Source organism: Cetobacterium sp., assembly GCF_051653945.1.
GTDB lineage: Bacteria > Fusobacteriota > Fusobacteriia > Fusobacteriales > Fusobacteriaceae > Cetobacterium_A.
In genome coordinates this window covers 1-54,728 of sequence record NZ_JBOFXD010000098.1, presented here as the reverse complement: position 1 = coordinate 54,728, position 54,728 = coordinate 1, and the positions used below count along the sequence as shown (strand labels likewise).

At 29.0% G+C, this 54,728-nt stretch carries 50 protein-coding genes and 1 riboswitch; of the genes, 20 read left to right on the top strand and 30 right to left on the bottom strand.

Annotation, left to right across the window (positions count from 1 at the left end):
* From ACRC8M_RS10475 to ACRC8M_RS10455, 5 genes are all read right to left on the bottom strand, one after another.
* A partial coding sequence (locus ACRC8M_RS10475; RefSeq protein ID WP_438529078.1) for a hypothetical protein occupies window positions 1-225 on the bottom strand: 225 nt, incomplete at its 3' end.
* Between the two features lie 50 nt (window positions 226-275).
* A complete protein-coding gene (locus ACRC8M_RS10470; RefSeq protein ID WP_438529077.1) occupies window positions 276-1,046 on the bottom strand; it encodes a hypothetical protein in 771 nt (256 codons plus the stop codon).
* 159 nt (window positions 1,047-1,205) lie between these two features.
* Window positions 1,206-1,778 (bottom strand): GNAT family N-acetyltransferase, encoded by a 573-nt coding sequence (locus ACRC8M_RS10465; protein ID WP_438529076.1) that lies wholly within the window; start codon window positions 1,776-1,778, stop codon window positions 1,206-1,208.
* A complete protein-coding gene (locus ACRC8M_RS10460) occupies window positions 1,771-2,724 on the bottom strand; it encodes a fructose-specific PTS transporter subunit EIIC (protein ID WP_438529075.1) in 954 nt (317 codons plus the stop codon). Before ACRC8M_RS10460 ends, ACRC8M_RS10465 begins: the two co-directional genes overlap by 8 nt.
* A gap of 89 nt (window positions 2,725-2,813) precedes the next feature.
* Window positions 2,814-4,631 carry a PTS fructose transporter subunit IIABC gene (locus ACRC8M_RS10455; protein WP_438529074.1) on the bottom strand — a complete coding sequence of 606 codons (1,818 nt, stop codon included), beginning with the start codon at window positions 4,629-4,631 and terminating at the stop codon, window positions 2,814-2,816.
* Between the two features lie 208 nt (window positions 4,632-4,839).
* Here ACRC8M_RS10455 and ACRC8M_RS10450 point away from each other — a divergent pair, with 208 nt between their 5' ends.
* Window positions 4,840-5,961 carry a hypothetical protein gene (locus ACRC8M_RS10450; RefSeq protein WP_438529073.1) on the top strand — a complete coding sequence of 374 codons (1,122 nt, stop codon included), beginning with the start codon at window positions 4,840-4,842 and terminating at the stop codon, window positions 5,959-5,961.
* A 44-nt stretch (window positions 5,962-6,005) separates the two neighbouring features.
* Here the strand turns inward: ACRC8M_RS10450 and ACRC8M_RS10445 are convergent, their stop codons facing one another.
* The 3 genes from ACRC8M_RS10445 to ACRC8M_RS10435 form a co-directional block, all read right to left on the bottom strand.
* On the bottom strand, window positions 6,006-7,205 hold the full coding sequence (locus ACRC8M_RS10445) for an NRAMP family divalent metal transporter (RefSeq protein ID WP_438529072.1): 1,200 nt from the start codon (window positions 7,203-7,205) through the stop codon (window positions 6,006-6,008).
* 99 nt (window positions 7,206-7,304) lie between these two features.
* Window positions 7,305-8,582 carry an ArsB/NhaD family transporter gene (locus tag ACRC8M_RS10440; RefSeq protein ID WP_438529071.1) on the bottom strand — a complete coding sequence of 426 codons (1,278 nt, stop codon included), beginning with the start codon at window positions 8,580-8,582 and terminating at the stop codon, window positions 7,305-7,307.
* A gap of 17 nt (window positions 8,583-8,599) precedes the next feature.
* Window positions 8,600-9,523 (bottom strand): CBS domain-containing protein, encoded by a 924-nt coding sequence (locus ACRC8M_RS10435; protein WP_438529070.1) that lies wholly within the window; start codon window positions 9,521-9,523, stop codon window positions 8,600-8,602.
* A 188-nt stretch (window positions 9,524-9,711) separates the two neighbouring features.
* Between ACRC8M_RS10435 and ACRC8M_RS10430 the strand changes: the two genes are divergently transcribed.
* A complete protein-coding gene (locus ACRC8M_RS10430; protein ID WP_438529069.1) occupies window positions 9,712-10,071 on the top strand; it encodes a hypothetical protein in 360 nt (119 codons plus the stop codon).
* 65 nt (window positions 10,072-10,136) lie between these two features.
* On the opposite strand, the gene ACRC8M_RS10425 is transcribed toward ACRC8M_RS10430, so the two are convergent.
* Window positions 10,137-11,822, bottom strand: coding sequence for a DUF2207 domain-containing protein (locus ACRC8M_RS10425; protein ID WP_438529068.1), 1,686 nt, complete (start codon window positions 11,820-11,822; stop codon window positions 10,137-10,139).
* On the bottom strand, window positions 11,803-12,357 hold the full coding sequence (locus tag ACRC8M_RS10420) for a LemA family protein (RefSeq protein ID WP_438529067.1): 555 nt from the start codon (window positions 12,355-12,357) through the stop codon (window positions 11,803-11,805). Before ACRC8M_RS10420 ends, ACRC8M_RS10425 begins: the two co-directional genes overlap by 20 nt.
* A gap of 216 nt (window positions 12,358-12,573) precedes the next feature.
* On the opposite strand from ACRC8M_RS10420, the gene ACRC8M_RS10415 reads away from it, so the two are divergent.
* Together ACRC8M_RS10415 and ACRC8M_RS10410 are read left to right on the top strand one after the other, a co-directional pair.
* Window positions 12,574-13,980 carry a hypothetical protein gene (locus tag ACRC8M_RS10415; RefSeq protein WP_438529066.1) on the top strand — a complete coding sequence of 469 codons (1,407 nt, stop codon included), beginning with the start codon at window positions 12,574-12,576 and terminating at the stop codon, window positions 13,978-13,980.
* 83 nt (window positions 13,981-14,063) lie between these two features.
* On the top strand, window positions 14,064-15,458 hold the full coding sequence (locus tag ACRC8M_RS10410) for a hypothetical protein (RefSeq protein WP_438529065.1): 1,395 nt from the start codon (window positions 14,064-14,066) through the stop codon (window positions 15,456-15,458).
* 32 nt (window positions 15,459-15,490) lie between these two features.
* Here the strand turns inward: ACRC8M_RS10410 and ACRC8M_RS10405 are convergent, their stop codons facing one another.
* Complete coding sequence (locus tag ACRC8M_RS10405; RefSeq protein WP_438529064.1) at window positions 15,491-15,781, bottom strand: winged helix-turn-helix transcriptional regulator; 291 nt, start codon at window positions 15,779-15,781, stop codon at window positions 15,491-15,493.
* Between the two features lie 113 nt (window positions 15,782-15,894).
* Window positions 15,895-15,970, bottom strand: a riboswitch (cyclic di-GMP riboswitch).
* A 119-nt stretch (window positions 15,971-16,089) separates the two neighbouring features.
* Complete coding sequence (locus tag ACRC8M_RS10400; protein WP_297431734.1) at window positions 16,090-16,290, bottom strand: cold-shock protein; 201 nt, start codon at window positions 16,288-16,290, stop codon at window positions 16,090-16,092.
* Between the two features lie 218 nt (window positions 16,291-16,508).
* Here ACRC8M_RS10400 and ACRC8M_RS10395 point away from each other — a divergent pair, with 218 nt between their 5' ends.
* Both ACRC8M_RS10395 and ACRC8M_RS10390 read left to right on the top strand, forming a co-directional pair.
* On the top strand, window positions 16,509-17,903 hold the full coding sequence (locus ACRC8M_RS10395; RefSeq protein ID WP_438529063.1) for a hypothetical protein: 1,395 nt from the start codon (window positions 16,509-16,511) through the stop codon (window positions 17,901-17,903).
* 86 nt (window positions 17,904-17,989) lie between these two features.
* Window positions 17,990-19,384, top strand: coding sequence for a hypothetical protein (locus tag ACRC8M_RS10390; protein ID WP_438529062.1), 1,395 nt, complete (start codon window positions 17,990-17,992; stop codon window positions 19,382-19,384).
* Between the two features lie 41 nt (window positions 19,385-19,425).
* Here the strand turns inward: ACRC8M_RS10390 and ACRC8M_RS10385 are convergent, their stop codons facing one another.
* Together ACRC8M_RS10385 and ACRC8M_RS10380 are read right to left on the bottom strand one after the other, a co-directional pair.
* Window positions 19,426-20,169 (bottom strand): transporter substrate-binding domain-containing protein, encoded by a 744-nt coding sequence (locus ACRC8M_RS10385; protein ID WP_438529061.1) that lies wholly within the window; start codon window positions 20,167-20,169, stop codon window positions 19,426-19,428.
* 18 nt (window positions 20,170-20,187) lie between these two features.
* Window positions 20,188-20,958 carry a MetQ/NlpA family ABC transporter substrate-binding protein gene (locus ACRC8M_RS10380; RefSeq protein ID WP_438529060.1) on the bottom strand — a complete coding sequence of 257 codons (771 nt, stop codon included), beginning with the start codon at window positions 20,956-20,958 and terminating at the stop codon, window positions 20,188-20,190.
* A gap of 378 nt (window positions 20,959-21,336) precedes the next feature.
* Here ACRC8M_RS10380 and ACRC8M_RS10375 point away from each other — a divergent pair, with 378 nt between their 5' ends.
* The 4 genes from ACRC8M_RS10375 to ACRC8M_RS10360 all read left to right on the top strand — a co-directional run bounded on the left by ACRC8M_RS10375 (window position 21,337) and on the right by ACRC8M_RS10360 (window position 25,453).
* On the top strand, window positions 21,337-22,380 hold the full coding sequence (locus tag ACRC8M_RS10375) for an iron-containing alcohol dehydrogenase family protein (protein WP_438529059.1): 1,044 nt from the start codon (window positions 21,337-21,339) through the stop codon (window positions 22,378-22,380).
* A 10-nt stretch (window positions 22,381-22,390) separates the two neighbouring features.
* Window positions 22,391-23,554 (top strand): aminotransferase class I/II-fold pyridoxal phosphate-dependent enzyme, encoded by a 1,164-nt coding sequence (locus ACRC8M_RS10370; protein WP_438529058.1) that lies wholly within the window; start codon window positions 22,391-22,393, stop codon window positions 23,552-23,554.
* A 4-nt stretch (window positions 23,555-23,558) separates the two neighbouring features.
* Window positions 23,559-24,575 (top strand): PTS transporter subunit IIC, encoded by a 1,017-nt coding sequence (locus ACRC8M_RS10365; protein ID WP_438529057.1) that lies wholly within the window; start codon window positions 23,559-23,561, stop codon window positions 24,573-24,575.
* Window positions 24,576-24,706: 131 nt separating this feature from the next.
* Entirely contained in the window at window positions 24,707-25,453 is a 747-nt protein-coding gene (locus ACRC8M_RS10360; RefSeq protein ID WP_438529056.1) for a MipA/OmpV family protein, read from the top strand.
* A gap of 21 nt (window positions 25,454-25,474) precedes the next feature.
* Here ACRC8M_RS10360 and ACRC8M_RS10355 read toward each other — a convergent pair whose 3' ends face one another.
* From ACRC8M_RS10355 to ACRC8M_RS10345, 3 genes are all read right to left on the bottom strand, one after another.
* Window positions 25,475-26,077, bottom strand: coding sequence for a DedA family protein (locus tag ACRC8M_RS10355; protein WP_438529055.1), 603 nt, complete (start codon window positions 26,075-26,077; stop codon window positions 25,475-25,477).
* Between the two features lie 15 nt (window positions 26,078-26,092).
* Window positions 26,093-26,626, bottom strand: a complete 534-nt coding sequence (locus tag ACRC8M_RS10350) for a hypothetical protein (protein WP_438529054.1) — start codon at window positions 26,624-26,626, stop codon at window positions 26,093-26,095.
* 98 nt (window positions 26,627-26,724) lie between these two features.
* The gene (locus ACRC8M_RS10345) at window positions 26,725-27,315 is read right to left on the bottom strand and encodes a sigma-70 family RNA polymerase sigma factor (RefSeq protein WP_438529053.1); all 591 of its coding nucleotides are present in this window, start codon (window positions 27,313-27,315) and stop codon (window positions 26,725-26,727) included.
* A 297-nt stretch (window positions 27,316-27,612) separates the two neighbouring features.
* Between ACRC8M_RS10345 and ACRC8M_RS10340 the strand changes: the two genes are divergently transcribed.
* On the top strand, window positions 27,613-29,124 hold the full coding sequence (locus tag ACRC8M_RS10340; RefSeq protein ID WP_438529052.1) for an ABC transporter substrate-binding protein: 1,512 nt from the start codon (window positions 27,613-27,615) through the stop codon (window positions 29,122-29,124).
* A 40-nt stretch (window positions 29,125-29,164) separates the two neighbouring features.
* Here ACRC8M_RS10340 and ACRC8M_RS10335 read toward each other — a convergent pair whose 3' ends face one another.
* From ACRC8M_RS10335 to ACRC8M_RS10315, 5 genes are read right to left on the bottom strand one after another with little or no spacing between them, the layout of a single operon-like run.
* Window positions 29,165-30,568 (bottom strand): Sapep family Mn(2+)-dependent dipeptidase, encoded by a 1,404-nt coding sequence (locus tag ACRC8M_RS10335; protein WP_438529051.1) that lies wholly within the window; start codon window positions 30,566-30,568, stop codon window positions 29,165-29,167.
* A gap of 1 nt (window position 30,569) precedes the next feature.
* Window positions 30,570-30,878: a PTS sugar transporter subunit IIB gene (locus ACRC8M_RS10330; protein WP_438529050.1), complete on the bottom strand. Its 309-nt coding sequence runs from the start codon at window positions 30,876-30,878 to the stop codon at window positions 30,570-30,572.
* Complete coding sequence (locus tag ACRC8M_RS10325) at window positions 30,878-32,179, bottom strand: PTS sugar transporter subunit IIC (protein WP_438529049.1); 1,302 nt, start codon at window positions 32,177-32,179, stop codon at window positions 30,878-30,880. The genes ACRC8M_RS10330 and ACRC8M_RS10325 overlap by 1 nt, the downstream gene beginning before the upstream one ends.
* Window positions 32,180-33,136 carry a N(4)-(beta-N-acetylglucosaminyl)-L-asparaginase gene (locus tag ACRC8M_RS10320; protein ID WP_438529048.1) on the bottom strand — a complete coding sequence of 319 codons (957 nt, stop codon included), beginning with the start codon at window positions 33,134-33,136 and terminating at the stop codon, window positions 32,180-32,182.
* Window positions 33,137-33,140: 4 nt separating this feature from the next.
* Entirely contained in the window at window positions 33,141-33,461 is a 321-nt protein-coding gene (locus tag ACRC8M_RS10315; protein WP_023050404.1) for a PTS lactose/cellobiose transporter subunit IIA, read from the bottom strand.
* A gap of 241 nt (window positions 33,462-33,702) precedes the next feature.
* Between ACRC8M_RS10315 and ACRC8M_RS10310 the strand changes: the two genes are divergently transcribed.
* Complete coding sequence (locus ACRC8M_RS10310) at window positions 33,703-34,581, top strand: hypothetical protein (RefSeq protein WP_438529047.1); 879 nt, start codon at window positions 33,703-33,705, stop codon at window positions 34,579-34,581.
* Window positions 34,582-34,619: 38 nt separating this feature from the next.
* Here ACRC8M_RS10310 and ACRC8M_RS10305 read toward each other — a convergent pair whose 3' ends face one another.
* Entirely contained in the window at window positions 34,620-35,888 is a 1,269-nt protein-coding gene (locus ACRC8M_RS10305) for a Gfo/Idh/MocA family protein (protein ID WP_438529046.1), read from the bottom strand.
* A 158-nt stretch (window positions 35,889-36,046) separates the two neighbouring features.
* On the opposite strand from ACRC8M_RS10305, the gene ACRC8M_RS10300 reads away from it, so the two are divergent.
* The 4 genes from ACRC8M_RS10300 (at window position 36,047) to ACRC8M_RS10285 (ending at window position 40,060) form a co-directional block, all read left to right on the top strand.
* Complete coding sequence (locus ACRC8M_RS10300) at window positions 36,047-37,018, top strand: LacI family DNA-binding transcriptional regulator (RefSeq protein ID WP_438529045.1); 972 nt, start codon at window positions 36,047-36,049, stop codon at window positions 37,016-37,018.
* Between the two features lie 76 nt (window positions 37,019-37,094).
* Window positions 37,095-38,348, top strand: coding sequence for an ABC transporter substrate-binding protein (locus tag ACRC8M_RS10295; protein WP_438529044.1), 1,254 nt, complete (start codon window positions 37,095-37,097; stop codon window positions 38,346-38,348).
* A gap of 2 nt (window positions 38,349-38,350) precedes the next feature.
* Window positions 38,351-39,232: a carbohydrate ABC transporter permease gene (locus tag ACRC8M_RS10290; protein ID WP_438529043.1), complete on the top strand. Its 882-nt coding sequence runs from the start codon at window positions 38,351-38,353 to the stop codon at window positions 39,230-39,232.
* Window positions 39,233-39,241: 9 nt separating this feature from the next.
* Window positions 39,242-40,060, top strand: a complete 819-nt coding sequence (locus tag ACRC8M_RS10285) for a carbohydrate ABC transporter permease (RefSeq protein WP_438529042.1) — start codon at window positions 39,242-39,244, stop codon at window positions 40,058-40,060.
* Between the two features lie 50 nt (window positions 40,061-40,110).
* Here the strand turns inward: ACRC8M_RS10285 and ACRC8M_RS10280 are convergent, their stop codons facing one another.
* Genes ACRC8M_RS10280 through ACRC8M_RS10265 form a run of 4 tightly spaced genes read right to left on the bottom strand, consistent with a single transcriptional unit; the run spans window position 40,111 to window position 44,969 of the window.
* Window positions 40,111-40,947, bottom strand: coding sequence for a carbohydrate ABC transporter permease (locus tag ACRC8M_RS10280; protein WP_438529041.1), 837 nt, complete (start codon window positions 40,945-40,947; stop codon window positions 40,111-40,113).
* Window positions 40,913-41,899, bottom strand: a complete 987-nt coding sequence (locus ACRC8M_RS10275; RefSeq protein ID WP_438529040.1) for a carbohydrate ABC transporter permease — start codon at window positions 41,897-41,899, stop codon at window positions 40,913-40,915. The genes ACRC8M_RS10280 and ACRC8M_RS10275 overlap by 35 nt, the downstream gene beginning before the upstream one ends.
* A 16-nt stretch (window positions 41,900-41,915) precedes the next feature.
* Window positions 41,916-43,199, bottom strand: coding sequence for an ABC transporter substrate-binding protein (locus ACRC8M_RS10270; RefSeq protein WP_438529039.1), 1,284 nt, complete (start codon window positions 43,197-43,199; stop codon window positions 41,916-41,918).
* Window positions 43,200-43,211: 12 nt separating this feature from the next.
* Complete coding sequence (locus tag ACRC8M_RS10265; protein WP_438529038.1) at window positions 43,212-44,969, bottom strand: beta-galactosidase; 1,758 nt, start codon at window positions 44,967-44,969, stop codon at window positions 43,212-43,214.
* A gap of 234 nt (window positions 44,970-45,203) precedes the next feature.
* On the opposite strand from ACRC8M_RS10265, the gene ACRC8M_RS10260 reads away from it, so the two are divergent.
* From ACRC8M_RS10260 to ACRC8M_RS10245, 4 genes are all read left to right on the top strand, one after another.
* Window positions 45,204-46,169, top strand: a complete 966-nt coding sequence (locus ACRC8M_RS10260) for a LacI family DNA-binding transcriptional regulator (protein ID WP_438529037.1) — start codon at window positions 45,204-45,206, stop codon at window positions 46,167-46,169.
* 126 nt (window positions 46,170-46,295) lie between these two features.
* Entirely contained in the window at window positions 46,296-46,649 is a 354-nt protein-coding gene (locus ACRC8M_RS10255) for a hypothetical protein (RefSeq protein WP_438529036.1), read from the top strand.
* A gap of 115 nt (window positions 46,650-46,764) precedes the next feature.
* Window positions 46,765-48,186 carry a helix-turn-helix domain-containing protein gene (locus ACRC8M_RS10250; RefSeq protein ID WP_438529035.1) on the top strand — a complete coding sequence of 474 codons (1,422 nt, stop codon included), beginning with the start codon at window positions 46,765-46,767 and terminating at the stop codon, window positions 48,184-48,186.
* 127 nt (window positions 48,187-48,313) lie between these two features.
* A complete protein-coding gene (locus tag ACRC8M_RS10245) occupies window positions 48,314-49,711 on the top strand; it encodes a sulfatase family protein (protein WP_438529034.1) in 1,398 nt (465 codons plus the stop codon).
* 48 nt (window positions 49,712-49,759) lie between these two features.
* Here the strand turns inward: ACRC8M_RS10245 and ACRC8M_RS10240 are convergent, their stop codons facing one another.
* The 3 genes from ACRC8M_RS10240 to ACRC8M_RS10230 all read right to left on the bottom strand — a co-directional run.
* Entirely contained in the window at window positions 49,760-52,675 is a 2,916-nt protein-coding gene (locus ACRC8M_RS10240; protein WP_438529033.1) for a chondroitinase family polysaccharide lyase, read from the bottom strand.
* 73 nt (window positions 52,676-52,748) lie between these two features.
* Entirely contained in the window at window positions 52,749-54,302 is a 1,554-nt protein-coding gene (locus ACRC8M_RS10235; RefSeq protein WP_438529032.1) for an extracellular solute-binding protein, read from the bottom strand.
* Window positions 54,303-54,324: 22 nt separating this feature from the next.
* The coding region (locus ACRC8M_RS10230; protein WP_438529031.1) for an SDR family oxidoreductase at window positions 54,325-54,728 on the bottom strand (404 nt) is incomplete at its 5' end.

Genomic DNA, 54,728 nt, shown 5'->3' with positions numbered 1-54,728 from the left:
TTTATGTACAGTTTTTGTTCCACACCATAACCCAAAATTGATGTCATCTACTTTTATTACTAGTTGCTCAGGAACTTTTACATTTACATTAAATTTATCCTCAGCACTACAAGGATTGTTAAAACAGAATGCAGGGTCTACGTCTGCAGGAAGAGTTGATACACTTTCATTTGCTAAAGCAGCTACTGAACCTAAAATAAATAAAACTGATAATAATTTTTTCATTTTAATACCTCCACTGTTTTTTTATATACTCAATTTAGTTGAGTTGCTCTTTATAGTGGTAGTTCTTTACTACCAAGTTTGATTCCACTTTTATCTCTAAAATCTACCTTAATGAATTTGCTTCCATTAGGTATATTTGCTAACTCTGATTCTATCTTTGTTTTTGGCTCTCTTGTCGTTATCCCTAATTTAACCTCGTCTTTTTTTATTCTCTTCTTATTACTATCTAGATACTCTATATCTCCTACAACTGCTAATGCACTGTTTCCACTTAAATTAAAATTTGCAACTAGTTTTCTATTTCCATTACTTTCTTTTTTTATCTCTGTATTTGTCAATTGAGCTCCAATCTTTCTTTCACCTTTCAATCCATAGGCTGCTATGTGAATCTCTGTTAAAAGCTCAAACTCTATTCCAATATCCTCTCCACCTTCTGTCTGAACCTTTTCTATATTTCCTTTTGATGTTCCTGGTAACTCTCTAAAAATTAATTTTGCTTTATATTCTCCGTCAGCTAAATCTTTCGCTCCTCTTACTGCAAAACGAACACTTCTACTTCCATTTGGCTTCAATGTTAAATTTTTAGGATAAATTCTCATCATATCCCCCATATCATATTTCTCCCAACCAGGGTCTTTTTCTATATCAATTTCTATTTTCATTGGATGAACTGTGTTATTTGTTACCATAATCTCATGAGTTTCATTCTTATCTAAAGATGTATAAAATCCTGTTGGAGCTATCCCTATGTTAAATGCTAATAATTTTGAAAAAAGTGATAAGTACGCTACTCCATAAAATAGTTTTTTTATTATCTTCATATACCCCTCCAAAATTTTTATTAACTTTTTTATATGTTCATTTCTTTTATACCCCTTTATACCCATTTCTAATAATCACTCTTTTTTTAGCTTCATACACATTATTTCAATTTTTTTGCAAAAAAAAATGTTAGATTTAAATCTAACATTTTTAAAGTTTTATTTTTTAGAATCTAAACTAATATTAATTTTATCAGAAACTATATTCCAGCCTTTTCTATTGTTTTCTAAATCATAGGGTTCAAATCCAAAATCTAAGTATATTTTTATAGCTACATAGCTACATGTTTGTGTGGAAAGATACAACCCCTCTCCCATTTCTTTATCTTTAAATATAGAAAGTAACTTCGATACCAGAGCTTTTGCTAACCCTTTTCCACCGTGTTTTGGGTCTACAGCAATCCAATGTAGGCGATATTTTTTATTTCTATCTTCTGTAAAATACTTCCCCTCCCAAATAGCTCCTGTACCTACTAAACCTCCTTCACTATCTTTTATAAAAACCATAACCTCTTTTAAAAAATCTTCATTTTGCAAAAAAACTTCTTTAAAGTAGATTTCTCCTTCGGACCTATCTAATATGTGCCCTGAAGATAATTGAATATCAACCCATTTATTCATTATTCCAGATTCATACATTACAAACTCATATCCTTCTGGTAATTTTTTCTCATCAAACTTTAATTCATCTTTTATCATAATAAGATGTATGTTCTCTACACTTCTATCCATTACTTTCCCCTTTCTTTAAAAAAGATAACATAAATATTGTTGATGTAACACCTATAAATAGTGCTATTAAAAAACCTATCTTATTTTCTATCAATGGCAGTATTATAATTCCACCATGTGGAACTGTTGATTTTACACCTAAAACTGAAGCTGCTCCAGCACCTATTGCAGCACCTATAACTGTTGTTGGTAGTACGGCAATATCCCTTGTTAAAAATAGAAGTGCTCCCTCTGTAATCCCTAAAAAACCTAAAAGTATAGATATTACTCCCGCTTCTCTCTCAGTTTTAGAAAATCTATTTTTCAATATAAATTGTGATAACCCTAAGGCTAAAGGAGGTGTTGAAATAGCAACAGCTATTGGTCCCATTATATCTCCTCTTCCATACTCAATCGTGTTTACAGCATAAACATATGCAACTTTATTTATTGGTCCTCCTAAATCAACCCCTATAAACCCTCCCAAAACAAAATTTAAAAAAACATTATTTTTGTCATCTAAACTATTTAAGTAGATTCCAAGTTCATCTAGTATGAACTTCATTGGTCCTTGAAATATATAGTAAAACCCCAATCCTACAACTAAGGTAGAGAGTATAGGAATTATAACTAAATACATTATTGAAGAAACCTCTATTGATATCTCTATTTTTTTTAAAGTATTTATAAAATACCCTAAAACAACTCCAACTAGTATCCCACCAAACATACCAAGACCAATTGCTCCAGATAGATATCCCAATATAATTCCTGGTATAAATCCTACGCTACCTGCTATCTCTTTTGCTATATATGCAGCTAATAGAGGTGATGCCATTAAAAAACTATATCCACTTAAATCCTTTAAAAATTGATTATCTGTATATAGTGATATAACTGACAATATTCCTCCAATTATAAACACTGGTATAACTTGAATTATACTTTTTAACACCCTTTTTCTCATAAAAAAACTCCCACGTACTTTTTATTAAATAGTATCATGGGAGTTTTATTTCATCAATATATTAATAGCTTTTTAACTACTTCTTTTTACTACTGTTTTTTAAACTTCTTTAAAATATTTACCATTATTGCACTCACTAACGATCCAACTACAATGGCAATAATAAACATTAATTTATTGTCTACAACTGGTAATACAATTGGTCCTCCATGAGGTGCATGATCAGCAACTTTTCCTATTGCTGCAATAACTGCTCCAACTCCACTTCCAACCATTATAGATGGTATAACTCTAAATGGATCTGCTGCTGCAAATGGTATTGCTCCCTCTGTAATTCCAATTAATCCCATTGCAAAGGCAGCCTTTCCAGCTTCTCTCTCTCCAACCTCATAGTTTTTAGGAGCCATCATTGTAGCTATTCCCATACCGATTGGTGGAATACATATTGCAACTGCTATTGGTCCCATAACTGATGGAACACCTTGAGTAATCATTGCTGAACCAAATAGGAATGCAACCTTATTTATTGGTCCTCCCATATCAAATGAAATCATACACCCTAAAATAAGTGCTAAAAATACTGACCCAGCTTCCATTCCTTTTAATACATCTGTTAGCATATTCATAAATCCACTAATAGGTGCTCCTATAAAATACATTACAACACCAACTAAAGATGTAGAAACTAAAGGTATTACAAATATTGGCATTATTGGTCTTAGTCCCTCTGGAACATTCCATGACTTAACCCACTTAGCTATATATCCTGCAGCAAAACCTGCAACCATACCACCTAAGAATCCTGCTCCAACTGTATTTGCTAAGGCACCACCAACAAGTCCTGGAGCAAGTCCTGGTCTATCTGCTATACTCATAGCTATATATCCTGAAAGTATTGGAATCATAAGTCCAAATGCCGTAGCCCCTAAATCTAACATAGATTTAAAGAATGGATTTGTTACATCTGCTCCTGACCCAGCTTTTATTCCTGATAGGGCTATTGAAAGAGCTATTAAAACTCCTCCACATACAACCAATGGTAACATATGAGAAACACCATTCATCAAATGCTTATAAATTCCAGTTTTCTCATTTTTTGGAGTTTCTTTTTTTCCATTAGAAGTTGATTTATAAATCTCTCCCTCTCCATTTAGTGTCTTTTCTATTAACTCTTTTGGAGCTCTTATAGCTTGCTTTACTGGAACTTGAATAACTTTTTTCCCTGCAAATCTATCCATATCTATTGTTTTATCTGCTGCAACTATAACACCAGTTGCTCTTTTAATATCTTCATCTGTCAGTTCATTTTTAACTCCAACACTTCCATTTGTTTCAACTTTTATCTCTACACCTAACTCTTTCCCTTTATTTACTAAAGAATCAGCTGCCATATATGTATGAGCTATTCCTACTGGACAAGCTGTTACAGCAACTACATAACCCTCTCTTTTTTCAGAAGATTCTATAGTTTCTTTTTTCTCTTCATTTAATATGTTTAAAATTTCATCCTCTGTTTTAGCATTTTCTAACTTCTCTCTTACTTCATCATCTAAAAGTTTGTTTGTCAATTTTGATAATGTTTCTATATGAGAATCTGTTGCATCTTCTGGAGCTGCTATCATAAAGAATAATTTTGATGGTTCTCCATCTAAAGAGTTAAAATCCACTCCTTCTGATCTTCCAAAAGCTACAGCTGGTTTTTTTACTGCCTTTGTTTTTCCATGAGGGATAGCAATTCCTTCTTCTAACCCTGTTGATGATGCAGCCTCTCTAGCTTTTACAACTTTTAAAAACTCCTCTTTATTTTCTAACGCCCCACCATTATCTAAAACATCTACAAGCTCTTGTAGTATCTCATCTTTTGTTTTTCCTGTTAGTTTTAGTTTAATATACTTTTTTTCTAACATTTTCTTCACTCCCTTTATTTTCTTTGTCTTATGTTCTCACTATACATTACTTATATATTTCTTGTCAAATTTACTATTTTTATACTTTTGTTTCGTCTATTCTTCAATTTTTATTTTTTTATTATCTATTTTTTCATTTTTGTTTCGTCTAGTTTTATGATAAAATATATTAAAAAAATTAAAAAAAAATTTTTATGGAGGTTATATATTGAATTTAAAAATTTCCAATCAAAATATTATCTTTAATACAAGAACTTCTAAAGTCGAAAATACCATTTTTTTAAACATCCTAAATAAAATAGAAAATGATTTAAGAGAAACTATTACCTTAGAACCGAAAGAGTTTAAAAAATTAAACTCTCAAGATATTTTAGAAGCTCTTAATGGACTTATGACTAAACATATATCATACTCATTTATAGACGAATATGATAAAAATAACTTCTCTCAATTTCCATATGTTAGCTACTTTAATAAAATTGATGATATTTTTTATATAACTGTCCCACCTATGATAGTTAATGCTTTTAAAAAAAATAGTATCGAAACCTCCTTATCTTTAAAAACTTTTTTCTTCTTCAGACAAAAATCTTCACATAATTTTTTTAACTTAGTTTTAAAAAATAGTTCAGAAAATATAAATTTAGTCTTAAGTATTGAAGAGTTAAAAAATATTTTTAATGTCAAAAATGAGGCTTATGACCGTTTTTTTGATTTTGAAAAAGCACTATTAAAGCCCTTAGTAGAAAATATAAACTCATACTCTAACTACACTCTTATTTACAATAAAATAAAAAAAGGAGAGTCTAAAAATAATAAAGTTACTGCTATTGAATTTATTTTAAAAAATAACTCCCTTATTGAAAAAAGTGCTGAAACTAACTATTTAATCCAACTTATAAAAAATAATATTGAAGACTATAAAAAAATTTGGGAAAGTATTAACTCATCTATTAATGAAATTGGATTTATTCAATGTAAAAGAGCCATACTTTTCTTAAAAGAAAATAACCTTACTCTTTCAGATGATGAATTTATAAATTATTTAAAAAGAAAAGGTGAAAACATTGAAGAGATTTTACAATTGAATAACCATACACTTATTAAAGAGAAAATATCTTTATATAAAGATGTTACAACTTTTACTAAAACAATCTACAACATAATGATTGGTTATAACTTCTATTACTCCTTAAATTTTAAATTTTTAAAAGATATCAAAGAGTTTAAAGAGGGAGATACTTTTTTTTATAGAGATGAAAATTATATTGTCTTTGGAACATATATTGAAAATCGTGGAAGTTTTAAAATTTTTCAAACTCAAAGCTAATATTTGTATGCATAAAAAAAGAAGTTGATAAACCAACTTCTTTTTTACAATATAGCTGCTATACTTCCAAGAGATATTACTCCTTCATATCCCATAATAACTACTATAGCTATTCCAAAAATTGTAAGTATAACCGAGTGTTTATAATCCCCTACTATCTCTTTTTTTCTAGAGGCAAGTAACGTAATTCCTAAAGTTATTGGTAAAATCAACCCATTTAAAGCTCCTGCTAATAACAATAGCGAAACTGGCTTTCCTATACTTGCCATAACTAATGTAGAAAGCAGAATAAATCCTATTATAAATCCCTTTTCATGTTGAAAAACAACAGGAAAAAGAGTTTTTAAAAATGAGATTGATGTATATGCAGCACCCACTATCGTTCCTAGTGATGATGCTAATATTACAACTCCAAATATTTTATAGCCTATAATTCCTGCTCCTTGCATAAAAGCTGAAGCTGGTGGGTTCTCTGGATTTAATGTAGCTCCTGTTGAAACTACTCCTAGAACAGCTAGAAATAATGCTATTCTTATTATTGAAGCTATACTTACTCCTATTAATAAACTTTTATTTATATTATTTAAATTTTCTTTTCCTTTAATATTTGCATCTAATAGCTTGTGTCCTCCTGCAAAGATTATATACCCGCCAATAGTTCCTCCAAGTAAAGTCAACAATGAGAAACTCAGATCTCCATAGGAATCTGGAAATACCGCACTGTAGGCTGCCTCTGAAATTGGTGGTTTACTCTCTAAAGCTACGTAAGATATTACTAAAATCATTAAAACACCTAGTATTTTAGTAAATTTATCTATAATCCTACCCGCATCTTTTGAAATAAAAATTAATGCCCCTACTCCTCCAGCTATTAATGCTGAGTATGTAAGATCAATTCCAAATAATACATTTAAACCTAAGGCTGCTCCTCCTACATTTCCTATATTAAAAGCAAATCCTCCCAAAACAATTAATATCGCTATTAAATAACCTAACCCTGGAACAATTTTATTTGCTAAATCTTGACCTCTTAATCCAGAAACTCCAATAATTCTAGAAATATTCAATTGAACTATTAAAGTTATAACTATAGAAACTAAAATAGAAAATGCAAAATTAGCCTTAAACTGCTCTGTAAAAATTGATGCTTGAGTTAAAAAGCCTGGTCCTACTGCAGACATCGCCATTAAAAAAGCGGCACCTAAAACAGCACCACCACTCTTTGAACTCATATTATTTTTCATAAAAAAATCCCTCCGTAAATTGTAACAAAATAACTTGCTCAGTTATTATATACCTTTGTTACTTCTTTTACTAGAGGGTATTTTAATTTATCCTATTTTTTACATATATCTTAATTTTAGATAGATTCCTGCTACTACTAACGTTTGAATAGCTATTAATGCACCAAACTTTAAGAATTTCACAAAATCTATTTTACATCCTGATTTTCCTGCTACACCAACCGCCACAACGTTTGTTGCAGAACCAAGAATAGAGATATTTCCACCTAAACATGAACCAAAAGATAATGCCCACCAAAGTGCATCTGTATGAACTCCTTTAAATGTAGGAGCCATAACATCTATAATCTTTGAAACTGTTGCAGCATTAGCAACATTTCCAATTATTGATGTAAATAATGCCGATAAAGTCATAATAGACATTGTTGCAAACTCAAAGTTTCCTTTAGTCAGTGCAATCATTTTGTCACTTACCATGTCTATTACATTTATTTTTTCAATTCCTAATACCATCATAAATAATCCGATAAAGAAGAACAGAGTATCCCACTCTACATGCTTAAATATATCTGCTGGTTTTCTTTTTGCTATTGTTACAAGTAAAAATGCTCCACTTAAAGAGATTATTGCAAGACCTTTATTTATAAAGTTATTTAATACAAATCCCAATATAACTAATGTAAATATTACTCCTGCTTCTTTTAATAACTTTTTATCTTTCAAAGTTCTGCTTGGATTCATCTCCATAATTCTAGCTTTTAACTCTGTTGAAACATGGAACTCTTTTCCGTAGATAAAATAAACATTTACTAGTAATATTACCATTGATATTATTGAAACTGGTGACGTATTAAATAAAAAATCGTTAAATCCTAATCCACTTTCATGACCTATGATCAATTGAGTTGGATCTCCAATTAGTGTTGCTGTTCCACCAATATTTGCTGCCATTATCTCTGTTATTACAAATGGAAATGGATTTAATTTTAATTCTCCTGCTAGTAATATTGATATTGGTGCCATTAGTAAAATTGTCGTTACATTATCTAAAAATGCTGAACAAACTGCTGTTACAATGGCTAGGAAAACTATAAGTAAAAATGGCTCTCCTCTAACAAATTTTGCTAATGTAATAGCAAACCACTGGAACACTCCTGTTTCAGATATCAGATGAACCATTATCATCATACCAATTAATAAAAATAAAATCTCTAATCTACTTGCTACAGCGTGTAGTGCTTGTTCCTCATTAAAAATACCTACCATTGACATAGCTAGTCCACCTAGCATTGTTGCCCATGCACCAGGTACCTTTTCTGTTATGATACAATAGAACACTGCTATAAAAATACCAAGCCCTAATATTAAGCTTAACATAAACCTTCACTTCCTTCTTATATATGTAATATTTTTCTTATAATATCTGATCTTAAAATAATTCCAAGATACTTTCCACTTTCAACAACATATATTCTCGTGACACCACGGTTCATAAATAAATATGATACCTCCATTAATGAAGCCTCTTTATCTACTGTTACAACACCCTCTCTTCTGTAAAGCTCTTCAATTGTTGTTGTTTTTTCATTTATTAGATAGTTTTCAAAAGGCTCTCCCACAGTCATAAAGTTTAAGTCATTTAAAATAGTTGTGTATTTAGGCATTCCAAATGCAATCAACTCTCTTTCTGTTATCTCTCCCAAAAAGTTATCATTCTTATCTACTACAGGAATTCCACTAACTTTTTCCATTATTATTACTTTTGCAATGTCCTCTAATGTATTAGTTTCTTTTACTGGTTTTGGTACATTAGTCATTAAATCCTCTGCTGTAATATTATGATCCACTTCAATATTAGCAGCTTCTAATATTTTTATAGTTTCAACTGGATTTTTTTCTTCAATTATTCTATCTAAAATAACTTTATTTTTTATAGCTAATTTAGATATACCTGACATTATTTTCAATATTTTTTTACCTTTTAAAACATCAGCTATTACAAGAACAACTATCTTTAACTCTTCCTCTCTATTATCAAGAGTTTTTACCATAACAGGTTTTTCTGGAAATCCGATTGCTACTAAAATATCATCATAATGCTCTAATCTTGCGTGTGGTACTGCAACTCCATACCCTAAATATGTTGATGCTTCTTCCTCTCTTTTTAAAACAGCCTTTTTCATAACACCTTTTTCATTCTTCAATGATTTGTTATTTTCAACAAGTCGATCTAAAAGATTTTCTACCAATTCGTTAATGTTATTTCCTTTTATGTTTGGAATAATTACTTTTTCCGATAGATAGCTAGACAGCTTCATTGGAACACCTCCGTTTTTTTACACTTATTTATCTTTTGTTCATTTTTAGTATAGCACATTTTTTCAAAAAGTAAATACCCTTTGAATCGTCGGTCAACTTTTTTTTTTTAATTTTTTTGAAGGAACCCCTTTTAACTATTAGTATAATAGATTGAAAAAAATAACTTATTTTAAAAGGAGAGATTTATATGAAAAAATTATTGGCTATGTTAGCTCTATCTTTAGCAATGGTAGCTTGTGGAGAGAAACAAGACACAACTCCAAATGACCCTAACCCACCTGTACAAACTACTGATCTTGCTCAACCAACTGATTCTCAAACAGCAGATAATGCTAATCGACCAGTTGAAGCTATCGAAGAAACTATTGAAGAGCAAATTACTCCTGTTACTCCAGCAGAGATTAAAGCTGCTGAAAATGCTGCAACGAAACCTGGAGTTGAAGCGGTTGAAGAAACTATTGAAGAACAAGTTCAAGAGGTTGTTCCACCTGCAACTGATACACCTCAGGCTCCTATAAAAACTCCTGAAACTAAACCAGCTCCATAAAATATTCCAATTATAAAAAATACAGGCTTTTATTAGAGGCCTGTATTTTTATTGAGATTTTTTATTTACCAGCTTCCGCCTCCGCCTCCACCAGCTCCACCTCCTGATGAACCTCCACCCATAGATGAACTACCTCCACCAAAATTACTTGGAGCTTTTGGAGCTGACAACATTGTATCGTTAAATGCAGATAAAGAGTTATTAAAGCTTCCCATAAAAGCACCTAGTACAAAAGCATTCCCCATATTAGAACCGCCATACCACTGAGGAGGCTCAACTACAAGGTCCTTAAATTTATCTGCCCAAATACTACTGACTCCTAATACTATTGTATAAGGAAGTATATTATAAAAATAACTTGGATTTTCTTCTAATAACATCTCTAATTTTCTTTTTTCTGCTGTTTCTAAAAATCTTTTAAAGCCAAGTACTTTTCCTAAAATTTCATTTCCATATTGTGTTCTGCTCTTTATTTTTCCACTTATAGCTAAGGTTACTAATACTGATACTCCACCTAATATAATAGTTATAGTAGTATCTAATCCTGCACCTGTACCAAAGTAATAAAAGTATCCGAAACTAGCAGCTATTATAAATAAAATAGATGTTCTAACACTACCTCCAGCTCTTAAACTTTTAGAGCTGTATAGAGTTTTTTTACTCATAATCAAATCTATCTCTAAAATTTCTGCAGCTTTATCAATATGTTTATAAAATTTATTTCTTAAATCTTTAATATTTAATCTGTTTGATGAATTTTTATATGCAGCTAAAGCATTGTACATATATTTTTCGAACTCTTTCTCTGTTTCTATGTTATCTTTTAAGAACTCTATTTCAAATTCATCCTTTGTAAATAATCCACCTTTTTTTAACTCATTAATTTTTAAATAACCTTTATTTGCCCAATAAAAAATTAAACTTGTTAAATCTTTAGAATGAATAATTCCATCTATATAATACCCAATTTCTGTTGGTGTTAGATTATCTGGAGGATAAAATTCCACACTTTGAACAACACTATCTCTATCTTTATATTTTTTTAAAAGACCAAATGCCATTCCTGGAATAAGAAGGTATATTAGATATAAGACACCTTTAAATATATAATAAGTTATTTTTTGATCTTGGAAATCAAAATAACCCTCTGGGAGTGGTAAAGCTATTGTTACACTCTCTTTTGGATTTAAAACAACTGTTGTATAACCACTTATTATATTTCCGTTCACACTCCATTTAATTCCATTAGTATCTGTACTTCCGTATTTTCCTAAAGTAAAATTTACTTTATTACTATCAAAATTTTTAGGTAACTCTATAGAAAATTCAACTTTTTTTATAGTTGTATCCCAATCATTTCCAATTAAATTATAGTAGACCTCATCATAACTAGAGTTTCTATCCCAACCTATATTATAGATATATTTTACTACGTAATCTTTTATTCCTGTTAAATATCTATTTGGATCTCCTAATCTCAAGTAGATATAATTTCCCTCATCTTTTGCAGAAGTTTGAACATTTGTCTGTATATTTGTAACTTTTATCTCTTTCCCATTAAACTCCTCTGGAATTACTCTATATATTCCTCGTCTTGGCTGTAAAAAATCCACTCTTATATTTTCATCAACACTATAGATATTTTTATCATCTATTTTTATATTTATCTTGTAGTTATCAATTATATATCCCGCATCTGCAAAAATAGATGTAACTAAAAGAAAAAATAAGCTAAAACTGAACTTTAACATTCTGTCTTTCCTCTTCGTTTTCAACTTTAAAGAATGGATATTTCTTAAATCCAAAGTTATTAGCCACTATAACACTTGGAAATGTTTCACACATTGTATTATAAACTCTAACACTGCCATTATAATATTTTCTTGCTTGTAAAATATCCTCCTCTATTGCCACTAATTCACTTTGTAACTTCATAAAGTTTTCATTTGCTTTTAGTTCAGGATAATTTTCTGTTAGAGCAAATAGTTTTCCCAAAGCACCTGTTATCATATTTTCATTTTCTATTTTTTCTTCTGGAGTTGTAGCAGTCATATATTTATTTCTTGCTGCTACTACAGCTTCCAATGTACTACCTTCATAATTTTTATACCCTTTTACAGTTTCTACTAAATTTGGTATTAAATCATATCTTTTTTTTAAGTACGCATCAATTGTTGAAAAAGCCTCATCTACAAAGTTTCTTTCTCTAACTAACTTATTATATACTCCTATAACATAACCAATTAAAATAACCAATAAAATTATAAATACTATTCCTAAGATCATAATTTCCTCCATATTATTTTTTTCCTTTTATATATTATACTATATTTATTTTTAAATCCTTATGAAAACTTTTTATTTGGAGGCTTTTTACATGAAGAAAAAAAGTTATAATTTTTATAACTATCTTTTTATTTGTAGAAAAATTTTATAACCCTTTTATGTTATTTTTTAAAATTCTTCATATTTTCTTTATCTTTTTTTTATGATATAAGTTAAATGGGGGTGGTTCAAATCAATACAACAAATATTAATATTTTAACACTTTTCTCTCAAGGAGACTTTTCTTTAGAGGAGCTTTCTCTCTATTTAAATTTAGAGAAAAAATCTATCTACAAGAATATCAACTCTATCAACTCTTTTCTAAAGGATAAAAATCTTCCATTAATTAGTTTAACTGAAACAATTTATTCTTTAAAACTTTCTAAATCTGAATGGGAAAATCTTTTTAGAAGAACCGATTTTATTACTAGTGATGAGATTATAGATTATCTTTATCTTAAATTTATACATAATGGCTTCATTAACTTAGAATCTGAAAAAAAAATCCTAAATATATCTAGAAGTTCTATTATTAGATATTTTAATAATATAAAAAAAACACTTGAAACGAATGGATCTCAATATGAATATATCATTGGAAAAGGATTGAAGTTAACATTTTTAGCTCAAACAGATAAAAATATTTTTTCTAAAAAACTGATAAAATTTTTTATAAAATGTGATTTTTCTTTAAATCACTCTATTTTTATAATAGATTTAATTAAAGATTATAATATCAATAAATTACTCAATAATTTATATACTATTTTTAAAGATCTAAATCTACCAACAACTCATTTTATTATATCATTTTTATGCTCACTATATATTTGTATAAAAATTTTTGGAGGATTTGATTTAAAAAAAGACTATGATTATAGTAGCTTTTCTGACATTGAAAAAATTATTAAATTCAATTTAAAAGATTATGATATTGAATATCAACAACAAATATTTTATTTTATAATATCTTTAAAAAGAGATGAAATCAATTTTGAACCTAATACTTTAAGCAAAGCTTTTAAAACTATTAAAGAAATAAAAGAAAAATTAAATTTAAACGATTTAAATCCACTTTTAGAAAAAATGTTATTAAAAAAAATTTGTTTTTCTATTTTTAAATACGAAAATCATATTTTTAAAGTTAAAAATGTTACCATAGATAGCAAAGAAAATATTTTACTAAATATTTTAGAAAGTATTTTAAAAAAATATAATCTTAATCTATTTTTTTGTGATAAAATTTCAATTACTCAAATAATTGAAAAAGTTATTATTGAACATAATAAAACTTCATTTAAAAATATTTTATTACTTTTTAATGAGGTTATTATTTTAGATGATGATTATTTAAAAGATTCTTTATATAGTCATAATAAAAAGTTTAATTTCCATATAGAACCAACTTTTTTCTATAAATTAAATCCAGAAAATTATGAAAATAAATATGATTTAATTTTAAGTGACGAACCTAATTTAAATTCAAAAATAATTGTAGTTAATAGTTTTAATTCTATACAAATTCTCTTGGCTATTTACAATCATATTTTTGATAAAACTATTGAAAAATTTTCTTATAAATAAAAAATTTCATGCTTTTTATTTAATTTTTTATATATAGATGATATACTATATTAATAGTATTTAATTGACGAAGGGAATAAAAAATGAAAATAAATATCAATACTAATCATATCAGAATATATAAATTATTAAACTTTATTCCTGATAAAAATATAGATTTTATTTGTCACTTCTTAAGAATGAATAAACAAAATGTTATTTTATATATAAAACAAATTTATCAATTTATAGAAGATAAACAACAAAATATTTTATTACAAAATATGGTTGATGAGATTACAAATAACGAATCTCTTTTCAAAATTTTAAAACAACACCAGACTTTTGCTAAAGAGGACCGAATATTTTATATTATCCTAGTTTTACTTAAACATTATGATTTAAATCTAAATTTAAATCTAAACACATTGTCCTCTATTTTTAATATATCTAGAAGAACACTAAGTGATGATTTAGTATCTGCTAAAAAATCCTTAGAGTTTTATAATTTAAATATCTGTAGTATTCCTAGTAAAGGTGTCAGTATTTCAGGAGATGTAGCTGATATTAAAAGTTGTTTTCTTTCATATCTTTTTAAATTTTTAGTTGAATTTGAAGAATTACCACTTTTAATGTCCGAAGATTATTTAAATTTTTTTCAACAAAAAGTATCTGAAAAAACTACTCATGAAATTGATTATTTTCTTTACGCTTTCGACTTGGATATTTTTGCTAATAATAAAAAAATTTTAGGTAGTGTATATCGAATATATTTAGATGAGAATTGTTCTGAAGATATCTCTATGTTATCTTTAGATGAATTTAAAAAATATTTTTCTGATGTTTTCTCCTTAAAGCACATGGAAAAAGCATATACCTTTTTTAAAACTTCTACTTTAGGAAAGTTTCCTTTAAAAGATATCAATGTTTTTATTCTAACTTTAAAATTTTGTGCTGGAGCTTTAAAAGAAAGAAATATACCTCTAGATAAAGAGTCTCATATACTCATTAAGCTCTTTTCTAAATTTATGTCTATAAATCATTTTCAAAACGGTTATTTTGAAAGATTTAATCATAGAATACATATTGCAAGTAAAGAGAGTTCTTTTTTATCAATGTATGATCTTTCATTTCTTAGTTTAAATTTAGATAGTAAAGCAAAAGATGAGTGTTATCAACTTTTTCTTGAATTAAGAAAAATTTATTTTAATATTCAGTTTTCAAATATTATCTTTCTTTATCTTTGGAATTCAAATAAAAATACATCTTCAGAAATTACAAATACAATAGTTGTTTTTAGAGATCTTCCTAGATTTTTACATCCTGTTATTAAAAATCTTTTTCTTTTAAAAGAAAATATTCACATATCTCACTTTATTAAATATTATGAGTTAGATACTTATCTTCTACATGAAGAAGTGTCCTTAGTAATTACTTTTGAAAATTTAAATCTAAACTCTAACTATCCTTTTATTAAGTATTACCCTTTACCAATATAAGTATAACCTCTGTTGAAAGAATTTCACAGAGGTTATACTTTTAATATTTGTATTAATTTAATTTTACTACATAAATCTTTTCCTATTTTTGTTGGATGAAGTCTAAAAACTTTTTTATTATCAAATACTCCATATTTTTGAACCAAACTTTCCTCTTCTAATCTTTTTATACAAATAGAAATAGATCCTTTTGATAAATCTAATCCTTTAGTCAATTCACACATAGTTATTCCAGGATTCTCATTTATTGTTCTTAAAATCTTTTCATGTGTAGAATTAATATGATATTTTCCTAACTCTTTTTTTATTTCTGTTTTATACATAAAATAACACCCCTAATAGATTTTATCTATACATATTATTATAGATATTACCTCTTTTTCCTTTTTAAATTTATTCTTAAAAAAAAAAACACCTATCCCTTAAGTTAAAAGATAAGTGCAACTGGCTACCATTTTACAGGCCCTATAGCTTTGCGTCCTATGATTTCTCATAGTTTGCCATATAATTTTCTATCCTAATTATATCCTATTTTTACCGTTTTATGCAATGTTTTTTTTACAAAATGCTCTATACAAAAACAATAAAAAAGACGGATATCTCCGTCCCTTATATATTTTAGGACTAGGTATTAGTTCGCTTGAACTTCTTTTGCTAAAGGTCCTTTATCTCCACTTTCAACTCTGAAAGAAACATTTTGTCCCTCTTCTAAAAATCTAAATCCATCTCCTACAATTCCAGAAAAATGTACGAAATAATCTTTTCCTTCCTCACAAGTTACAAATCCAAATCCTTTCTCTTTGTTAAACCATTTTACAGTACCTTTTGTCATTTCTTTATTCCCCTCCGTGTTTATAATACCTTTTGAATTTTAATTAATCTCTTATATGTTCTTATATTATCATATATAATTTACAAATTAAATATTCCATTTTTTCTTTTTCTAAAAGCAAAACTGATATATAATCATATTTTTTTTCTTTTTTCGTTCACTTCTATTTTAATTCGTATCTATATATGATAAACTATTACAATCGGGGGTGGTATAAAATGAATACAACAGCTACTAATATTTTAAAAGTATTATCTCAAACTGAGATGTCTATAGAAGATATGCAACTGTATTTTAATGTTGAAAAAAGTTCTATTATTAAAACAATTTCACAACTTAATGATTTTTTAGTTTCAATAGATTTACCTGTTATTTCCAAAGATGATAATTTCTATTTTTTAAAATTAACTTCAGAAGAATTAAAAATTTTATTTGAAAATTTTACAGTTCTGACTACTGATGAAAAAATAGATTATTTATTTATTAAATTTATTTCAACTGGTTTTTTAAATTTGGAAAGAGAAAAAGAAATCTTAGGCATTTCAAGAAGTACTATTCTAAGATCTTTTCAAGTCGTCAAAGATGAATTTTTAAAAAATGGGACTACTTATGAATATTGTCATGGAAAAGGACTAATTTTAAAAACCCTTTCTAAAAATGATAAAAATCTATTTTATAAAAAACTAATGAAATTTTTTATTGAAGAAGATATTCTTGTTCCAGTTAGAAAAAAGCTTTTAGATTCTATTAAACTTTTTGATACAAAAAAAAGATTATCTCAACTTTATCCTATACTTAAAAATTCTAATATCTCTATAAATTATTTTTTGCTCTCTTTTATATGCTCTTTAGAAGTTTGTATACACATTTTTGGTGGATTTAATTTTGTAGATAATTCAAATTTAACTTTAGATAAATTTAAAGAACTTCAAAAAAATATTAATACATTTGGTAGTGATTTTGATGAAGAGTTTAAAAATCAACTTTGTCATTTTTTAACATCTCTTTCTTGTGAAAAAGGGATTTTAGAAACATCTATTACGGATATTTGTAGAACTTTAACTGATTCCATCAAAAATAAATTTCAAATAAAAATCTCAAACAAAGATCTTGAAAAAATGTTATTTAATAAATTATACCTTTCATTTTTTAAATATAATAATAAAATTGTAAAAATTATTAATGTTTCTTTTAATAAACCACATAAAATAATTTTAAATAAACTCGACGAAATTTTAAACGACTTCTCATACAATCTCTATTTAGTTGATAAATTTATGATTGTATATGTTATTAGAAGAATCCTCATGGATGAAAATTTTTCAAATATAAAAAATGTTCTTCTACTTTTCAATGAAGTTGTTGCAGTTGATCAAATCGTATTTAAAAAATCTTTAAAAAAATTTTATCCACATATAACTTTTGATATTGAGGCAACTTTTTTTCATAAAAAAGATGTTGTAGAAAGTCATAAAAATTATGATATAATTATTAGCGATAGCAATATTGTACCCAATGTAAAAGTTGTTGAGTATTATAATACTATAAATATTCATACTATTTTAGAAGACCATGCTTTAACAAGTGGACTAAAGAAATTAAACACTATTTAAATATTCAAGAACACTTTTCAAGTGTTCTTTTTTATGTTCTGTTCCTTTAAAATATATGTTAAACTATAAATGTCGGAGGTGATTAAATGAATACAACAGCTGCTAATGTTTTAAAAATTTTATCTCAAACTGAGATGTCTATAGAAGATATGCATCTGTATTTAAAGGTTGAAAAAAATGCTATTCTAAAAACAATTTCTCAAATTAATGACTTTTTAGAGTCTATTGATCTACCTAAAATTGAAAAAAAAGAGGATATTTTTTATTTAACACTTACTAAAAAGCAATGGGAAGTACTCTTTAACAATTTTAATGTTTTAACTGTAGAGGAAAGGGTGGACTATCTTTATATTAAATTTATTGCCCATGGATTTTTAAATTTAGAAAAAGAAAAAGAGATTTTAGATTTGTCTAGAAGCACTATTCTTCGATGCTTTCAAAGTGTTAAAGATGAGTTTTCAAAAAATGGGACTCGATACGAATATCTTCATGGAAGAGGACTTTTAATAACTGAACTCAGCTTTATTGATAAAAAAAACTTTCATCGAAAACTTATGAAACTTTTTATTGAAGAGGATATTTTAGTTCCTCCATTAAAATCTCTTCTAATGGATATTAAAAAATTTGATACTAAAACTAGACTATCTCAAATTTATCCTATACTTAAATTTTCTAATATATCTGTTAATTATTTTTTACTTTCTTTCTTGTACTCTTTAGAAGTTTGCTCTGAAATTTTTGAAGAATCTCTATTTAGAAATGAAAGTTATCTTAAAACTAAAGAGTTTAATCATATAAAATCATTAATTAATAAATATGGTAGAGATTTTAATCCTAAATATAGGGATGAATTGACTTTCTTTTTAACTACCCTGATTTTAGATTATTATTTCTTAGACAAAGATAATAAAGTAAAAACCTTGAAATTTTTACATATTTTAAAAAATGAATTTAAAATATCTAACTTAAATTCAGAGCTGGAAGATATGCTTTTTCATAATATCTACCTTGCCTTATTTAAGTTTAAAAATAATATCGTTGATTTTAAAAATACATATTTTAATGAAAATGAAAAAGTACTCTTAAATAAATTGGATTTTATTTCAAAAAAATACTCTTATGAATTCTTTTTAGCAGATAAATTTTCTATTGTTTTTGCTCTAAAAAGAGCTCTAATAGAGGATAATTTCAACAATATAAAAAATGTTTTATTTCTTTTTAATGAAATAAATGCAAACCACTATACTCTATTCAAAAAAAGTTTAACTCGGTTAGCTCCAGATATAAAGTTTGATTTAGAGGCTTCTTTTTTTCATAAAAAAAATATATTAAGAAATTTTGATGAATATGACCTTGTTATTAGTGATGAAAAGATAAATCATAATGTTTTTGTTATAGATTTTTATTGTAATTCAAAAGTTCAAAATATTCTTGAAGAAAAGGCTTTCTGTTTAGGAGTCAATAAATTTTGTAAAGAGTAATTAAAAAAGGTGGTCTTATAAAATAAAACCACCTTTTTTACTTACTTAACCTTATATTTTTCTTTTAATTTTTCAATAGTTCCATCATTTACTAACTGAACTAAAGCTTCATTTATTTTATCATAATCTTTATCATTTTTTCCAAGAGCTATAGCTTTGGGTTCTCCTTCTAAAATACCAACTAATAGTAAATCTGAGTTATTTTTAACATACTCCTCTGCTACACTTTCATCTAAAACAATTCCATCAATTTGACCATTTTTTAAAGCCAATAGAGCTGATGTATTATTTTGAAAAGGAACCACCGTTGATCCTAAAATATTTTTAGCTGTATTTTCTTTTGTCGTTCCTAATTCTGCTCCATACTTTTTATTCTCCAAATCATCCATCCCTTTTATAGGTTTCTTTTTATTTGTTACAAATGCCACCTTTGAAGTAAGATAAGGAGATGTAAATTGAACCATCTTAGCTCTTTCAGGAGTAATACTCATTCCAGCTATAACCATATCTATTTTTCCAGTTTGTAAGGCTGATATTAACCCTCCAAACTCCATATTAGCCCACTTATATTGATACCCAAGCTTTTGAAATATAGCTTCTATAATATCTGGATCTAATCCCACTATTTTTCCATTCTCTAAATATTCAAATGGTGGATATTCTGCATTAGTTCCAATTACAAAAACTCTCTCCTTTTTCTCTTGAATTTTCTCCTCTTTCTCTCCACAACTAAAAACAATAAATGCGATTAATACTATAAAAATTCCTTTTAATATATTTTTCATAAAGACCTCCAAAATAGTTTAGAATAGAGGGATTATTCCTCCTTTATACTTCTCCAATATAAAATTTCTAACTTTGTCACTCCTTAGAACCTTCATTAAAGTTTCAATTTCTTTACTATTTTCATAACCTTTTCTTACTGCCACAACATTTCCATAAGCACTCTCTTTTCCTTCAACAACTAAAGAATCCTCTTGAGGTGATAACCCAGCATCTAAAGCATAATTACAATTTATCACTGCTAAGTCCACATCATCTAAAGATCTTGGTAACTGAGCAGCTTGTAGAGAAACAACCTTTAATTTTTTAGGATTTTCAACTATATCAAACTCTGTGGCCATAAGGTCTTTAGGATTGGATAGTTTTATAACTCCATTGTTGTGCAGTAAAATTAGTGCTCTTCCAGCATTTGTTGGATCATTTGGAATGGCTATTTTATCTCCAATTTTTAAATCATCCACACTTTTATATTTTTTTGAATAAGCTCCTAAAGGTGGCACATATATATCCTCTAGAGGAACTAAATCTAGATTTTTCTCTTTCGTGAAATTAGCTAAATACGGTTTATGTTGAAAAAAATTTGCATCTAAAGATCCATCTGCTAAAGCTAAGTTTGGCATAATGTAGTCTGTAAATTCAATAATTTCAATGTTTAGCCCCTCTTTTGCTAAATCCTCCTTTACCTCATTTAAAATCTCCCCAGCAGGTATTGGAGTAGCCCCAATTTTAAACACATCCTTTCCAAAAACAAAATTTGAAACAATAATTAATAGCAGTAATGTTCTTTTCATAAAATACCCCCAACTATAAATGTTTTAAAAATGATAATAATTTTTTATAGTTTTGTCAATATTTTTTTATTTTATTTTTTTTAAAAAAATATTTTCAAAAAAAGATTTACAACCCTATTTTTTTATGTTATATTTATGCAAATAAAAAAAATTGGAGGAGATTAAAAATGTCTTTAAGAAAAGTTAGGGCTATGTTTTGGTTTATGTATTATTTTAAAACTAAGGTTTATATCTAGAAATTATAGATATGAGCCTATTTGTATTAAAAAAATATAGGCTTATATCCCAACTAACTTTTTAAAGATTTATTGTTTAAAGCTTTTGGGAAACCAGAAGCTTTTTTATTTTATCTAAATTTATGAACTGGGAGGAAATTTTATGGAAAAATCTATTTTAACAGAAGTTTATATGGATAGTAACATTTGGAATGTTTTAGGTAAAGAGATTCAAAGCTATAATAATATTTTAGTTATTCATGGGGAAAAATCCCTTTTATCAATTAAAAATGAATTTTTTAAAACTTTAGAAGATAAAAAGTTTCATCTAGTTCATTATGGAAATGAGTGTTGTCACACTATCATTAACTCCATTTTAGGTAATTTAAAAAATAATACTTATGATTTAATAATTGGTATAGGTGGCGGTAAATCTATTGATGCTTCAAAAGTTATGATGGATAAATTAAATCTACCACTTTTTACAATCCCTACCATTGCTTCTACATGTGCTGCAGTTTCATATATTTCAGTAATGTATGAAGAAAATCATGTATTTCAGGAACTGTATTTTTTAAATAGACCACCCCATAAAACCTTTATAAATTTAGATACTTTAATTGCTGCCCCTAAAAAATACTTATGGGCTGGAATCGGAGATACGCTAGCTAAATATTACGAAATGAATTTAAAAGCTCGTGGAAAGAGATTGAATTTTAATACTACTATGGGAGAAAAATTAAGTCATCTTTGTAAAGAAACAATGTTAAATTATGGAAAGCATGCTCTTTCTACATCAACAGTGGATAATGATTTTAAAGAAGTTGCTGGAGTTATTCTTGTAACAACTGGTATTGTTTCAAATCTTATTGATTTTAAATATAACGGAGCTTTAGCTCATGCTATTTTTGATGCTTTAACTAAAATTAAAAGAGTGGAGGAGGAACATTTACATGGAGAAGTAGTAGCTTTGGGTATATTAATTCAGCTTCAACTTGAAGGCAGTCACGAAGAACTTAATACTCTTTTAAAGTTTTATAAGGAGATTAATCTTCCAACTACCCTTAAAGAGATAGTTGTTAAAAATGAATACCTTGAGAAAAAAGAGGAGATTATTGATAAAATTTTAAACTCTATTGCTGATAGCGAAATACCAATTAAGTTTACTAGAGAGGAGTTTATAACTATTTTAGAAGGAAATTTATAGGGGGTATAAAATGGATGGATCAAACTTTTTAGCTAAAAGATTTCAAAATAAAGAGGAAACAACTTTTAAATCTATTGATGAATCAGAAAAAAATAAAATTATAAATTTAGGAATTGGAGATTTAGATATTCACACTGATAAAATTATTATAAATTCAGCTTTTCAAGATGCACTAAATGGCCATACTCACTATACTGATCCTTTAGGAGATTTAGAACTTCGGGAGGAGATTATTAAATATCATAAAACTGAGTTTAATAACTACAATGTTGATCTTGATGAAGTTATTGTTTTATCAGGAGCTTGTCATGGAATGTATTTAGCATTACAAGCTACATTGAACGAGGGGGATGAGGTTATCGTAATTGCACCATTTTTTCCTGTTTATGTGGATCAAATAAAGGAGGCTAAAGGAAACCCAGTTATTGTTCATACAAGTATTAAAAGTAACTATCAAATTGTTAAAGAGGATTTAGAAAAAGCTATTACAAATAAAACTAAAGGGATTATTATAAATACCCCTTCTAATCCAACAGGAGTTTGCTATTCTTTACAGAGTTTAGAGATTGTCAGTGAATTGGCTAGAAAATACAATCTACTTGTATATGCTGACGATATCTACGATTTTTATGATTACTCTAATAGTTTTATTCCAATTTATACTTTGGATGGGATGAAAGAACGAACTATTTCTGTTTGTAGCTTTTCTAAAAATTTTGCTATGACTGGTTGGAGAGTTGGTTACAATATTGCACCTCAGGCTATTGTAGATACAATTAGAAAAATAAACGAGATTATCGTCTATAGTGCTTCGGCCATATCTCAAAGAGCAGCTCTTGCAGCTTTAAAAAATAGAGAACATGTGAAAAATAGTGTTGTCCCTCTGTATAAAGAAAGAGTGGAGTACAGTTTAAATAGAATCAATAACATCACTGGTCTAAAAGCTTTTGCTCCACAGGGAGGAATATATATTTTTATAGATATCAGTGAAACAAATCTGAACTCTATTCAATATTCAGATTACCTTTTTGAAGAACTAAAAGTTAAAGTTATTCCAGGAAAACCTTTTGGCGATGATAAAGCTATTAGAATAGCTTGTTCTAATAGTTTAGAAATTTTAAAAGAAGCTTTTGATAGAATTGAGACAAATTCAATAGACAGTATGGGAAGGTGAAAAAATGAAAATAAAAGAGCTATTGTTTAAAATATTAAATGGTATGAGTTTAGGGATTGTTGCTACTCTTATTCCTTCAGCAATTCTTGGTGAGATTGCAAAAAGTCTAAATTTAGCAGGTATATTAAATTTAACAAGAATATCTACAAGTCTACTTCCTTTTGCAATTGGAACGGGAGTTTCATACCAATTAAGCTTCACTCCTCTAGAGAGTATATGTGTTTCTGTGGCTACTTTTATTGGATCAGGTGTTGTATCTTTTGTAGATGGGAATATAGTTCTAAGTGGAACAGGGGATGTTGTTAATGCAGGTGTTACAGCCTTTATTGCATCTTTAGCTATCTATCTTTTTAGAGATAAAGTGAAGGGGTTAAGTATGGTCACTCTTCCTATACTAATTTCAACTGCTGTTGGGTGGATTGGTTTAAACCTTTTACCTTATGTTAGTAAAGTCAATGGAGCCATAGGTCTTGCTGTTGAAGAAGTTGTTAAAATGCAACCTCTTTTAACTGGAGGAGTTATAGCTATTATATTTTCCATTCTTATTATTTCACCATTTTCTACTGTTGGAATAGCTCTTGCTGTCAATCTTGGTGGGATCGCTGCTGGTGCTGCAAACCTCGGAGTTTGTGCTGCAGCCTTTGGTCTTGCTCTTGCTGGACTTAAGGTCAATCCTATTGGTATAACTTTGGTGCCTGTTTTAGGTTCTGCTAAAATACAAATGGCTAACTTTGTTAAAAATCCACTTATTATCATTCCCATTGTTATCAACGCTTTTACATTAGGAGTTTTAGGAGCTCTATTTAATATTAAAGGAACTGCTTTTAGTGCTGGTTTTGGAATTAGTGGTTTAATTGGACCAATTAATGCTTTAAATCATCTATCTTGGAATTTAAAAAATATACTTCTCGTAGTTACTTTATTCATTATTCTACCAATTGTTTTTGGGTATATTTGTAATTTTATTTTTATAAATAAGTTAGTTTTAATTAAAGAGGAAGACTATAAAGTAACTATATAGTTGAAACCTCAGTTCTTTGAAAAAAAGTGCACTTTTTTTAACATTAGATTTCTATATTGTACTTAGTTTTAAAACTATATATTCTATGATATAATTGTTCCGTTATAAATCTATATATTGGGAGGAACATTATGAAAAAAATTATTTTTGGAATTTTAGCCATGACTTTATCTACTATGGCTTTGGCAGAGAATAGATATGGCGTAGGAGCTGGGGTTGGAGTTTCTAACAGTATCTACAAAGGAGCTGAAGACAAAGCTTATCCTGTACCGCTTTTAGATGTTAACTATGGCAACTTCTATATCAAAGGAATTACTCCTGGATACTTCTTCTTTAAAGGCGAAGATCTGTCTTTATCTGTATTTCTTGACCCTTTAGCTGGTTTCGCTGTTAAAGCTAAAGATATGGGAGATGGATATACTAATATTGATGATAGAGATTTCCAAGCTATGGTTGGATTAAGAGCTGATCTTAATACAGGAATTGCTGGAATTAGGACAGGAGCTTCTGTTCAGTTTGGTGAACACGGTTCTGAAGCAAAATTAAGTGCTTTTAGACCTTACAACATCAATGATAAATTCACTTTAGTTCCTGGAATTCATGTTAAAGGATTCTCTGGAGATTATGCAAATTACTACTTTGGTGTAACATCAGACGAAGTTATTAGATCAAGTAATGACAAATTAACTAAAGAATACAAAGCTGACACTGCATATTCAATTGGAGCTAACTTATCAGCTGAATACAAATACAACGAAAAGGTATCTTTCATAGGAATTTTAGGAGTAGAAAAGTTTTCTAGCGAAGTTACTGATTCTCCTGTTGTTAATGATGATCCTCTATTTATTGCAAGTATTGGAGCTAAATACTTCTTCTAGTAAAAAAAGACTAACTTTTTGTTAGTCTTTTTTATTTTTTCTCATTTTTAAAATTTTGTAACCTATATAAACCAGTGTTAATAATATTACTAAATATTTATATCTAACTATATATGTATTTATAATATGCTCATAGTCTTTATATAAAGTTCCTACACTTACCATAAAAGCAACATATATTCCCGCTCCAAGTCCTGTAAAAATGCTAAACTTATAGACATTCATCTCTAAGATTCCAGGAGGAAAAGATATATACTGTCTAACTACTGGTATAAATCTTCCTAAAAACACTATCAGTTCTCCCTTTTTATCAAATAGGCTTTCCATTTGAACCAATCTACTTTCATCTAAAAAAAGGTATTTTCCATATTTTAAAAGAAGACTTCTTCCTAAAGTTCTTCCAAGAAAATAGTTTAAACCCGCTCCACCTAAACTTCCTAAAGTTCCTGCTAATAGTACTGGTATAAAACTCATCTCTTTAGTTCCTATTAGATATCCTGCTGGAAGCAGAGCGACTTCTGAAGGAAAAGGGATAAATGAAGATTCTAAAAACATCATTATAAAAATTCCAAAATAACCTAAACTCATAAAAAACTCACTAGCTTGTTTTATTAACTCTTCCACTTTTTCTCCTTCTATCTAAATTATAATAATATTAAGTAGTTCTAATAACCGCTCTTTTTCTACCTCTGTTATCTCTCCTCTTAAAGTTATTGTATGACCATACTCTTTTTCAAGATTTTCAAATTTTTCATTTAAAATATTTTTTACATTTATCTCCTGTGAATAAGGAAAGTCTATTACACAGTATGTTTTATTCTCAGTATTTTCTACCACATTATCTAATCTATTTTGTAAAGCTTTATTGTATGTTTTAAAGGCTTCTCTTACCTCAAATTCATGCTCTTCTTCTAACTCTTTTGCCTTTTTCTCTCCAAGTTTTGTCAATTTATAATAAGTATGGTTTCTATGTTTAACAACTACATTAGCTTCCTTAGTTTTATACTCAACCATTATATTTTCAACTCGTTCTAATATCTTATCTTTAATTAATACTCTTATACACTCTCTCACTTCATTTTGATTTTCAAGTATCCGATTAGCTAATTTTGATATAAATGTAGGTCCTATTTTATAGATTGTTAATACTATTTTTTTCTCTAACGCACTCATATTTACTCCTAGTTTTTCTCATATTATACCATAGCTCCGATAAAAATTTAGTAAATAAAAAGGATGAAAGTTTTCATCTTTCACCCATTATTATTATATTAATCTCTAGTATACTCAGATAAATATCCTAGAATTTTTTTTCTTACCCTTTGAATTGCATTATCTATTTTCTTAGAAGGTTCTTTTAACATCTCTGCAATCTCATTATATTTATATTGTTTACAAGTATAGAAAAATACCTTTTTCTCTAAAGGTGTTAAACTACTATTCAAAAATTCTCCTAACATCTCTACTAGTTCTTTCCCTATAAGAATATCCTCTGGAGAATAAAAGTTCACAGATGGTTTTGCATATTGAATTAAATCATCTAAATTAATATCCTTATCTCCAATTATCGATGTATTTAACTTTTGGTTTCTATTTGAATTTGATGATTTTACTGCTGTTATAATCTGTCGTTTTATACATAGATTTGCAAAAGTACTAAAACATACCTCTCTTGTTTCGTCAAATGATTTTACTGCCTTCATAAGACCTATATACCCCTCTTGAAGTAAATCATCAATATCTCCACCTTTTATGAAAAAGTTTTTACTATTTCTTAAAATATCATTTTTATATCTTAAGAAAACCTTTTCCATTGCTTCATCATCACCATCTTTTGCTAACATTACATCTCTTTCATCCATTTAGTCTGCCCCCTTAACTATTTAACGGTAAAAAAAGTAAAATTAAGCTCACCCCTAAGCTGTAAAAATTTTTAAGTGTCTTGACTTATGAAAAAATAATACCATATTTTTCTTTAAATTTAAACGTTCCATTTTTTCTTTTTCATTCATATTCTTTGAAATATATAGTAACATTCTAATACAAAACTCTTTTTTGATAATTTTTTTTCATTTTTTAGATGTTTTGAAAATAAAATTTGACATAGTTAATTTTTTTTGATACTCTTATTTAAATAATTAAATACTAAAGGGGGCTTTATGAAAAAAATATTTAAATTATTACTAATAGTTACACTTTTTATTAGTTGTGGAAAAGAAAAAGACTCTGAAAAACAAGTGGCAGTACCTAAAAATAATAAATTAGTTTATACTCAAAGTAGTGAATCTGTAACCCTTCACCCACATGAAGCTACTGATGTCTATTCTAGAAGAATAATTTCAAATATTTTTGATAGACTTATTGAAACTGATGAAAATTTAAATATAGTTCCTGGATTAGCTGAAAGTTGGGAACAACTATCTCCCACTGAATTAAAGTTTAATTTAAGAAAAGGGGTTAAATTCCAAAACGGAGAGGAATTAACTTCTGAAGATGTAAAATACACTTTAGAAAATGCTAAAAAATCATCTAAAGTTGGAACTCTTTACTCAGCTATTGATAGTGTTGAAACTCCTGATAAGTATACAGCTATTGTTAAAACATCTGCTCCATCAGGTTCATTAATACACCATTTGACACACATAACAGCTTCTATTTTAAATAAAAATTATTATGAAAATACAAAAGATGTAAACCATGCTCCTATGGGAACTGGAGCATATTCTTTAGCTGAGTGGAAACCTGGATCATATATGATATTAAAAAGAAATGATGAGTATTTTAGAGGTAAACCTGCTATTGAAATAGTTGAAGTCAAAGCAATCCCAGAAGAAAATAGTAGAGTTATTGCTATTGAAACTGGGGAGCACCATATTACAGGAGATATTGATTCTATTGGTAGAAAAATTCTTGCAGATAGAAAAGATATTAGAGTTGAAGAGATTAGTTCTCTTGGAGTTGGATACTTAGGTATCAATACAGCTAAGGGTGCTCTTCAAGATAAAAATGTTAGAAAAGCTATTGCAATGGGAATTAATAGAGATATCATCATTGAGTCTGTTTTAAGTGGTGCTGTAGAAAAAGCCAATAGTATCTTAGGTCCTGGAGTAGTTGGATATTCTAAAGAAACTACCCCCTTTGATTATAACCCTGAAGAAGCTAAAAAACTTTTAGAAGAATCTGGTTATAAAGATTTAAGTCTAACTTTAGTTACAAGTAACAACGAACTTAGAAAACAAATGGCTGAAATTATACAAGCTCAATTAAAAGATATTGGAATTGATATAAAAATTGAAATTTTAGAGTGGGCTGCATTTTTAACTACAACTGGAACAGGAAAAAGTGATCTGTTCATGCTTGGATGGTCAAACTCATCTGGAGATGCTGACTATGGTATTGGTTCTGTTCTTCATAGTAGTATGAAAGGGTCTTCTGGAAATAGAAGTTTCTTTGATAATCCTACTTTTGATGCTCTTTTAGATAAAGCTAAGGTTGAATTAGATCCCACTAAAAGATCTGAACTATATGCTCAAGCTCAAAATATTATGAATGAAGAGGTTCCTGTTTTACCAATCTACTTTATGCCTGCAAGTGCTGGTATCAGAGAGGAAGTTAAAGGCTTTGTTCAGTCGCCTATTAATAATCCTACTTTTTATAAACTATCATTTTAATTTTTCTAAATAAAAAACTACCTCAAAAGAGGTAGTTTTTTTATGCTAATTCTAAAACTCCTAATGCGTACATTAACATTCCTTGCTTTAGCATATCTATATCCATTTTTTCATCAAAACCATGAGGATTCCCTCTGAACTCTTTAAAGTTTGGCCCAAATGCAACTGTATTTGGCATAAGTTTTGCATATGTTCCCCCTCCTAAAGCTACAGGTTTATCATCTCTATCTGTTACATCTTTAAAGATTTTTTGAAGTTTTTCAACTAGTGGATGTTCTTTAGGAAAATATAGCGGTGGATTGTGATTTTCTTTTACAAACTCTATCCCATTCTCTTTTCCTATTTTATTAAGCATAATATCTAATTGTTTTTCATTAGTAGTCACTGGGTATCTAATATTAAATTTAACATATATTGAAGAATTTTTTTCTGCCATTATCTTTACAATACCGCAACTTAAAGTTAAATCTCCTGTTTCTTCATTTTTAGTTTCTATATTTAATCCACTTCCATCAGTTTCTATACCAACAACTTTATCCATAAAATTAACAAATCTCTTTAACGAATCTTCCTCAGATATAACTCTATTTAGGAATCTAAATAACCACGTTATTGGATTCACGCCTCTTTGTGGAGAACTTGCATGGGCTGGTATTCCTTTACATATAACTTCTAAATAGCTTCCTTTTTCTAAAACTTCAACTTTACATGGAATGTCTTTAAATTTTTCTAACTCTTTCAGAATTTTTTCAGATAAATCTTTTTTTAAAAATACTTTAGCCTCTTCAGGAACTACATTTGATCTTGTTCCTCCCACTATATCTAGTATTGAAGTATTTTCCTTTATGAAGCTATCTTTAAAAGAGAATGTGTAGATTCCTTTTTCTGAAAATACAACTGGAAACTGCCCATCTGGAGTAAACGCATATTTTGGTGGTTTTTCTTTAGACAGATAATATTTAATGTCCTCATCCCCACTCTCTTCATTTGTTCCAAATATTATTCTAACTCTATGATTAAAACTTGGAACACACTCTTTCAAAGCTTTCATTGAATGTAGTGCTGAAATAATTGGTCCTTTGTTATCTAAAGCACCTCTTGAGATCATATTTTTCCCCACTATCTCTCCACTAAATGGTGGCACACTCCACTTTGAATGTTCTCCCTCTGGTACCACATCTATGTGACCTAAAACTCCTATATACTCTTCTCCCTCTCCAAACTCAGCATAACCAATATAGTTATCTAAATTTACAGTTTTAAACCCTAGATCTTTTGCTATTTTTAATGTTTCTTCCAAGCCTTTTTTTAACCCTAAACCAAAGGGAGCACCAATGGTGCTCTCCTCTTTTACAGTTTTAATTTTAACAATTTTTTGGATATCTTTTAAAGTCGCTTGAAAGTGTTCATCTATATAGTATTCTAGAGTTTTTCTAGTATTCAAACTACTCCCCAATTAATGAAAGAGCAAAATCTAAAATTTTATCCCCTTTCATCATTCCATAATCCATCATATTTATAACTTCAACTTTTTTTCCAACCTCTTGAGCTATTTTATTAAGCTCATCTTTTCTAAATTTAACTTGAGGTCCTAGTAAAAATATATCATATTTATCTAAGTTCTCTTGGAACATCTCTAGTCCAACAGCTTTTATCTCTACAGGTATTTCTCTTTTTTCTGCTGATTCTAACATCTTTTTAACAACTATACTTGTTGACATCCCTGCTGAACAAAGTAGTAATATTTTTTTCATTATTTTGTCTCCTTTTCAAATGCCTCTACTGCATCCTCTTCGTATTTACTTGCTTTATCTAGTATTCTTAAGAATGGTAGATATATTAAAGCTCCTAATATTAAGTTAACTATTTGAATAATCGCTCCTGACATATCTCCCACTGTTAAAAATCCACTAATTATTGCTGGTGTTGGCCATGGGAAAGCTACTCCTAAAGGCTTACTTACAAGACCAATTGTCATTGCTAAATATTGAGTTGTAACAAATACTAAAGGAATTATATTAAATGGTATTAACATAATTGGGTTTAATATTATTGGCATTCCAAATAGAATTGGCTCATTTATATTAAATATCCCTGGTACAGCACTAATTGCTCCAACACTTTTTATATGTTTACTCTTTGCAAAAAGACCTATTGCTAAAAGTAGTGATAGTGTTGCTCCAGCTCCACCCATCCAAATCATATCAAAGAATTGCTCTGTAATAACGTGAGGTAATGGTAATCCCTCTTTTAAAGCATTGATATTTTCAACTTGATTCTCTAACCAGAAAGGTCTTACAAATCCATTTACCATAGATCCACTATTTATACCAACTGACCATAATATTGAAATTGAGAATACTGTTAATAATGATCCAAAGAATGATGTTCCTAAAGCTCTTAATGGCATTGCTAAAACTTTATATACAAAGTCATGGATTGTTCCATACTCAGTGTTCATCATACCTATTCTTAATAGTAATGCTAAAGATAGTATAACTGTTCCTGGAATTAATGCTTCAAATGATTTTATAACTTCAGGTGGTACCCCATCAGGCATTTTAATAAGAATCTTTTTGTTTACAAAGAATCTAAAGATATTAGCTGTAACTATACCAATTACCATAGCTATAAACATCCCTTTACTTCCAAGCCAGTTAAAACTTAAAACAGAACCCATACCTTCAACTTCAGATAATGGTGTTAAAATTAAAAATGATGCTAGTGATAAAAGTCCAACAGCTACACTATCAAGTTGAAATTGATTAGCCAGTTGTTGAGCAACTAAAAATGCTACATAAACTCCAACTAATGAAAACGTTGCACTTACAGGAATATCTATTACATTTTTCCAATTTGCTCCAAATGTTTCTAACATAAACTTTTGATAAGCTGGTAATGGAAATGCTGATATCATTAAAAATATAGATCCAATCATTAAAAGAGGCATCATTAAAACGAACGCTCTTCTTATACCATTAATATGTTTATTTCTTCCAATCCAAGCTGCTACAGGAACTAGCTTTTCTTCTAAAATCTCAACTACTTTTGACATTTAAATCCCCCTTTGAATTCTCTCTTTATATGCTCTCATATACTCTTCAGATGCTATTTCTATCTTTATCTCTCCATTTTCTTGAGGAGTTGATATATAAACTTGAGGTTTTTCTGTTTCTGTTCCAACACAGAATGTAAACTCAACATTTGTTCCTATTCCCCATTCACCTTTATTATTCATAGCTACAATGGATATCTCTCCAGCTTTCCCTCTTCTTTTTCTTAAAGTTTCAGAAAACTCATCCACAGCTTTTTGAGCAGCTTCCATTGGATGCTCCCCTTTTTTCATTCTCTGGACTACTTCATAAGAAAGACAACCTTTCATTATATCTTCCCCAAGACCTGTTGCTGCTGCTCCACCAATTTCATTATCAACATAAAAACCTGAACCTGAAACTGGTGAATCTCCAACTCTTCCCTTTTTCTTCATAAAAAGTCCACTTGTTGAAGTTGCTACAGCCATATCCTCATCTTTATCTAAAGCTATCATGCAAACAGTATCATGACCGTCGTATGGAGAAAGATTTTTCTCTTGTATCTCTTTAACTCTTAACTCCCAAGTCTTTTTAGCTCTCTCTGTTAACATATTTTGTCTTACAAAGCCATTTTTATGAGCATACGATTCTGCTCCAGCTCCTACTAAAAATATATTGTATCTGTCTGCACTAAGTTTTCTTGCTATAGATATTGGATTTTTAAAATCCTTTATTGAAGCTACCGCTCCTATAGAAAGAGTTTTTCCATCCATAAATGCCGCATCTAACTCAACTTCACACTCTTCATTTGGAAGTCCTCCATAACCTACAGATTTATAAAATGGATAATCCTCTACAAATTTAACTGCTTCTTCCAATGCATCTTGACATTTTCCACCGTTTTTTAACATCTCTGAACCTAAAGTTACTCCTTCAGAAGCCATTCTCCAAGTTGCTATCATACCCCATTTTTTTCTCATACTCTTATTCTCCTTTTAACTCTTTCAACTCTCTATGGACTTCAATTAGCTCTTCTACTAACTCCCTAGCTAATATTGCATTCATAAGATGATCTTGTGCATGAATCATAAGTAGATTTATCTCTACACCTTTTCCATCTGCTTCATTACATATAAGTTCAGTCTGTACACTATGAGCTGCATACATCCTTTCTTTTGCTTCATCTAATAATTTTTTAGCATTTTCAAACTCACCTTTCTTCGCTGCTCTTAAAGCCTCGTAAGATAGAGCTCTACTCTCTCCAGCATTTCCAACTATGGCCATTGCTACTGCTTCAATATCCATAAAAAACCTCCCGTATCATTTCATAGTTTAACTTTATACCAATTCTTTTCATTGGTCAAATCACATTTTTTTAGTGCGTATTTCGTTAATATCATTCCTTTTTTATATATAAAATCTTGATTTTAACCTTTTTATAAGCTATGATTACATATGACGATATAATCTATTCTAATATATCGTTTTAAAAAAATATTTTTCATATTAAAAAAAATTTAAAAAAATTAGAAAAAAGGAGTTCAGAGTGGGAAATAAAAATATTTTTATTGAATTTTCTAAAAAACTGAGTAAGAAAGAGAGAGATTTTTTAAGATCAGTTGATATCAGCAGTAGCTCAGTTACTGTTCATTTAGAAACACTTTATAAAATATTTGAAGTTAAAGAGGAGCCAAAAGTTATTGAATTAGAAAAACTTTTATTTAAGTTTTTTTCTAAAAATATAACTATTACTGATTCAAATCTAAATTTAAAAAAAAGGTTCAATGTTCTAAATAGTTATTTTTTTGAAAGGGATTACGTGATTTTTGAATTTTCATCACATATTTTAGATGAAAAAATAAAAAAAATACTTAAATTTAAAGAAAGATACTCATATAGATTTTATCAGGGCATTTTAAATAGTGAGAAAAGTATTTTAAACATCTCTATGGACAATTTACGGGATATATTAGAGATTCAAGAAACTTACGATAGATTCTATGATATTGAAAAAAATCTTTTAAAACCTATTTTTAAAGATCTTACAACTACTGGAGAGTTAGATATTGAGTATGAAAAGGATAAGGTTGGAGATTATAAAAGTGCTAAAATTTTAGGAATTAAAATTATAAAAGATTATAAAAATAGTGAAACCAATGAAATTAAACCTATTTTTACTTTAACTAAAACTTTTAAAAATCTTTTTGAGCTTCATAGTGAACTTATGGAGATTTATAAAAAACTTAAAGGAGATACATCATATATTTCTAACTATCATTTTAACTCGAAACTTTTAGTTAAAATATATAATATAAAAAATGATGAAACTTTAGTTTATACTTATAAAGAGTTTACATTCAAAATCTTATATAGAAAAGATCTGCCTACAATTATTGAGATATTTGAAAATCTCGAAGAAGAGTAAAATTAAGGGGATTAACCAAATTGGTCAATCCCCTATTTTTAATTAAATCTATTTAAATATTCATCCATGTAAACAACATTTCCATTAACTCTCGAATCCTCTGCTGCAAAAGCCATTATGTGACTTTCTAAAGATGTTCTTGGATTAGTTCTAGAGTCCTCTTGTCTTCCTAAACAAAGATTTACGAAATCATTCATAAGTCCTGTATCTCCTCCTCCATGTCCACCTTCTAGTACATCTGGAATAATCTCAGTTTTCTTTCCATTTGCAAAACGCCCTTCTCCTTTTCCAAATTCATAAACTTCTATATGATTTTTTGCATCATTTCCTCTTATTTCACCTTTAGTTCCCATAATTTTTATTGTTCTACAAACCTCATCTGTAAAAGCACATAGATTAAAAGTTACATTTACTCCATTTTCAAACTCAATTATAGAAACCATATTATCTACAACATTGTTATCGCATTTATAAACACATCTTCCATATTGATTGTGCTCTAAAGATTTTGTTAAAGCTTCCTCTGTCTGTATTTCACTAGCAACTAAAGTTGGCCAAGCTCCAATATTATTATAATATATTTTTTTTGGTGAATATATGCAACTATCTATATATTTACACTCCAAACATCTATCTGCCGATCCTTCTGGAGCATTCTCTTTTCTAAAGTATTTTAAATTTCCAAAAGAAGCTATTTTTTTACAAGGATTACCATTTAAAAGCCAAGATAGAATATCTAAGTCATGACAACTTTTTTGTAAAATAAGAGGACTTGTTTCATCAGAATTTCTCCAGTTACCTCTGACAAAACTATGTGCAAAATGGAAATTTCCTATATTTTCATTGTGTTGTATATCAACAACTTCTCCTATTATTCCACTATCTATTAATTCTTTTAACTTACTAAAAAAGGGTGTATATCTAAGTACATGACAAACCATAACTTTAACTCCATACTTTTCAGCCATTTTAACTATATGAATACATTCCTCAACCCTGTTTGACATTGGTTTTTCTAGAAGAATATCATAACCTTTTTTCATAGCAAGCTCCATAGGTTCAAAGTGCATATCATCACCTGTTGCTAAAATTACAGCATCACAAAATCTGTCTTTTTCTAAAAACTCCTCCCAAGAATTAAATACATACTCAGGTAGAATCCCGTGAGTTTTTATCATTTGATCTCTTTTTATAGGATTTGGTTCTGCTACAGCAACAATCTCTGCTTCATCACTATTTTTTAAAATAAAATTAGCATAAACGTCCTTTCCCCTATTTCCTGCTCCTATTACACCGACTCTTAACATAAAACACCCTCCTATTTTTGAATACGTATACATTTTATTTTTAATGTGAGTATAGTACATGATTTTTAAAATGTCAAATTTTTTTCATAAAAATTTGCTTATAATAATTTTATAGAGTATTATTTTTTATATATAGTTTAAATTTATAGGGAGGACATATGAAAAATAAAAGGATGACTATGACAGAGCTAGCTAATTTAGTTGGTGTCTCTCAAGCTACAGTATCAAGAGCTATTAATCAGCCTGAAAAAGTTAAACCTGAAGTAAGAGAAAAAATTCAATATTTTATAGATAAATACAAATTTATTCCAAATGAAAACGCTAAAACTATGAGAGGTGTAGGGAGTAAAATTTTAGGTTTTATTGTTTTTAGTTTCTCTAACTATTACTATCTAGATATGATTAAATACGCTGAAAAAGCTGCTAGAGAAAAAGGATACAGTCTTCTTGTTATGAACTCTGAAAAAAATGCTGAGTTTGAATTAGACCATATAAAAATGATGCTAGCTCGAAATGTTGAAGGAATACTTATAGCTCCTGTAGATGAACAAAATCTTGATTTTTTAGAAACTACCAGTGTGCCATTTGTAGCTTTGAATGAGGATTTTCCTGGGCATAACTATGTTACAACTTCTCTTGTTGAAGGTGGAGAAGTGGCATGTCAGCATCTTATTGATCAAGGCCATAAAAATATAGGCTATATTGGAGGAGATTATAAAAAATATAATCCAAAACTTGATGGTGTAAAGAAAAAATTAAAGGAATATAATTTAAATTTTAAGCCTGATTTTTTTATTAAAGTCAATACAGTAACTCTTTCTGACGAAGATATTGAAGCTATTTTAAAACAAAAAAAACTTCCTTGTACCGCATATGTTGCATCTAATGATGAGGTGGCCTGCTTATTTATGAAAAAGATTAATGAGTTTGGTTATAAAATTCCTGAAGATATTGCATTGGTTGGATTTGATAACACTATTGTTTCTAAACTTCTCAATATTACAAGTATTACTCAACCTACAGAAGCTATGGTTAAAGCTGGAATTGAAATTATTTTGAATAAAGAAAATACAAAAAAAACACTTCAACTTTCTCCTGGAATTGAAATACGAAGTAGTAGCCTAAAATAAATTTGACAAATTTCAATCTATGAGGTATATTTTATCAAATAATTATGAATACGTATACAAATTTTAAGGGGGTATTATGAAAAAAATTATTTTATCACTATTAAGTTTAGGTCTTTTAACTTCTTTTACAGGTTGTGGTAGCGATGAACAATCCACTACTAATAAAGAAAAAGTTTTAAAGCTTGCTCTTTGGGATGCTAACCAAAAACCTGTTATAGAAAGTATGATTAGTAATTTTGAAAAAGAAAACCCTGGTGTAAAAGTAGTAGTAGAAATTACACCATTTTCTCAATATTGGACTAAACTTGAAACTGCCGCTACTGGTGGGCAACTTCAAGATATCTTCTGGATCAATGCTCCAAACTTTACAAAATATGCTAAAGCTAACATGATTCTTCCTATTCAAGATCTAGTAGATAGTAAAGCTATAAATGCCGAAGCTTTTCCTGAGGGTATGATTAAAATGTATACTTATGATGATAAACTTATGGCTGCACCAAAAGATATTGATACTACTGCCCTTTGGTATAATAAGGAGATTTTTGACTCTTTACAACTACAATATCCTAATGATAACTGGACTTGGGATGATATGGTTACAACTGCTAAAGAGATTAAAAATAAAACTGGAAACTATGGCTTAGCATTAGGTTTTTCTGGTCAAGAGGATTATTATGAAATAATATCTCAATTTGGAGGAAGAGTAATATCTCCAGATAAGAAAACTAGTGGTTTTTCAGACCCTAATACTGTTGCTGCAGTAAAGGAGATAAAACAACTTCTTGATGAAAAAGTTATTCCTAGTCTGGGAGAGATTGCAGATACTAGAGCTTCTGACCTTTTCCAATCTCAGAAGGTCGCTATGACATACTCTGGTTCTTGGATGGTTAAACAGTATATGAAAAATGAGATTATAAAAGATAAAGTTGATTTAGTAAAATTACCTTTAAAAACTAAAGATGCTGCTATTATTCACGGTCTTGGGTATGCTATCTACTCTCAAACTAAGCACCCTGAAGAAGCTAAGAAATTAGTTACATATCTATCTACTAAGGATTCACATGACACTCAAGCCAAAAGTGGTATAGTTATTCCTGCTTATATTGAGTCACAAGAGATTTGGACAGATTCATATCCTAATTTAAACTTACATGGTTACTCGAATATGTTACCTAATGGAATTGAGTATCCTGCTTCCTTAAATACTGGTAAGTGGGAGGATGTTATGAATGAATACCTTAACAAAGTTTGGATGGGAGAGTTGACACCTGAAAAAGCTTGTGAAATTATAAATGAAAAAATGAATGCTATTTTAAAAGAGGAAGCTTAATTATGAGAAAGGATAAATTTCAAAATAGTATGTGGGCATATCTTATGATTGCCCCTTTAGTTCTTGGAATCGGAATTTTCTATATATTTCCATTTTTTCAAAACTTATATTTTAGTTTAACTAACCTTGGTGCTTTTGGACAATTTAAATTTATTGGTTTTAAAAACTATGAAAAATTAATGTACGATCCTAAAATGTATCAAGCTTTAAAAAATACCTTTGTATATGTTTTATTCTCTGTTCCTTTAGGAGTAACTTGTTCTACTTTAGTTGCAACTATGTTAAATAGTAAAATTAAGGGACTTACAATTTATAGAGTTTTATATTTTTTACCCGCTGTTACAATGCCTACAGCTATTGCTATGGTTTGGAGATGGATGTATAATAAAGAGTTTGGTATTCTAAATCAATTCTTAAGTAACTTTGGATTTGAACCTAGAGCTTGGTTATCAGACCCTCAAACAGCTTTATATGCAGTTATAGTTGTTGCTATATGGTCAAGTATAGGTTACAACATGGTTATACTTCTTGCTGGTTTACAGGGAATTCCTAAAATGTATTATGAAGCTGCAAAAATAGATGGTGCTGGCCCTGTTACTTGCTTTTTCAAGATAACTCTACCTTTACTAAGTCCATCTTTATTCTTCGTTACTGTAATGTCTTTTATTAATTCTTTCCAAATATTTGACTTAGTTTTTATGATGGTAAATCGAACTAACCCAGCCTTTGAAAGTAGTATGACTATAGTTTACTTCTTCTATACAAATGCTTTCCAAATGTCTGAAAGAGGTTATGCAGCAGCTATTGCTGTGGTTTTATTTATCATTATTATGGCCTTTACTTGGATTCAACTTAAACTACAAAAAAAACTAGTTAACTATTAGGAGGAGAGTATGGAGGATAAAAAAGGAAAAGTTTTTCTACACATTATTCTTATAACTGGGGTTATATTTACTTTAATACCCTTTATTTGGATGTTTCTAACCTCTGTTAAAACTTTAGGAGAAAGTATACAGGTTCCACCAGTTATATTTCCTTCTGAATTTAAATGGAGTAACTATAAAGATGTTATGGCTACTATGCCTTTCATGAAGTTTTACTATAATACAATTGTTTATACCGTTGTTAGAACAATTGGACAGATTATATTCTGTTCTATGGCAGCATATGCATTTGCTAGAATTGAGTTTCCATTTAGAAATACAATATTTCTATTATTACTAGCTGTTTTAATGGTTCCTGGACAGATTTTTTTACTACCACAGTATATGATAATTCAAAAGTTAGGACTTTTAAATACTTTAAGTGGTCTTATTATCCCAGGATTATTTAGTTCTTTTGGAACATTTTTAATGAGACAATTTTTTATGACTCTTCCTAAAGAACTAGAAGAAGCTGCAATTATAGATGGATGTAATCATTTCCAAATCTATTATAAAATTATGTTACCTCTTGTTAAGCCTGGTATTGTAGCTTTAATTATAATAACAGCTCTTGCTAGTTGGAATCAACTTATGTGGCCTCTTATTGTTAATACTTCTACTGATAAGATGACGCTTTCTGCTGGTCTTGCTGCTCTATCTGGACAACACGGAACAGATTATCCTTTAGCTATGGCTGGAGCTATTTTAGGAGTTTTACCTATGCTAATTATGTTTATAATATTTCAAAAGAAATTTATTGAAGGAATGGCATCAACAGGTATTAAATAAGATTCAAATAAATAATAAAAATGGAGAAGTTTTCACTTCTCCATTTTCTTTTACTCTTTAACAGCTCCCGCTACTATTCCTGATAAAATCTTTTTCTTAAATATCAGATACATTATAACTGTTGGTAACATAACTATTACTATTGCAGCTGATAGCTTAGCCCATGAACCACTACGTCCTACATAGTTCATCAGCATTGTTGTAAGTGTTGCATTAGCAGCACTTGGCATATATAGATAAGGTGTAAACATATCATTTAATACATCTACAGACTTTAATATTATAAGCGTTGCTGTTGCTGGTAAAATCAGTGGGAATATAACTTTCCAATAGATTTTAAAATATGAACATCCATCTATTCTTGCACTTTCATCTAAAGAGTATGGAATCTGATCTATAAACTGCTTATACACATATATTTGAAGTATATCTGTTGAGATATAGATTACCATTGGTGCTAAAAGAGTATCATATATTCCAAGTCTTCCAATTATTCCAAATCTTGTTATCTCTGCAATAAAGCTAGGTATTAACATTGAAAAACTAAATAGAAAGAAGTATACCTTTTTAAGCTTAAACTCAAACCTACTTAAAGAGTAAGCAACCATACTACTTAAAATAACATTCACCGTTATTGTTCCTAAAACTAAAAGCATTGAGTTTTTAAACCCTGTTAATACATTTCCATTTTTGAAAACCTCTTTATAGTTATCCAATGAAAATGGTGCTGGTAAAGATAGGTGATACCCTTGTGATATCTGTTCTGGAGTTTTAAAAGATGATAACACCACTAAAAGCAAGGGAACTAAAACTATCAAAGTTATAACTACAAAAACTGCGTGGTTAAGAACATTAAACAGTAACTCGCTCCTTTTTTTCTTTTTCAAACTTCTCCCCCTCCTTTTCCATTACTACCTCAACTTTTGACTCCTCTTTTTTAAAAAATCCTTTTACCTTATTTAACTTACCTTTAAACTTTTCAGGCTCTAAAACTAAACCTTGAACTATTGATATAACTATTATTGCTACTATTAAAACTATGGCCATTGCACAAGCTAAACCAAAGTTGCTAAACTCAAAAGCTGTTTTTACTGTATGAAGAGCAAATGTTGTACTACTTGTTCCTGGCCCTCCACTTGTCATAACAAATGGAATATCAAAAACCATAAGTGCTCCTCTTACATTTAAAAACAGTACTATACTAAGAATAGACTTCATATTAGGCATTATTATTTTTACAAATTGTTGTAATACTGAGGCTCCATCAATTAATGCAGCCTCTAACATATCCTTATTTATTGATTGAAGTCCAGCTAAGAAAAGTATTATATGAACCCCTGTAAATCTCCAAAGAGAAACTACAACTAATGAATAATTTACAATTTTAGGATCACTTAACCATCTAATTTTCCCAATACTTCCAAGAGCTAAAAGTCCATTTAATACTCCATCCTCAGAACTATATAAAAAGGAAAACATATAAGCTATTGCAACTCCATTTATTATATACGGCATAAAAACTATAGTTTTAAAAAACTCACTTTTTTTGATATATCTATCTAAAAGCATTGCTAAATACATCTCTATTGGAATAAAAAGAAGATGTAACATAAAATATAAATTGTTATTTTTTAAACTTTGCCAAATATCTTTTCTTTGAAATACTTGGGTATAATTTTTTAACCCAACGTAGTTATAACTAGGATTTATTCCATCCCAATCAGTAAAACTTATTAGAGCTAGCTTAAACCCTGGATAAAGAACAAATACAAATAGCAATATAGTTGGTATTGCTAAAAAACATGCTAACAATATACTTCTTTGTGTTTTATCTTTCATATTTTACTCCTAATAACTACTTTGTGTTTTCTTGAGCTTCTGTCCATCTTTTGTTAAACTCATTCATATACTCTGTAAAATTAACTCCTTGAATCATCTCTTGTCCCATTCTCTTAACATCAAAAGAGATATAGTTAGCTATTTTTCTAAACTTCTCATCGCCACCTTTTTGAAGTACAACCTCTGGATTTGGAATACTTGCTATAGCTACGTTAAATATGCTCTCTCTACCTTTCACTCCCTCTACAGCTGGCAATACATTCATATATGTTACATACTCTTTATAGTATTCACTTGTAAAGAACCAATCTAAGAACTTTTTAGCCTCATCTGCATTTTTGCTATATTTTGGAATTGATAAGAATACTTCAGCTGAAACTAAATATCTAAATGGATCCTCCTTTGTTTCACGAGCTGGGAGTACAAACACTCCAACATCCTCTAATGTTTCTTTAGGCATCTCTTTTTCTAAGTCCATATAAAACCATTGTCCTGATGCCAACATAACCGCCTTTTTAGAAGCAAACATACTTTTTTCCTGATCCCAACCATATCCTAGGGGATCCTCTCCAAAAGGCTTTGTATTATAGTATTTATCTAACATATCATAAGCTGTATAAAATGGTTTTCCTGGTGAAAATGGATCTTTTTCCACAGCCATTTTACTTAAAATATCATTACCTCCAGGTACTAAAAATGGCATAAACTCATTGAACGGATATGTTGTCCAAGAATCTTTTGCTCCTAATGCCATAGGGATGTAAGTACCATTGTCTTTTATCTTTGTTGAAAGTGCTACAAACTCTCCCCAAGTTGTAGGTATCTCAAGCCCTAACTCATTAAATATACTTTTTCTATAATAAACAAATTCATTAAATCCATACATTGGTAATCCATATATGTTTCCATCAATTTCAAAATCTTTAGCAAACTTATTCACTTTTGCAGCTTCGGTTTCATTTAAAGGAAGCAGTACACTTTTAAAACTTTCCATAGTTACAACTCTCACAGGGAAAATATCAGGCAGTTTCTGTGCTGAGTTTCTTATTTTCATTGTGTTATCATACTCAGTTGCAGGTATTTTCTCCATTTTTATTGTTACATTTGGAGCTACCTTTTGATAAGCTTCTGCTAGACTATTTGTATCCATCATATACTCTTCCCCAGTTCCAGAGTATGTTACAAAAGTCAGTTCAACTTTTTTATCCTCTGCTTTAGCTACTTCTTTCTTTTCCCCATCACCACAAGCAGCCATAAATAACATTGTTCCCACTCCTAAAACCTTTAAATATCTCTTCATCTTTTACCCTCCTTAAAAAAGTTTAGCTTCTGCAAAAAGTTCCATAACTTCACCACTATTATGAAGTTCAAAAATAACAATTTCGTTCTCGCCCTCTTTTAAAAGAGGCGATGGAACATAAAGTCTTTTTTGAGGTCCTTCACTCCAGTATCTCCCTAAGTTAAATCCATTTATATATACAACACCCTTTTCCCATCCTGTAAAATCTAAGAAAGTATCTCCAATCTCAGCCACATTAAAAGTTCCTTTAAAGAATCTTGGGTGATTTTCAACATCTTTATCACAATCTTCAAACTCTAAACTAGATATATTATCTAGTGGAATTGTATAAATCTCCCAGTTAAATAGAAACTGTCTATCAAGTCTAACTCCCTCTGTTATTCCCTTACTATCTTTTAATAGAGGCCCATAGTTAATTCTTCCCATATTCTCAACTAAAATTTCTAGTGTAGATTCCTCTTTTTCACAGTTTAATATTATTTCCTGTTTACTATTTCTATCAATAACTCCTTTAAACTCCCCATTTAAATATACAAGAGCTCTATCTCTAACCTCTTGTAAAGTTAACGGCATATTTTCAATAATTCCCTTAACCTTTGTTCTATATAGTATAAAACCATAATCTTGATTTAACTCCTCCATAGTTTTTACATACGGGGAAACATGATGTTTTCCAAGTAAGTTTAAACTCTTCCAAAGAGAGGTACTCTTTTTAAAATCCACTTTTCCGTAAGCTATTTTTTTTGAATCCTTCACTTCATACTCTTTGTAATTTTTATGTTTTTTAATATTTATTTTTCCTTTTAATCCATCAATAGTGTCCTTTACTAAATGGTATTTTTTAGTTAAATCTCCAGCTTCTGTTAAAAGAGCATCATAATCATAACTTGTCACTGTACAACGTTGCTCATCATGATAATTTGCTCCGTTCATAAAGGCAAAGTTAGTTCCTCCGTGGAACATGTAGAAGTTTACAGAGATATTGTTTTCCAACATATACTTAAACTCCTCTGCTACCTCTTCCCCCTTTCTAGTTATATGCTCTTGTCCCCAGTGATCAAACCATCCAATCCAAAACTCCATAACCATCTTAGGCATATTACTTTGATATTTTTTAAATAGTTCAAATGATTCCTCTGTCTTTGAACCAAAATTTATTGTTTTCCAAATATGTGGTAGTGTTCCTCCAGATAGCATCCAATGAGTTGGTCCATCTGAAGTAAATAGTGGCACATTAACTCCTCTTTTTATTAAAGCCTCTTCTAGATAACTTAAATACTTATGGTCATTTCCATAACTTCCATACTCATTTTCAATTTGAACAGCTATTATAGGGCCTCCATTTGTAGAAAGATATTTTGTAAACTTAGGAACTAGAGTATCGTAATATCTATCAACTTTCTCAATATACGTTAAGTCCATAGTACGAAGTCTTATTCCTGCATATTTTAATAGCCATGGGGGTAATCCTCCAAACTCCCATTCTGCACATATATATGGAGATGGTCTTAAAATAACATAAAGTCCCACTTCATCAGCTAAAGATATAAATCTTTCAAGGTCTAACATACCTGAAAAGTTATACTCTCCCTCTTTAGGTTCGTGAAGATTCCAAGGTACATAAGTTTCTACACAGTTAAAACCTGCTGACGCTATTTTCTTAAGTCTATCCTCCCACTGCTCAGGTAAAGTTCTAAAGTAATGCATCGCTCCAGATATAAGAAGAGTTTTCTCTCCGTTTATCTCTATATGTTCCTCTACAAATTTCATTTTCTCCTCCCTATTTTTACCACTCTATTTTTTAAAAATTATGTCTTATTTTAAATCTTTTTTATCGAATATATTCTGTAAAAAACTTTAATTTTTATAAGAATACGTATTCTTGATATGAGTTTATTCCATGAATCTCTTTTTGTCAAGATTAATATTTAATAAAAAAATTGTTTGACAAATCTAAAAAAAAATACTTTAATTGAGTTCTTAATACTTTTGAAAGGTGGTTCTATGAAAAAAACTTTAACTATGAAAGATATAGCAAAATTAGCTGGTGTTTCTCAACCCACTGTCTCAAGAGTGGTCAATGGAAATCCAACTGTAGACCCTGAAGTTCGGGCTCGTGTTGAAAAAATAATTTTAGACGAAGGTTTTAAACCAAACTCTAGTGCTAAAACTTTGAGAAGTAGCTCTTCTAAAATAATTGGAGTTATACTTTTTGATCTCTCTAACTACTATTACTTAGAGATGATTAAATATGTTGAAAAAGCGGCTAGAGAAAATGGATACACAGTTATTATCCTCAACTCTCAAGGGGATAAAACTTTAGAAAAAGAGCATATTTTAAATCTACAAGCTCGAAATGTAGATGGAATTATCATTGCTCCTGTAGCAAAAGAAAACCTTGAATTTTTAAAACAGCAAAATGAAAATTTTGTAATTGTTGACTGTAGTTTACCTAACTATCCATGCGTTTATACTTCTCTTCTTCAAGGTGGAAAAATTGCCACAGAACATCTTTATAATTTAAATCATAGAAAAATCGGCTTTATTGGAGCTGATAAAAAAAATATAAAGCTTTTAGGAGTAAAAGAGTTTTTCTCTGAAAAGAGTTTAACATTTTCAAATGAATGGTTTATAGAAACTGATGCCACTAATAGTAATCTTGATAATCTATCTTCAAAATTAAACTCCTTAAAAGATTTTCCTACAGCTTTTATTACATCAAATGATGTTATTGCTTTAAATCTAATTAAAGAGCTTGGAAAAAAAGGGTTATCTATTCCTAATGATATATCTATTTTAAGTTTTGATGACACTATTATCTCTACAGCTTTAAATATTACAAGTATCAGACACCCTGTGGACTTAATGATGACAAATGCAATCGATTACCTTTTAAATGGAGGTCGATTAACTATACAGAACTCTTTAGATCCAATTTTAATAAAAAGAGAAAGTACCTCTTCTTGTTGAGTTTGTATAATTTTTCACATATTTTGAAATTTCATACATTTTTTTGGCAGTAAATTTCGAATAGATATTTTTTTCACTTTCATATATAATCATCTCTACACAGATGTATTTTAGGAGGAAATTTAAGTGAGAAAATTAAACATGATTATATTAGCTGCTACACTAAGCTTAAGTGCTTTTGCAGGTATTGTTAATGGAACTATGACAAAGATAAGAGCTTATGAAAAAGGAAATCAAATTAGCTTTGAGTCTAAAATTCCAAACGTAACTTTTAAAGTTAAAAAAGTAGATATTTTCAAGGCTATGACAAGAGTTGGAAAAGTTATGTCAGTTGCTGATCTTGAGAAAAATGGAATCGTTCTTGATGTAGATAGACAAGTTGTTGTTACTTTAGATAGAGTTAATGATGGATTACATATCAAATCTAAAAACAATACAATGTTTATAACTGAAAAAGAATTAGATAAAATAAGAAAATAATTTATTTATAAAAGGCCGAGTTTTAAAAACTCGGCCTTTTTTATTTGTATATATATAGTTTTTATTGTAAAATATACTATATTACAATATTATAGATTTCAAGAAAGGAGAATCAATGTTTTTAAATAAAAAATCTCTTTATATTCTAAGTTTATTCTTTTCCTTAAATAAATTTAGCTATTCTGATTTAGAGAAAATTTTACATATAAAAAAACGTTCTATTGACAATAATATCAATATAATTAACGATTTTTTAGCAACTTATAAAATACATGGAATTCAAAAAGTTAAAGATTTATTCTTTTTAAAACCATGTGCTATAAACAAAATTAAAGATATTTTACAATTTGCACCACTTTCAGTTACAGAGAGAAAAGAGTATCTTTTACTACAGCTTTTTTTTGAAAATACAGTAAATTTAAATGATAATACAGATAAAATACAAACTACTAGAAGAACTCTAAATTATGATCTTAAAGAGATAAAAGAGTACTTAGAAAATAAAGGTTTAAAAATTGAAAGCATCTCTGGTCGAGGTATATTTTTAGAAGGAAATGAACCTATGATTAGGGAAATTTTTTCTATACATCTAACAAAATTTTTAATCAATAAAAATATTAATCATAAATTATTTGCAGATTTAATTGGAAAATATTTCCAAGAGGATGTTTTAGAACTTAATAAAATTTTTGTTTTAAGATTACTAAATAGTATTTCTGTTACCCTTGTTCCTGAAGACTTTTATAAAATTGTAGCTATTCTTCTTATTCATTCTATAAGAGATAAAAAAGAGGCTATTCTTGATGAAACTTATTCTAATGAAAATCTTATTCAACATAAATATTATGAGAAAACTCTTAAATTTTTAAAAATTAGAGGTTTAGATTATCTAAAACCATATGAATTAGACTCTATCATTAAAACTCTATTTTATTTAGATATAAAACTTTATGAAACTCCTAGTGAAAATACTAAAATTTTTATTAATAAAATTAAGGAATGCTTTAATATAGACCTTTCCACAAGCCCACAAACAATTATGAGGGTTTCAAATGTTTTAAGAGTTGGTAATTTAAAACAAGAGTATAATTTTTATGAAAATAAAGAAATCTATCAACTTAGTCGTGACCAAAAGGATAAATATAAAAAAATCAAAGAGATTGTGTGTAATATTTTCCCAAGATTTTATTCAGAAGATATTATTCACTTAGGAATTATTTTAAAAAAACACTCTACGCAATCTAAAATAGAAAATGAAAAATATAAAAGAGTTGTTATTGTTGATGATACTTTTGATCATATGTACGGAAAAATATTATCAAAATATTTAAAAAATTTTTCCTATGTTGAAGTTGTAGAAATTATTGAAAGCTATGAAATCAACTCTTTATTAGAAGATGTTTTTGAAGTTAACTATATCATAACTATTGATGATTTACAAAATTTCAAATTAAATATACCTGTTGTAAAAATAAATCGTGAACTATTTCTAGATGATAATTTTGAACTTTCTCAACTTAGCCTAATTTTAAAATAATTATTTTTTAAATATCCCATTTTCTTTTTTTAAGACTTTGTTTAAAAGGATTGAAAATAGAATATTTACTTGTTCTTTTACAAAATGTATCATAAAAAGAAACAACTACTTACTTGGGGGAGATTTTATGAAAAAACCAAATCTTTTATTTATTTTTGCAGACCAATGGAGAAGAGAAGCAGTGGGCTTTATGAAAAAAGAACCTGTTATAACTCCTAACTTTGATGCTTTTTCTAACGAAGCAGCAATATTTGAAAAAGCTTACAGTAGCTGTCCTCTTTGCTCACCAAATAGAGCAACTATTTTAACAGGTAAAAATCCTATATCTCATGGGGTTATTACAAATTGTAAACCTGGTCTTGAAAATATATTTTTAAAAGAAAGTGAAGTTACAATTGGAGATATTTTAAAAAGTAATAGATATAAAACAGGATATATTGGAAAATGGCATCTAGATGAGCCTGAAAAAAAAGATGGTACCCTTCCTCTTTCAGGAGCTAAAGATTGGGACGCCTTTACACCACCAGGACCTAAAAGACATGGTTTTGATTTTTGGTACTCTTATGGTGCTGATGATAACCATCTTTCTCCTCACTACTGGATGGATTCTCCTGAGATGATAAATATTAATAAATGGTCTGTTGAACATGAAACAGATATAGCTTTAGATTTTATTGATAAAAATAAAGACGATAACTTTGCTCTTTTTCTATCTTGGAATCCCCCACATACACCTCTTGATTTAATCCCACAAAAATATGTGGATATGTATAAGGATGTTAAAGTTGAGAAAAGAGAAAATGTGGTTCTAGAAGATATAGTCGATCATCCTAGAACTATAACTCCATTCTCTTTAGATGAGGCTGGGTACTTAGAATCTGTTAAAAAATATTATGCAGCCATAACAGGTATTGATGAGCACTTTGGAAAGATTATTGACTACCTTAAGATGAATAATTTATTTGAAAATACTATAATTATAGTAACTTCAGATCATGGTGAGATGTTATGCTCTCATGGACTTTGGAGTAAACACGTTTGGTTTGAGGAGGCTATTTCTGTGCCATTTTTGCTTTCTCATGGGGATAGATATAAAAATAGAAGGATAACTACCCCTCTTTCAGGAGCTGATATTACTCCTACAGTACTTTCTCTTTTAGATTTAAACATTCCTAAAGAGATGGAAGGAGTTGATCTCTCTCCTACTTTAAAAGGTGAAGAAGTAAATAATATTGCTATCTCTGCATGTTATACTGGAAATCCTAAGGTTTTAAATAATTTAAAAGAAAGAGGATTAGACACCTTAGCTTATGGATGGAGGGCTGCAATTGATGAAAAATATACCTATGTGTATTTTAATGATTATTCTGGTAATGATATCCCTAGAGAGTTTTTATATGACAATACTAAGGATGAGTATCAATTAAATCCTATTCCTTTAACTGATAAAACTAAATATTTAAAAGAACACCTAATGATATGGGGAGAAAAACACAATGACCCTTTTATTAAAATAACTATTTAAATAGAAAAGAAGTATGGCATATTTAAATGCCATACTTCTTTTTTTATTCTATGATATATCTTTTAATATAATCTTTACTGGTTCTCCATTTTTAGAAATAATACTCAATTTTGTAAAATCTCCATCTATTTCAGATTTTACTTTTAGATTATTATCAACATTGTATTTTCCTTTTAGAATAACTAAAGTTGTATGCTCTTTTCCTTCATTTCCAATCCAAGGTCTAGAGTAGATACTTCTTTCAATCATAACTCCATTCTTATCATATTGCTCCTCATCTCTTCCCTCATATAATCTTAAGTCTGGATCAACAAAACTCATTTGTATCTCTTTGCCTTTTTCTTGAAGAAGAATCATTGATGGAGTATCTACAGATTCAATAAATCTATTATTTTGCACTTTTCCACTTTCAAATAGTGCGTACCCTATCATATTACTCTTTAAATCTTTTACAATATGACTATTGTTATCTTGATTTAAAACTTCATATTTAGAATTTTTTCTAAACTTTTCCTGTTCCTCATTATTTCCCTTGATTAAAATGCTATAGTGATACTTCCCATTTTTAGGTGCTTTCCCATGATTTATATAAGCTAATTCATAGTTATTCTCTGTTTTTTCACCACTGTTTTGATCTTTTGACTCCTGTTTTCCTTTTTTTAAAACTACATCTCCCTCTACAATCTTATACAGATTATTTTGAGAATCTATAATTGCATCTTCCTTTTGAATATAACTATTTTTCAAATTTTGCCCTAAGTAATTTTGGAAAAGAGTTGTATGAGTTTCATTTTCACTGTCATTGTTTTCAATTCCACTTCCTAATAAAATAGCTTTATTGTTAAAGAAAAACACCGATTTTCTAGCTCTATGAGTCCCATTATATTTTGGATGTTCATGAAGTTTCATTGCAAACATACCATTATCGTTTAAAGAGTTTCCTCCAGAATATGTTTCATCTGAAAGTAACATCTCCTCAACTCCACTTTTAGTATCCACTTGTGAGATATTCGATTTTAGCTTTTCAAAAGGCACATCTATAGCTGTTGTTCCTGGGAAATGCTTCCAATCCCATCCCTCTTGCACATATCCACTCTCTTTTAATGAACCTTCTAAAATTTGAAATGCTCCATAGCTCATATATCTACCATATAAGTTATTTTTTATATATGTTTCATTTCCTACTAAATACCTACTATAGCCTTTCACTCCTGCTAGCCACTCTTTTCTTCTATGAAGTTGTAAAGAACCCATATTCATTGTCCACGAACCTTGAGGAGCCCTCTCCTCTTTTAACCCCATATTTCTAAATTTCTCAGCACTTTTCCCTTGAGGATCAAGCCTTAAATAAGCTTGTGCTAACTCTTTATCCACACCTCCTTCTCCACTTAAAGCCATTAATCTAAAACCTTCTGAATCTATTTTAAATTTCCCATTAGGATGTCTTCCTGTTAAAGATAGTAGATAATTATATTTATTAGAATATAATCTTGTTGTTAAAACTGAATTTTTAACTATTTTATATTGCTCTCCTGTAACTGCATAAGATGTGCCATTTAAATAGTATATTATAGGAACTAAACCTTCAAAAGCACCTTTTGCATAAGCTGGATAATTTTGCATATGATGAAAAACTGTACCATCATATTTAAATCCTCCTAAAACTCCTGGAGAGTATTTTATAGAATTCATTAAATAACTTTGAAGTTGATAAAGCTCTTTAGATTCCTTTTCTTTACTTTCATTTAAAAGTATTGCAGTTAACATTCCTGGAAGCATTGTATTTAATACATCTATATTCACACCTTTTAAATTTTCTTTAGGTGTATATATCATTCCCATTGCACTATACCAAGTTACCATCTCTTTAGCTTTATTTACTGTTCCTAGTTTAACAAGAGGCTCTTTCATTAAAAATATGGCATCATAAATCTCTCTCATTTGATAACCTAAATGATGAATCGTTCCCTGAGAACTTCCTTTTGTCCAACCTTGATCATACATATATTCTAAACTCTCATTGAAAAGTTTAGCAATTCTCTCTTTTTCTTGAACATTATCTGTAGAATTATACATATATGCTAACTCTCTTAAATATATTCCAAACTCTTTTGTTGCTATATATTTTATTTTTTCTTTCTCTTCTGGTTTTAATTCTTTATAAATAACTAATCTTTGAATAAATTCTAAGTTTATTTTTTTATACTCTGAAAACTCCATCTCTTTTTCAGCTATAAGTTCAGGTGTTACTTGAACTTTTTTTAAAAGTTTTTCTCTGTATCTTTTTTCAACTTTTTTTATGCCCTCTATTTCACCTTCATTTAAAACAATCTTCTTTTCATTTTTATCTATCTGATTATAATTTTTATATAGCGCCATCCAATGAGCATTTGCAGCTGTATCTGCCTCTAAATTAATAAAATCTACCTGTTCATCTCTTGCATTGTGTCTTGGATCTATTAATACCGATGGTATAATTTGATCTATTAATATCTCTCCACTTTCATTAGGTGCTACAAAAGTTATTTCATCCATCCCTTCAATAGGCTCGCCTTTCATATCTCTATCATACTGAACCCACATAGTTCTCCAACCTTTAAAGTTCATTTTTATTGGAAACCAACATTTTACTATCCCATCTTTTTTAAACTGTACCAATATCTCTCCATCAATTGGTTCTTCATTATATATCCACATACTATAACTACTTCTTGCTTTTTCTTGTTCACCTGTTTTAAAAACTGTATATCCTACATCATCTAAAATACTTAAAGCTTCACCTTTTTTAAACTGCCATTTTAAAGAGCTCTCTCCATCTTTATATTTCTCTTTAGATATTGATATAGAATCTTTTACGCCTACCTTTATATTTTTAGGCATTTCATTTTCAAATTGATATACTTTTAGATCTTTAGCATATAAAACTCCTGTTAACATAATCGCTCCTAATACAATTTTTTTCATTTTACTCCCCCCTCTTACCAATATATAAACTCTATAAAAAAACTAGGTAATTCTACCTAGTTTCTTTATGTTTTTATTTAACACTATTGTAGTGGTTATAGCTTTGTTGTACTATCTCTTTTGCTCTTTCAATACCATTCTGTTGAATTCTATTCATATAAGTATCCCAATCTGTATCTACATCTGAAACACCTAATATCCATTTTTGCATATATTCCTCTGTTGTTTGATTTACAAGTGCCATAATTTTGTCTAACTCTTTTATATCTTTTGGACCATATTTTAATATAGGTAAAGGTCTCTTTGTATTTCCATCCTTCATATACATCTCAAATCCTTGCTTTGCAATGTCATTTGAATATTGAAATTCATAATCAGCATCTTGCTGTACTCCTGGTCCTGAAACTTGAGCTCCTACCTCTTGTAAAACTTTTAAAGGTCCTTTTCCATCTGGATTATTTAATACATAATCAGTAAACACTGGTTTCCCATCCACCATTGTATAGTGTTTCCCCTCAATACCAAAGTTCCAAGTTCTTCTTCCCTCTTCAGAGAACCACCAATCCATAAACTTAATAGCTTGCTCTGGATTCTTTGAAGCTGCTGATATTCCCCAACCAATCTCTGGAGTCGTATTTCTTCCCACTGTAACACTTTTCATTCCATCTTTTATTTGAAGTGGCTCTATTGGATAAAATTCAAATCCTGGTATTTGTGTCGTTGCTAAACTATTATAGCTAGCTGTACTTCCAAACCAGTCTAAAGTCATTCCCCCCATATTTGTTGGTAAAACTGCATCTCTTGCTCCCCAACCTCTAGTGAAAACCTCTTTATCTATAAGTCCTTTTTTATACCAATCTGCTGATAATTTAACTGCATCTTTAAAATTTGGATCTAAAGTTGCAAAAGTAACTTGATTATTTTCTACATAAAATGTTTTATATGGTCTTGCACCAAAAATTCCAGTTAAGTTGTTTAATGCCGCTTGAATATTTCCACGTACAAAGATTCCAACTTCATCTTTTCTTCCATTTCCATTGGCATCCTGTTCTTTAAATATTGTTAAAGCATTTTCAGTTTCTTCCAATGTTTTTGGAACTGGTAATCCAAACTTTTTTAACCAATCAGTTCTAATAAAAAGTCCAGATGATACACTAAGTTTATCTAAATCATAATATGTTGGAATCGCATATATTTTTCCATCTAATGAGTACATATCTTTTCTATACAAAGGATTTTCCTCTATAAATTTCTTTATATTTGGTGCATGCTTATCTATTAAATCATTTAAAGGAATCATTCCTCCATCGCTACCTAACTTCTCTAAATCTGGAACTCTATAAGCTATAATATCTGAGAAATCATTAGAAGCTAGCATAAGATTGTAAGCTTGCGTAGAATCTGTATTATTTTTAGATGCGTATGACTTTATTTTCACTCCTGTTGCTTCTTCAGCTTTTTTATAAACTTCCCACTCATCATTTAAAGGCATTCCATTAAAAACTAGAAACACTGAAAGATTTTTATCTTTTACTGTTCCTGCATCTTTAGAGTCTTTATCATTTGAGCATCCATTAAACATAAGCGCTGATAAAAGTAACGCTCCCATTGCTATTTTTCTCTTCATTATAACTTTCTCCCCTTATTTATTATCTAACTAACCATCCACCATCTATAGCTAGAATATGTCCATTTACATAATCTGCTGCCTTTGATGCTAAGAATATCGCTCCTCCTACAAGGTCTGATGTTTGTCCCCATCTTCCTGCTGGTATTCTTCCTAATATCTCAGCATTTCTCTTTTCATCAGCTCTAATTGGTGCTGTATTAGCTGTTTCTATATATCCTGGTGCTATTGCGTTTACTTGAATGTTATCTACTGCTAACTCATTTGCAAAAGCCTTTGTAAGTCCTGCTACTCCATGTTTACTTGCTGTGTATGATGGAACAAACTTTCCACCTTGGAATGATAGCATTGAAGCTATGTTTATTATCTTTCCTCCACCTTGCTTTTTCATCTCTATTGATGCAGTCTTACTTAAATAGTATATTG

Coding starts and splice junctions, on each gene's coding strand:
- ACRC8M_RS10345 (WP_438529053.1), bottom strand. CDS start 27,315: ATGGATGAAAGAGATGTAATGTTAGCAAAAGATGGTGATGATGAAGCA.
- ACRC8M_RS10470 (WP_438529077.1), bottom strand. CDS start 1,046: ATGAAGATAATAAAAAAACTATTTTATGGAGTAGCGTACTTATCACTT.
- ACRC8M_RS10405 (WP_438529064.1), bottom strand. CDS start 15,781: ATGTATAAAACAGAAATAAAAAAAGAGTTAGGAAAATATCATATTAAT.
- ACRC8M_RS10425 (WP_438529068.1), bottom strand. CDS start 11,822: ATGTTAAAGTTCAGTTTTAGCTTATTTTTTCTTTTAGTTACATCTATT.
- ACRC8M_RS10320 (WP_438529048.1), bottom strand. CDS start 33,136: ATGAGAAAAAAATGGGGTATGATAGCAACTTGGAGAATGGCTTCTGAA.
- ACRC8M_RS10440 (WP_438529071.1), bottom strand. CDS start 8,582: ATGTTAAGCTTAATATTAGGGCTTGGTATTTTTATAGCAGTGTTCTAT.
- ACRC8M_RS10385 (WP_438529061.1), bottom strand. CDS start 20,169: ATGAAAAATATATTAAAAGGAATTTTTATAGTATTAATCGCATTTATT.
- ACRC8M_RS10420 (WP_438529067.1), bottom strand. CDS start 12,357: ATGATCTTAGGAATAGTATTTATAATTTTATTGGTTATTTTAATTGGT.
- ACRC8M_RS10375 (WP_438529059.1), top strand. CDS start 21,337: ATGGAAAAATCTATTTTAACAGAAGTTTATATGGATAGTAACATTTGG.
- ACRC8M_RS10350 (WP_438529054.1), bottom strand. CDS start 26,626: ATGAGTGCGTTAGAGAAAAAAATAGTATTAACAATCTATAAAATAGGA.
- ACRC8M_RS10265 (WP_438529038.1), bottom strand. CDS start 44,969: ATGAAATTTGTAGAGGAACATATAGAGATAAACGGAGAGAAAACTCTT.
- ACRC8M_RS10380 (WP_438529060.1), bottom strand. CDS start 20,958: ATGAAAAGAACATTACTGCTATTAATTATTGTTTCAAATTTTGTTTTT.
- ACRC8M_RS10340 (WP_438529052.1), top strand. CDS start 27,613: ATGAAAAAAATATTTAAATTATTACTAATAGTTACACTTTTTATTAGT.
- ACRC8M_RS10460 (WP_438529075.1), bottom strand. CDS start 2,724: ATGAGAAAAAGGGTGTTAAAAAGTATAATTCAAGTTATACCAGTGTTT.
- ACRC8M_RS10295 (WP_438529044.1), top strand. CDS start 37,095: ATGAAAAAAATTATTTTATCACTATTAAGTTTAGGTCTTTTAACTTCT.
- ACRC8M_RS10250 (WP_438529035.1), top strand. CDS start 46,765: ATGTTTTTAAATAAAAAATCTCTTTATATTCTAAGTTTATTCTTTTCC.
- ACRC8M_RS10360 (WP_438529056.1), top strand. CDS start 24,707: ATGAAAAAAATTATTTTTGGAATTTTAGCCATGACTTTATCTACTATG.
- ACRC8M_RS10430 (WP_438529069.1), top strand. CDS start 9,712: ATGAAAAAATTATTGGCTATGTTAGCTCTATCTTTAGCAATGGTAGCT.
- ACRC8M_RS10465 (WP_438529076.1), bottom strand. CDS start 1,778: ATGGATAGAAGTGTAGAGAACATACATCTTATTATGATAAAAGATGAA.
- ACRC8M_RS10370 (WP_438529058.1), top strand. CDS start 22,391: ATGGATGGATCAAACTTTTTAGCTAAAAGATTTCAAAATAAAGAGGAA.
- ACRC8M_RS10260 (WP_438529037.1), top strand. CDS start 45,204: ATGAAAAAAACTTTAACTATGAAAGATATAGCAAAATTAGCTGGTGTT.
- ACRC8M_RS10305 (WP_438529046.1), bottom strand. CDS start 35,888: ATGTTAAGAGTCGGTGTAATAGGAGCAGGAAATAGGGGAAAGGACGTT.
- ACRC8M_RS10325 (WP_438529049.1), bottom strand. CDS start 32,179: ATGTCAAAAGTAGTTGAGATTTTAGAAGAAAAGCTAGTTCCTGTAGCA.
- ACRC8M_RS10435 (WP_438529070.1), bottom strand. CDS start 9,523: ATGAAGCTGTCTAGCTATCTATCGGAAAAAGTAATTATTCCAAACATA.
- ACRC8M_RS10445 (WP_438529072.1), bottom strand. CDS start 7,205: ATGAAAAATAATATGAGTTCAAAGAGTGGTGGTGCTGTTTTAGGTGCC.
- ACRC8M_RS10235 (WP_438529032.1), bottom strand. CDS start 54,302: ATGAAGAGAAAAATAGCAATGGGAGCGTTACTTTTATCAGCGCTTATG.
- ACRC8M_RS10415 (WP_438529066.1), top strand. CDS start 12,574: ATGGGGGTGGTTCAAATCAATACAACAAATATTAATATTTTAACACTT.
- ACRC8M_RS10290 (WP_438529043.1), top strand. CDS start 38,351: ATGAGAAAGGATAAATTTCAAAATAGTATGTGGGCATATCTTATGATT.
- ACRC8M_RS10395 (WP_438529063.1), top strand. CDS start 16,509: ATGAATACAACAGCTACTAATATTTTAAAAGTATTATCTCAAACTGAG.
- ACRC8M_RS10240 (WP_438529033.1), bottom strand. CDS start 52,675: ATGAAAAAAATTGTATTAGGAGCGATTATGTTAACAGGAGTTTTATAT.
- ACRC8M_RS10390 (WP_438529062.1), top strand. CDS start 17,990: ATGAATACAACAGCTGCTAATGTTTTAAAAATTTTATCTCAAACTGAG.
- ACRC8M_RS10275 (WP_438529040.1), bottom strand. CDS start 41,899: ATGAAAGATAAAACACAAAGAAGTATATTGTTAGCATGTTTTTTAGCA.
- ACRC8M_RS10455 (WP_438529074.1), bottom strand. CDS start 4,631: ATGTTAGAAAAAAAGTATATTAAACTAAAACTAACAGGAAAAACAAAA.
- ACRC8M_RS10285 (WP_438529042.1), top strand. CDS start 39,242: ATGGAGGATAAAAAAGGAAAAGTTTTTCTACACATTATTCTTATAACT.
- ACRC8M_RS10330 (WP_438529050.1), bottom strand. CDS start 30,878: ATGAAAAAAATATTACTACTTTGTTCAGCAGGGATGTCAACAAGTATA.
- ACRC8M_RS10315 (WP_023050404.1), bottom strand. CDS start 33,461: ATGGATATTGAAGCAGTAGCAATGGCCATAGTTGGAAATGCTGGAGAG.
- ACRC8M_RS10365 (WP_438529057.1), top strand. CDS start 23,559: ATGAAAATAAAAGAGCTATTGTTTAAAATATTAAATGGTATGAGTTTA.
- ACRC8M_RS10245 (WP_438529034.1), top strand. CDS start 48,314: ATGAAAAAACCAAATCTTTTATTTATTTTTGCAGACCAATGGAGAAGA.
- ACRC8M_RS10410 (WP_438529065.1), top strand. CDS start 14,064: ATGAAAATAAATATCAATACTAATCATATCAGAATATATAAATTATTA.
- ACRC8M_RS10400 (WP_297431734.1), bottom strand. CDS start 16,290: ATGACAAAAGGTACTGTAAAATGGTTTAACAAAGAGAAAGGATTTGGA.
- ACRC8M_RS10270 (WP_438529039.1), bottom strand. CDS start 43,199: ATGAAGAGATATTTAAAGGTTTTAGGAGTGGGAACAATGTTATTTATG.
- ACRC8M_RS10300 (WP_438529045.1), top strand. CDS start 36,047: ATGAAAAATAAAAGGATGACTATGACAGAGCTAGCTAATTTAGTTGGT.